Annotated in this window: 44 protein-coding genes and 1 pseudogene (2 of these 45 only partly in view); 19 read left to right on the top strand and 26 right to left on the bottom strand. The window is 70.7% G+C overall.

Translation table 11 applies throughout. The features are described from left to right. Positions 1-487: the 3' portion of a hypothetical protein gene (locus ACWEFJ_RS16685; protein ID WP_449714242.1), read on the top strand. The gene continues 989 nt to the left of window position 1, outside the view; the window shows 487 of its 1476 coding nt (coding positions 990-1476); the start codon falls outside the window, past its left edge; it ends in the stop codon at positions 485-487. Positions 488-518: 31 nt separating this feature from the next. Here ACWEFJ_RS16685 and ACWEFJ_RS16690 read toward each other — a convergent pair whose 3' ends face one another. The 4 genes from ACWEFJ_RS16690 to ACWEFJ_RS16705 are packed head-to-tail and all read right to left on the bottom strand — an operon-like array spanning position 519 to position 4618. Then, positions 519-1541, bottom strand: coding sequence for a LacI family DNA-binding transcriptional regulator (locus ACWEFJ_RS16690; protein WP_378093563.1), 1023 nt, complete (start codon positions 1539-1541; stop codon positions 519-521). Positions 1542-1548: 7 nt separating this feature from the next. Then, the gene (locus ACWEFJ_RS16695; RefSeq protein WP_449714243.1) at positions 1549-2394 is read right to left on the bottom strand and encodes a carbohydrate ABC transporter permease; all 846 of its coding nucleotides are present in this window, start codon (positions 2392-2394) and stop codon (positions 1549-1551) included. Then, entirely contained in the window at positions 2391-3320 is a 930-nt protein-coding gene (locus ACWEFJ_RS16700; protein WP_449714244.1) for a carbohydrate ABC transporter permease, read from the bottom strand. The genes ACWEFJ_RS16695 and ACWEFJ_RS16700 overlap by 4 nt, the downstream gene beginning before the upstream one ends. Before the next feature lie 11 nt (positions 3321-3331). Continuing rightward, complete coding sequence (locus ACWEFJ_RS16705; RefSeq protein ID WP_449714245.1) at positions 3332-4618, bottom strand: ABC transporter substrate-binding protein; 1287 nt, start codon at positions 4616-4618, stop codon at positions 3332-3334. A 170-nt stretch (positions 4619-4788) separates the two neighbouring features. Here ACWEFJ_RS16705 and ACWEFJ_RS16710 point away from each other — a divergent pair, with 170 nt between their 5' ends. From ACWEFJ_RS16710 to ACWEFJ_RS16720, 3 genes are all read left to right on the top strand, one after another. Continuing rightward, positions 4789-6828 (top strand): beta-galactosidase, encoded by a 2040-nt coding sequence (locus ACWEFJ_RS16710; RefSeq protein ID WP_449714246.1) that lies wholly within the window; start codon positions 4789-4791, stop codon positions 6826-6828. Between the two features lie 75 nt (positions 6829-6903). Continuing rightward, complete coding sequence (locus ACWEFJ_RS16715; RefSeq protein WP_378093573.1) at positions 6904-7227, top strand: PadR family transcriptional regulator; 324 nt, start codon at positions 6904-6906, stop codon at positions 7225-7227. Then, positions 7224-8390, top strand: a complete 1167-nt coding sequence (locus ACWEFJ_RS16720; protein WP_449714247.1) for an HAAS signaling domain-containing protein — start codon at positions 7224-7226, stop codon at positions 8388-8390. The genes ACWEFJ_RS16715 and ACWEFJ_RS16720 overlap by 4 nt, the downstream gene beginning before the upstream one ends. A 6-nt stretch (positions 8391-8396) precedes the next feature. Here ACWEFJ_RS16720 and ACWEFJ_RS16725 read toward each other — a convergent pair whose 3' ends face one another. From ACWEFJ_RS16725 to ACWEFJ_RS16740, 4 genes are all read right to left on the bottom strand, one after another. Further along, positions 8397-9290, bottom strand: coding sequence for a substrate-binding domain-containing protein (locus ACWEFJ_RS16725; protein ID WP_449714248.1), 894 nt, complete (start codon positions 9288-9290; stop codon positions 8397-8399). A 96-nt stretch (positions 9291-9386) separates the two neighbouring features. Then, positions 9387-11327 carry a bifunctional polysaccharide deacetylase/glycosyltransferase family 2 protein gene (locus ACWEFJ_RS16730; protein WP_449714249.1) on the bottom strand — a complete coding sequence of 647 codons (1941 nt, stop codon included), beginning with the start codon at positions 11325-11327 and terminating at the stop codon, positions 9387-9389. Next, positions 11324-11458: a hypothetical protein gene (locus tag ACWEFJ_RS16735; RefSeq protein ID WP_378093581.1), complete on the bottom strand. Its 135-nt coding sequence runs from the start codon at positions 11456-11458 to the stop codon at positions 11324-11326. Before ACWEFJ_RS16735 ends, ACWEFJ_RS16730 begins: the two co-directional genes overlap by 4 nt. Then, the gene (locus ACWEFJ_RS16740) at positions 11410-11802 is read right to left on the bottom strand and encodes a DUF6542 domain-containing protein (protein WP_378093584.1); all 393 of its coding nucleotides are present in this window, start codon (positions 11800-11802) and stop codon (positions 11410-11412) included. Before ACWEFJ_RS16740 ends, ACWEFJ_RS16735 begins: the two co-directional genes overlap by 49 nt. 88 nt (positions 11803-11890) lie before the next feature. On the opposite strand from ACWEFJ_RS16740, the gene ACWEFJ_RS16745 reads away from it, so the two are divergent. The 3 genes from ACWEFJ_RS16745 (at position 11891) to ACWEFJ_RS16755 (ending at position 14263) form a co-directional block, all read left to right on the top strand. Next, positions 11891-12262 carry a YciI family protein gene (locus ACWEFJ_RS16745; RefSeq protein WP_449714250.1) on the top strand — a complete coding sequence of 124 codons (372 nt, stop codon included), beginning with the start codon at positions 11891-11893 and terminating at the stop codon, positions 12260-12262. Then, the gene (locus tag ACWEFJ_RS16750) at positions 12259-13512 is read left to right on the top strand and encodes an RNA polymerase sigma factor (protein WP_449714251.1); all 1254 of its coding nucleotides are present in this window, start codon (positions 12259-12261) and stop codon (positions 13510-13512) included. Before ACWEFJ_RS16745 ends, ACWEFJ_RS16750 begins: the two co-directional genes overlap by 4 nt. Positions 13513-13582: 70 nt before the next feature. Beyond that, complete coding sequence (locus ACWEFJ_RS16755) at positions 13583-14263, top strand: dihydrofolate reductase family protein (protein WP_378093590.1); 681 nt, start codon at positions 13583-13585, stop codon at positions 14261-14263. Positions 14264-14316: 53 nt separating this feature from the next. Here the strand turns inward: ACWEFJ_RS16755 and ACWEFJ_RS16760 are convergent, their stop codons facing one another. From ACWEFJ_RS16760 to ACWEFJ_RS16770, 3 genes are all read right to left on the bottom strand, one after another. Then, complete coding sequence (locus tag ACWEFJ_RS16760) at positions 14317-16017, bottom strand: RICIN domain-containing protein (RefSeq protein WP_449714252.1); 1701 nt, start codon at positions 16015-16017, stop codon at positions 14317-14319. A gap of 386 nt (positions 16018-16403) precedes the next feature. After that, positions 16404-18425 (bottom strand): cellulose binding domain-containing protein, encoded by a 2022-nt coding sequence (locus tag ACWEFJ_RS16765; protein ID WP_449714253.1) that lies wholly within the window; start codon positions 18423-18425, stop codon positions 16404-16406. Between the two features lie 237 nt (positions 18426-18662). Then, entirely contained in the window at positions 18663-19016 is a 354-nt protein-coding gene (locus ACWEFJ_RS16770; protein WP_378093596.1) for a winged helix-turn-helix transcriptional regulator, read from the bottom strand. 78 nt (positions 19017-19094) lie between these two features. Between ACWEFJ_RS16770 and ACWEFJ_RS16775 the strand changes: the two genes are divergently transcribed. Continuing rightward, a complete protein-coding gene (locus ACWEFJ_RS16775) occupies positions 19095-19514 on the top strand; it encodes a RidA family protein (RefSeq protein WP_449714314.1) in 420 nt (139 codons plus the stop codon). Here ACWEFJ_RS16775 and ACWEFJ_RS16780 read toward each other — a convergent pair. Together ACWEFJ_RS16780 and ACWEFJ_RS16785 are read right to left on the bottom strand one after the other, a co-directional pair. After that, complete coding sequence (locus tag ACWEFJ_RS16780; protein WP_449714254.1) at positions 19511-20428, bottom strand: hypothetical protein; 918 nt, start codon at positions 20426-20428, stop codon at positions 19511-19513. The genes ACWEFJ_RS16775 and ACWEFJ_RS16780 overlap by 4 nt on opposite strands. Before the next feature lie 86 nt (positions 20429-20514). Further along, a complete protein-coding gene (locus ACWEFJ_RS16785) occupies positions 20515-21090 on the bottom strand; it encodes a vWA domain-containing protein (RefSeq protein WP_449714255.1) in 576 nt (191 codons plus the stop codon). Between the two features lie 161 nt (positions 21091-21251). On the opposite strand from ACWEFJ_RS16785, the gene ACWEFJ_RS16790 reads away from it, so the two are divergent. Next, positions 21252-24185: a tetratricopeptide repeat protein gene (locus ACWEFJ_RS16790; RefSeq protein WP_449714256.1), complete on the top strand. Its 2934-nt coding sequence runs from the start codon at positions 21252-21254 to the stop codon at positions 24183-24185. A 44-nt stretch (positions 24186-24229) separates the two neighbouring features. On the opposite strand, the gene ACWEFJ_RS16795 is transcribed toward ACWEFJ_RS16790, so the two are convergent. Continuing rightward, the gene (locus tag ACWEFJ_RS16795; RefSeq protein ID WP_449714257.1) at positions 24230-25453 is read right to left on the bottom strand and encodes a helix-turn-helix domain-containing protein; all 1224 of its coding nucleotides are present in this window, start codon (positions 25451-25453) and stop codon (positions 24230-24232) included. A gap of 107 nt (positions 25454-25560) precedes the next feature. Then, positions 25561-25740 (bottom strand): hypothetical protein, encoded by a 180-nt coding sequence (locus tag ACWEFJ_RS16800; protein WP_378091163.1) that lies wholly within the window; start codon positions 25738-25740, stop codon positions 25561-25563. A gap of 245 nt (positions 25741-25985) precedes the next feature. Here ACWEFJ_RS16800 and ACWEFJ_RS16805 point away from each other — a divergent pair, with 245 nt between their 5' ends. Continuing rightward, complete coding sequence (locus ACWEFJ_RS16805) at positions 25986-26882, top strand: hypothetical protein (RefSeq protein WP_449714258.1); 897 nt, start codon at positions 25986-25988, stop codon at positions 26880-26882. A gap of 57 nt (positions 26883-26939) precedes the next feature. Here the strand turns inward: ACWEFJ_RS16805 and ACWEFJ_RS16810 are convergent, their stop codons facing one another. From ACWEFJ_RS16810 to ACWEFJ_RS16825, 4 genes are read right to left on the bottom strand one after another with little or no spacing between them, the layout of a single operon-like run. Next, positions 26940-30077 carry a helicase HerA domain-containing protein gene (locus ACWEFJ_RS16810; RefSeq protein WP_449714259.1) on the bottom strand — a complete coding sequence of 1046 codons (3138 nt, stop codon included), beginning with the start codon at positions 30075-30077 and terminating at the stop codon, positions 26940-26942. Continuing rightward, positions 30074-30682, bottom strand: a complete 609-nt coding sequence (locus tag ACWEFJ_RS16815; RefSeq protein WP_449714260.1) for a hypothetical protein — start codon at positions 30680-30682, stop codon at positions 30074-30076. The genes ACWEFJ_RS16810 and ACWEFJ_RS16815 overlap by 4 nt, the downstream gene beginning before the upstream one ends. Before the next feature lie 11 nt (positions 30683-30693). Beyond that, positions 30694-32295 (bottom strand): tyrosine-protein kinase family protein, encoded by a 1602-nt coding sequence (locus ACWEFJ_RS16820; protein ID WP_449714261.1) that lies wholly within the window; start codon positions 32293-32295, stop codon positions 30694-30696. Then, positions 32295-32885 carry a toll/interleukin-1 receptor domain-containing protein gene (locus ACWEFJ_RS16825; protein ID WP_378091152.1) on the bottom strand — a complete coding sequence of 197 codons (591 nt, stop codon included), beginning with the start codon at positions 32883-32885 and terminating at the stop codon, positions 32295-32297. Before ACWEFJ_RS16825 ends, ACWEFJ_RS16820 begins: the two co-directional genes overlap by 1 nt. A gap of 254 nt (positions 32886-33139) precedes the next feature. Here ACWEFJ_RS16825 and ACWEFJ_RS16830 point away from each other — a divergent pair, with 254 nt between their 5' ends. Both ACWEFJ_RS16830 and ACWEFJ_RS16835 read left to right on the top strand, forming a co-directional pair. Further along, entirely contained in the window at positions 33140-34003 is an 864-nt protein-coding gene (locus ACWEFJ_RS16830; protein ID WP_449714262.1) for a hypothetical protein, read from the top strand. 188 nt (positions 34004-34191) lie between these two features. Further along, positions 34192-35904, top strand: coding sequence for a hypothetical protein (locus tag ACWEFJ_RS16835; RefSeq protein ID WP_449714263.1), 1713 nt, complete (start codon positions 34192-34194; stop codon positions 35902-35904). 237 nt (positions 35905-36141) lie between these two features. On the opposite strand, the gene ACWEFJ_RS16840 is transcribed toward ACWEFJ_RS16835, so the two are convergent. The 3 genes from ACWEFJ_RS16840 to shbA all read right to left on the bottom strand — a co-directional run bounded on the left by ACWEFJ_RS16840 (position 36142) and on the right by shbA (position 45080). Then, complete coding sequence (locus ACWEFJ_RS16840; RefSeq protein ID WP_449714264.1) at positions 36142-40773, bottom strand: DEAD/DEAH box helicase; 4632 nt, start codon at positions 40771-40773, stop codon at positions 36142-36144. Beyond that, the gene (locus ACWEFJ_RS16845; protein ID WP_449714265.1) at positions 40739-43981 is read right to left on the bottom strand and encodes a hypothetical protein; all 3243 of its coding nucleotides are present in this window, start codon (positions 43979-43981) and stop codon (positions 40739-40741) included. The genes ACWEFJ_RS16840 and ACWEFJ_RS16845 overlap by 35 nt, the downstream gene beginning before the upstream one ends. Before the next feature lie 517 nt (positions 43982-44498). Next, positions 44499-45080 (bottom strand): RNA polymerase sigma factor ShbA, encoded by a 582-nt coding sequence (shbA, locus tag ACWEFJ_RS16850; protein ID WP_449714266.1) that lies wholly within the window; start codon positions 45078-45080, stop codon positions 44499-44501. A gap of 127 nt (positions 45081-45207) precedes the next feature. Here shbA and ACWEFJ_RS16855 point away from each other — a divergent pair, with 127 nt between their 5' ends. The 3 genes from ACWEFJ_RS16855 (at position 45208) to ACWEFJ_RS16865 (ending at position 50376) form a co-directional block, all read left to right on the top strand. Continuing rightward, a complete protein-coding gene (locus ACWEFJ_RS16855) occupies positions 45208-47112 on the top strand; it encodes an N-6 DNA methylase (protein ID WP_449714267.1) in 1905 nt (634 codons plus the stop codon). A 61-nt stretch (positions 47113-47173) separates the two neighbouring features. After that, positions 47174-49150 carry a type I restriction-modification system subunit M gene (locus ACWEFJ_RS16860; RefSeq protein WP_449714268.1) on the top strand — a complete coding sequence of 659 codons (1977 nt, stop codon included), beginning with the start codon at positions 47174-47176 and terminating at the stop codon, positions 49148-49150. 86 nt (positions 49151-49236) lie between these two features. After that, positions 49237-50376, top strand: coding sequence for a restriction endonuclease subunit S (locus tag ACWEFJ_RS16865; RefSeq protein WP_449714315.1), 1140 nt, complete (start codon positions 49237-49239; stop codon positions 50374-50376). 80 nt (positions 50377-50456) lie between these two features. Here ACWEFJ_RS16865 and ACWEFJ_RS16870 read toward each other — a convergent pair whose 3' ends face one another. From ACWEFJ_RS16870 to ACWEFJ_RS16880, 3 genes and pseudogenes are all read right to left on the bottom strand, one after another. After that, positions 50457-50696, bottom strand: coding sequence for a DUF397 domain-containing protein (locus ACWEFJ_RS16870; RefSeq protein ID WP_449714269.1), 240 nt, complete (start codon positions 50694-50696; stop codon positions 50457-50459). A 91-nt stretch (positions 50697-50787) separates the two neighbouring features. Next, positions 50788-50943 carry a Scr1 family TA system antitoxin-like transcriptional regulator gene (locus ACWEFJ_RS16875; RefSeq protein WP_449714270.1) on the bottom strand — a complete coding sequence of 52 codons (156 nt, stop codon included), beginning with the start codon at positions 50941-50943 and terminating at the stop codon, positions 50788-50790. 70 nt (positions 50944-51013) lie between these two features. Continuing rightward, a pseudogene (locus tag ACWEFJ_RS16880) lies at positions 51014-51147 on the bottom strand (Scr1 family TA system antitoxin-like transcriptional regulator); the annotation flags it as partial. 274 nt (positions 51148-51421) lie between these two features. Here ACWEFJ_RS16880 and ACWEFJ_RS16885 point away from each other — a divergent pair. Beyond that, positions 51422-52144, top strand: a complete 723-nt coding sequence (locus ACWEFJ_RS16885) for a C-terminal helicase domain-containing protein (RefSeq protein ID WP_449714271.1) — start codon at positions 51422-51424, stop codon at positions 52142-52144. An 88-nt stretch (positions 52145-52232) separates the two neighbouring features. On the opposite strand, the gene ACWEFJ_RS16890 is transcribed toward ACWEFJ_RS16885, so the two are convergent. After that, positions 52233-52400 carry a hypothetical protein gene (locus ACWEFJ_RS16890; RefSeq protein WP_449714272.1) on the bottom strand — a complete coding sequence of 56 codons (168 nt, stop codon included), beginning with the start codon at positions 52398-52400 and terminating at the stop codon, positions 52233-52235. 30 nt (positions 52401-52430) lie between these two features. On the opposite strand from ACWEFJ_RS16890, the gene ACWEFJ_RS16895 reads away from it, so the two are divergent. The 3 genes from ACWEFJ_RS16895 to ACWEFJ_RS16905 form a co-directional block, all read left to right on the top strand. Then, positions 52431-52922 (top strand): hypothetical protein, encoded by a 492-nt coding sequence (locus ACWEFJ_RS16895; protein ID WP_449714273.1) that lies wholly within the window; start codon positions 52431-52433, stop codon positions 52920-52922. 504 nt (positions 52923-53426) lie between these two features. Next, the gene (locus ACWEFJ_RS16900) at positions 53427-56477 is read left to right on the top strand and encodes a type I restriction endonuclease subunit R (protein WP_449714274.1); all 3051 of its coding nucleotides are present in this window, start codon (positions 53427-53429) and stop codon (positions 56475-56477) included. Between the two features lie 3 nt (positions 56478-56480). Continuing rightward, positions 56481-57671 carry the 5' portion of a protein kinase domain-containing protein gene (locus tag ACWEFJ_RS16905; RefSeq protein WP_449714275.1) on the top strand. It continues 306 nt past the right edge of the window, so only the first 1191 of its 1497 coding nucleotides appear in the window; the start codon lies at positions 56481-56483; its stop codon lies off the right edge, out of view.

Below are 57671 nucleotides of genomic sequence, written 5' to 3' on the forward strand. Positions count from 1 at the left end.
CCGCCGGTTCCGCGACCTGGTCGCCCTGGACGCCTCCTCGGCCACGATCACGCTGCTGGACCGCTACCGCGCGGAGGACGGCAGCACCGGCGGCTCCGTCGTCCGGCTCACCCGCGTGAGCGGCCAGGAGGCGCACCAGGCGCTGACCACCGACACGCTGCTGGATGCCTTTTGCCGGCTCGGCCGGATCAGCCTCGCGGCGGCCGAACGCGGCGAGCACGTCACCCTCGAACCCGGCACCCACAACGGCGACCTCGCGGAGCCGTACGTGCTGCTGGCCGTCGAGGAGCACGAGGGCAGGCCGGTCGCGACCGCCCGCACCGCACCGCCGCCACCCCCGGACACCCCGATGTGGCAGGGCACCGCGGCGGTGACCGCACCGGCGACCCGCGAGTCGGTCGAGGCGGGCGGCCTGCTCGCCATGTACGCGATGAACACCTGGGGCGAGCACCCGCTCCGCCTCTGCCTGACCTTCGGCCCCCGGTGACGCGTGGCGCCCGTCAACGGCGACGGGCGCGTCACGTCGAAGCGCGCACCACCAGCTCGGTCGGCAGGATCGCCGCGGCGGGCGGCTCGCCCCGGATCTGCTCCAGCAGCAGCCGCACCATCTCGCGCGTGATGCGCTGGAACGGCTGCCGCACCGTGGTCAGCGCGGGCCGGGTGGAGGTGGCGATGCTGGAGTCGTCGAAACCGCCGACCGCCACGTCCTCCGGCACCCGTCGCCCGGAGTCGTGCAGCACGTTGAGCGCGCCGGCCGCCATCAGGTCGGACGCCACGAACACGGCGTCCAGGTCCGGCGCGCGCTCCAGCAGCGCCGCCATCGCCGCCTCACCACCGGCACGGCTGTAGTCGCCGTGCGCGATCAGGTCCGGCGTGGCCTCCGCGCCGAGCACGTCCCGGTACCCGGCCAGCCGCTCCACGCCGCCCGGCGTGTCCGGCGGGCCGGTGATGGTGGCGATCCGCCGCCTGCCGCGCGACCGCAGGTGCTCGACCATGGACCGCGCGCCCGACCGGTCGTCGGCCGCCGCGTACGCGACGTGGCCCTCGTGCCCGAGCGGTTTGCCGCAGGCGACCACCGGGATGCCCGAGTCGTGCAGGTCGTGGATCAGCGGGTTGCCGGTGTGCGAGGACACCAGCAGCACGCCGTCCACGTGCCCGGCGGCGATGAACCGGCTGGTCCGCTTGCGCTCCACCTCCGTGCTCGCGGTCATGAGCAGCACCGGCACGTCCAGCTCGGCCAGCTCCTGCGTGCAGCCCTGGAGCAGGATGCTGAAGTTCGGGTCCTCGAACAGCCGCTGCTGCGGCTCGGTGAGCACGAACGCCACCGAGTGCGCCCGCTGCGTGACCAGGCTGCGGGCGGCCGGGTTGGCGACGTACCCGGTGGTCCGCACGGCCTTCAGCACCGCCTCCAGCGCCGCCGGGCTGACGTTGCGGCCGCCGTTGAGCGCGCGCGAGACCGTGCCGCGGGACACGCCGGCCGCCGCCGCCACGTCGTGGATGGTCGGCCGGTGCCGCGCCGCCTTGCTGCGCTCGACGCTCATGACTCCCTCATGTCTTCACCGCTCCGGAGAGCAAGTCGATGCGCCAGTATCTCTGCAAGGTGAGGAACAGCGCGATCAGAGGCAGCACCGACACCAGCGCGCCGGTGATCACGAGCGTGTACAGCGCGGGCGTGGTGTTGCCCTGCTTGAGCATCGTGTAGAGGCCGAGCGTGATCGGGAACTTCCCGTCGTCGCCCAGCATGATGTAGGGCAGCATGAAGTTGTTCCAGATCGACACGAACTGGAACAGGAACACGGTGACCAGGCCCGGGACCATCATCGGCAGCGCGATCGAGGTCAGGATGCGCAGCTCGCCCGCCCCGTCCGTGCGGGCCGCCTCGACCACGTCCTCGGGCACGGCCGCGCCGGCGTACACGCGGGCCAGGTAGATGCCGTACGGGCTGATCACGCCCGGCACCAGCACGGACAGGTAGGTGTCGGTCAGGCCGACCTCCGACAGCAGCAGGTACTGCGGGATGGCCAGCACCACGGCGGGCACGAGCACGCCCGCCAGCAGCGTGTTGAAGATCAGCGCCCGGCCGGGGAACGCGTACTTGGCCAGCGCGTACCCCGTCACACCGGACAGCGCGGCGGACAGCAGCGCGCCCACCCCCGCGTACAGTGCCGAGTTCGCCATCCACTGCCAGAACATGCCGTCCCGGTAGCCGTTCAGCTCGACCAGGTTGGCCACCAGCGACGACCCGGGCGAGAACGTGGTGGTGGAGAACAGCTCGCCGCTGCTCTTGGTCGCCGCCACCAGCACCCAGGCCACCGGGAACAGGCAGTACGCCGCGCCGAGCAGCAGCACCACCGTCGGGAACCCGCCCCACCGCGCGCGGACCGCGGCGCTCACCGCTCACCCCCGAACGCCCGCGTCCGGGTCAGCCGCAGCAGGCCGAACGAGATCACCGACATCACCACGGCGATCAGCACCGACGTGGCGGCCGCGGAGTGGATGTCACCGCGGCCGAACGCGTCCTGGTAGACCTTCATCAACGGCGTCCAGGTGAGCGAGAGCGAGTTGGTCAGCGGCGCCAGCGTGGTCGGCTCGACGAACACCTGGAGCGTCGCGATGATCGAGAAGAACGACGTGAGCACGAGCGCCGGCGCCAGCAGCGGGATCTTGATCCGGATCGCGACCTGCCACGGCGTGCAGCCGTCGATCCGGGCCGCCTCGTACAGGTCGCGCGGGATCGACCGCAGCGCGGTGTAGAGGACGACCATGTTGTAGCCGACGCCGCCCCACACCGCGATGTTGGCCAGCGCGAAGTAGATCCCGGTCGGCGACAGCAGGTCCACGCCGGGCAGCGACAGCTCGCGCAGCAGCTGGTTGAGCGGGCTCGTCCCCGGCAGGTACAGGAAGCCCCACAGCAGGGACGCGATGACGACCGGCACCGCGTACGGCAGGAAGATCGCGATCCGGCTGAACCCGCGGGCCCGCACCCGCTCCTCGTCCAGCAGGAGCGCGAACACCAGCGCCAGGCCCAGCATGGCGGGCACGAGGATCGCGCCGTACCCGAACACCCGCAGCGCGCCCGCGCCCAGCTCGGCGTCGGTGAGGGCCCGCACGTAGTTGTCCAGGCCCGCGAACACCTCGGAGCGGCTGCCCCGGCCCAGCCCCAGGCCCTTCACCTCGGTGCGGAACAGGCTCAGGTACAGGGTGTAGCCGATGGGCAGCGCGAACACCAGCAGGAACAGCACCACCGCCGGGGCCACGAAGGCGTACGGCGCCAGCCTCGGCGCCGTGCCGCCCCGCCCGGGCACGCGTGTCGACGTCACGGGCGGGCTCCTCAGTTGCCCACGGTGAAGCCGTTGGCCTTCATGTCGTCCACGGTGGCGGACTGCATCTTCGCCAACGCGGGCACCAGGTCCGCGCCGGAGCTGATCGCCTCGCCCATCGCGTTGCGGTACGCGGTGTAGGTGACGTTGACGTTCGGGCCCCAGGTGAAGCCGGCCGACGTGGCGGCGATCTCCGCGGCCCGGGTGTAGAAGTCCGGCTGGTTCGGGAAGAACGCGGGCGGGTTCTTCAGCGCCTCCTGCGCCGAGGTGGCCGCCGGGTAGACGGCGCTCTCGGTGACCAGGCCCGCGACCGCCTCCGGGGCGGTGTTCAGCCACACCGCGAACTCGGTGGCCGCCTTGCGGTGCTTCGACCCCTCGGTCACCGCCGTGGTGGAGCCGCCCCAGCTGCCGGTGCGCGGCTTCGCCGCGTCCCACTGCGGCATCGGGGCCATCGCCCACTTGCCCAGCGTGCCCTCCGCGTTGCCCTTCAGCACGCCCGGCGCCCACACCGCGCTGAGCCAGCCGATCTGCACGCCGTCGTTGAGCGCCTTGTTCCACTCCGGCGTGTACATCGGGGACTTGTCGATCGCGCCCTCGGCGATCAGGCCGCTCCAGTACTGCGCGACCTTCCTGGTGGCCGCGTCGTCCACGGAGACCTTCCAGGTGTCGCCGTCGACCGACCACCACGAGCCGCCCGCCTGCTGCACGAGGCCCGCGAACCAGCCGGGGTCGTTGGAGGAGAACGTGCCCAGGAACTTGTCCGGCGCCTTGGCCCGCAGGTCGCGCGCGGTCTGCGCGTACTCGTCCCACGTGGTCGGCACCTTCAGGCCGTACTGCTCGAACAGGTCGGCGCGGTAGTAGAACATCATCGGGCCGGAGTCCTGCGGCACGGCGTAGACGCCCGCGCCGCCGAGCGTCACCTGGTCCCAGACGCCGGGGGCGAACTCGTCCTCGGCCGCGGCGGCGCCCTCGGAGATGTCGGCCACCACGTCGTTGCTGACCAGCGTGGGCAGCGACTGGAACTCCACCTGCGCGAGGTCCGGCGGGTTGCCGCCCTTCGCGGCGGTGAGGAGCTTGGTCACCAGCTCGTCGCCCTGGGCCTGCTTGCTCACCACGACCTTCACGTCCGGGTGGCTCGCGTTCCACTTGTCGACGACCTTGTCGATGTCGGGCGCCCAGGCCCAGAAGGACAGTTCGACCGGGCCGTCGGTGGTCTGCTCGGTACCGCCGCCGCAGCCGGCGATCAGGGCGAGGCCGAGCCCGATGGCCGCGGCCTTCTTCGCGATGTCGAGTCGCATGGGGTCTCCGGGGGTTCCGCGTCGCTGACGCCGCTGCCAGCGAGAACCGCGCGCTGTGAACGTGCACAGTAGTTGTCTCCCCGTCACGGCTGTCAACCACTTGACTCACCCTCTTATCTGCACCGTAATGTGCGAAGGGACCGTGCACGTTCACAGCCACTGGAGTGTTCATGACGTTTGTGGTGCCTCGGCAGGCCGACGGGCAGGCGGTGGAGGACCCGTTCGCCCCGCGGATGCCGGTGGGCGTCGACGGACTCGTCTACGGCGGGGACTACAACCCCGAGCAGTGGCCCGAGGAGGTGTGGGTCGAGGACGTCGGGCTGATGCGGCAGGCCGGGGTGAACCTGGTGAGCGTCGCGATCCACGCGTGGGCGGCGCTGGAGCCGAGGCCGGGCGAGTTCGACTTCGGCTGGCTGGACCGGCTGCTCGACCTGCTGCACGGCGCGGGCATCGCGGTCAACCTGGCCACGCCGACCGTCGTGCCGCCCGCGTGGCTGTACCGGGCGCACCCGGACATCCGGCCGGTCACCCGCGACGGCACGGTGCTGGAACTCGGCTCGCGGGCCACGTTCTGCCCCAGCGCGCCCGCCTACCGCGAGGCCGCCGCGGCGATCACCCGGCAGCTCGGCCGGCGGTACGGCGCGCACCCCGCCGTGGCGCTGTGGCACGTGCACAACGAGTACGGCGCGCCGGTCGGCGCGTGCTACTGCCCCCGGTCGGCCGAGGCGTTCCGGCGTTGGCTGCGCGACCGGCACGGCACCCTCGACGTGCTCAACGAGGCGTGGGGCACCAGCTTCTGGGGCCAGCGCTACGGCGACTGGGCCGAGGTCGAGCCGCCGCGCGTGTCCGGCACCACCGGCAACCCGGCCCACGAGCTGGACTTCGCCCGGTTCTGCTCGGACGAGCTGCTGGCCTGCTACACCGCCGAGCGCGACCTGCTGCGCGAGCACTCGACCGTGCCGATCACGACGAACTTCATGACCACCAACTGCAAGTCGATCGACTACTGGCGCTGGGCGCGCGAGGTGGACGTGGTGGCCAACGACCACTACCTGACCGCCGAGGCCGACCGCAACCACATCGACCTGTCGCTGTCGGCGGACCTGACCCGGGCGGTGGCGGGCGGGCGGCCGTGGATGCTGATGGAGCACTCCACCGGCGCGGTGAACTGGCAGCCCCGCAACCTCGCCAAGCGGCCGGGCGAGATGCGCCGCAACAGCCTGGCGCACGTGGCGCGCGGCGCGGACGCGGTCATGTTCTTCCAGTGGCGCGCGTCCCGCTTCGGCGCGGAGAAGTTCCACTCCGCGATGCTGCCGCACTCCGGCACGCGCAGCCGGCTGTGGCGGGAGGTCGTGCGGCTGGGCGGCGACCTCGACGCGCTGCGCGAGGTGCGCGGCAGCCTGGTGCGGTCCGACGTCGCGGTGCTGTGGGACTGGGAGTCGTGGTGGGCGCTGGAGCTGGACTGGCGGCCGTCGGTGGACCTGTCCTACCGGGAACGCGTGGGCGCGTTCTACGAGCAGCTCTGGGACGCCCGGCTGACCGTGGACTTCGTCGCGCCGGGAGCCGACCTGGGCGGGTACCGGCTGGTCGTGGCGCCGTCGCTGTACCTGACCTCGACGGCGGCGGCGAAGGTGCTGCACGACTACGTGGCGGGCGGCGGCACGCTCGTCGTCTCGTACTTCTCCGGCATCGTGGACGCCAACGACGCCGTGCACCCCGGCGCGCACCCCGGCGCGCTGCGCGACGTGCTCGGCCTGGAGGTCGAGGAGTTCCTGCCGCTGCGGGCGGGCGAGGACGTCGCGCTCGACGGCGGCCTGCGCGGCGACGTGTGGGCCGAGCACCTGCACCTGACCGGCGCGGAGAGCGTGCGCGACTACGTGGACGGCCCGGCGGCGGGCGGCCCGGCCGTGACCCGGCACCGGCTCGGCGCGGGCACCGCCTGGTACGTCTCGACCCGGCTGCGCGGCGCGGCGCTCGCCGAGGTGCTGCGCGAGGTCTACCCGGTCGCGGGCGTGGCGGTGGACGACGACCTGCCGCGCGACGTCGAGGTGGTGCGCCGCCGCGGCGCGGACGCCGAGTACCTCTTCGTGCTCAACCACACCGACGACGAGGTGCGCCTGCCCGCGTCCGGCACCGAGCTGCTCACCGGGCGGCAGTGCGAGTCCGAGCTGCGCGTGCCCGCGGGCGACGTGGCGGTGCTGAGGTCCTGAGGGGCCACTACCCCCTCCTACGCAGTACTCCGCATTCCGTAGTACCCTCCACGGCAGACCACCGGGGAGAAGCGCATGGACACGAGTCAACTGCTCAAGGGGGTGCTCGACCTCGCCGTCCTCGCGGTGCTGCGCAAGGAGGACGGGTACGGCTACGACGTGCTGCGCAGGCTGCGCCAGGGCGGGCTGGACGGCGTCGGCGACGCGTCGGTCTACGGCACCCTGCGCCGGCTCTACAACGCCGGGCTGCTCACGTCGTACGTCGTGCCCAGCGAGGAAGGGCCGCACCGCAAGTACTACAGCCTCAACGAGCCGGGCCGCGCCCGGCTGCTCGAATCGGGCAACACCTGGAAGTCGTTCGCGCGGGCGTTGGACGACCTGTTGGGGGAGGGCGCATGAACACGCAGACGGACGCCGGGGTGCGGCACTACCTGGACGGCATGCGGGAGGCGCTGGCCGACCTGCCCGCCGCCGAGGTCGGCGAGATCATGGACGACGCGGGCGCGCACGTCGCCGAGGTCGCCGAGGAGCTGGGCGAGGACTTCTCCCTGGCTGCGCTGGTGGACCGGCTGGGCACGCCCCGCGCGTACGCGGAGGAGCTGCGCGCCGCGGCGGGCTACCCCTCGCCGTCCCCCACCGCCGCGAAGGACACCGGCAACCGCCAGGCGTTCACGGCCCGGTTCGCGGTGTGGAGCCTGGTGGCCGCCGTGGTGACGGCGTTCGGCTTCGCGGTCACCCGGGGCGACGGCGCGGCCCTGACCCTGCTCGTCGGCCTGTGCGGCGCGGCGGCGACCCTGCTGGTGTTCCGGCAGAAGGGCCTGATCGCGGAGATCGCCCGGCTGCCCGAGACGGTGGCGCTGCGCGACGCGCTGGACCGGCTGGAGCGCTCCGACCTGCACAAGGCGGTGGAGGCGCTGCGCGTCTTCCAGCCGGTGTGGTGGATCGTCCGGGCGCTGCTCATCGCGGCGGCGGGCCTGATGCTGTACCGGTCGCCGGAGATCCTGCTGGTCGCGCTCGCGCTGGCCGCGGTGTCGCTGCCCGCCGGCCCGAAGGCCGCCACGGACCGCCGGTGGCTGTGGCTCAGCCTGCCCGCGACCGCGTTCGCCCTCGGGTTGCTGGTCTACGTCCTGGGCACGCTGGCGACGAACTTCACCGGCTACCCGGTCAGCCACTCCACGGTGAGCTACGACCCGCAGCCCCCGACGCCCACCAACATCTTCGTGTTCGACAAGGACGGCAACCCGCTGACCGACGTCCACCTCTACGACGAGAACGGCCGCCCGCTCAACGCGCCGTGGTACGGCTGCGGCGACGACCGTGACGACAACCGCAACGACAACCGCTTCCCCCGGCCGCGGGTCGTGCACGACGAGCAGGGGTGCCACGAGGAGACGGGCGTCCCGTTCGCGGTGGTCATGCCGACCATGCCGGCCACCACCACCTCGTCGGCCCCGTCCACCACCGCGCCGTCCACCACCGCGCCGTCCGCGCCCGTGCCGTCCGCGCCCGTGCCGTCCACGACCGCGCCGCCCACGACGGTCACCACGACCACCACGGGCTGAGGTCGCTCAGCGTGCGGGCGGCCGCGCGGTGGACGCCCGCACGACGAGTCGCGTGGCCAGCTCGACCCGGTCGGACGCGGGCGGGCGGCCCTCGATCAGGTCGGCGAGCATCCACCCCGCCCGCGTGCCCATCGCGGCGAGCGGCTGGCGCACGGTGCTCAGCGCGGGCGACGAGCGCCAGGCCGCCGGCAGGTCGTCGAAGCCGACGACGCTGAGGTCGCCGGGCACCGACAGGCCGGCGGCGCGGGCCGCCTCGATCACGCCGAGCGCCTGCTCGTCGTTGCCCGCGAACACCGCGGTCGGGCGGTCGGGCAGGCGCAGCAGATCGGCGGCCTGCCGCCGGCCGCCCTCGCGGGTGAAGTCCGCGTGCCGGACCAGCGCCGGGTCGAACCCGACCCCGGCGTCGGCGAGGGCCGCCCGGAACCCGTCCAGGCGGGCCCGGCTGCACAGCATGTCGCGCGGCCCGCCGACCACGCCGACCCGCCGGTGCCCCAGCGACAGCAGGTGCTCCGCGGCCGTCGCGCCGCCCGCGCGGTTGGTGGCCCCGACGCTGAGCAGGGCCTGGTCGACCGGGTCCACCTGCACGAGCGGCACCCCGGCGCGGGCCAGCACGCGCCGCTCCGCGTCGCCGATCGGGCACGCCACCAGCACCACCCCGGCCCGCCGGGCGCCGACCAGGTCCTGCGCCCACGTCGGGCCGCGACGGGCGGCCGCCGACATCACCACGTCCAGCCCGGAGTCGACCACGCCGCGCATGACCTCCATCGCCCACGCGGTGTCCAGCGCCGGGAAGACGAGTTCGACCACCGGCGCGGCCCGGCGCCCGACCGGCTGCCCCGGCGCCCGCACGACCGGCCGGCACCCGCGCGCCACGACCCGCGACGCCGTCGTGCGCGACATCCCGCGCGTGGTGGACCCCACCAACCTCAAGCGACTCACGGGCCGACATTATCGGGATTCCCGCGAAATACAATCGAACCGCTGAACTGCAACGATTCACCCGCTCGGCGGTGCACTTCCGACCTGTCCACCCTCCTCAACGCTAATACTTTCGTAGAGATTGCGAAACTTTGCGGCCGATCGCCGGCCGCCCCCGACCCCCGCCAACCCCCTGCGCCGGGCCGTCTGCCACCGCACCGGCGTGCCGTGCAGGGCCGTGACGAGCGACCGCACCACCACCAGGTACGTCAGCTGCCGGTACACGACCTGCTGGAACGGGTAGGCCCACAGCGGGGCGAGCGGCTCGCCGTCGAGCCGGAGCGCGTAGCCGGCGCTCGCCGTCTGCACGGCCAGGAACACGCCCCAGATCACCAGCGCCAGCGGCGCGTCGGCCACGAACGCCCCGTACAGCACGTAGACGTCGAGCGCGGGGGCCAGCACCGGCAGCACCACGTGGAACGCCAGCAGGTACAGCAGCCCGAACCGGCCCATCCGCCCGCGCTCGCGCACCGCGGTCCGGTGCTTCCACATCGACTGCAACGTCCCGTACGACCACCGGTACCGCTGCCGGTACAGGCCGCGGGCGTTCGCCGGCACCTCGGTCCACGCCCGCGCGGACGGCTCGTACACCACCCGCCACCCGGCCCGGGTGATCGCCATGGTGAGGTCGGTGTCCTCGGCCAGCGTGTCCCGGCTGATCCCCCCGACCTCCTCGATCGCCTCCCGGCGGAACGCCCCGATCGCGCCGGGCACGGTCGGGACGCACTCCAGCGCGTTGAGGATCTGCCGGTCCAGGTTCGAGCCCGCGCAGTACTCCAGGTGCTGCCACCGGCCGAGCAGTCCGCCCCGGTTGGCGACCTTCACGTTGCCCGACACCGCGCCCACCCCGGTGTCGCCGAGCGGGCGCACCACCTTCGACACGGTGTCGGGCTCGAACACGGTGTCGCCGTCCACCAGCACCAGCGCGTCGTGCCGGGCCAGCGCGACGCCCGCGTTGAGGGCGGCGAACTTGCCCGCGTTCGGCTGGCTGACCACCCGCACGCCGGGCAGCCCCAGCCCGCGCACGACCTCCGCCGTGCCGTCGGTGGAGCCGTCGTCGACCACGACCACCTCCACCTCGGCGGGGTGCTCCGAGGCCGCGATCGACGTCACCGCGGCGGCGATGTTCGCGGCCTCGTTGTACGCGGGGACGATCACCGAGACCGGCGGCGCGTGCGGCTCGACCTCCAGCTCCCGGTGCAGCCGCCGCGCGGTGTGGGCCAGGCCGAGCTGCATCACGGTGCGCAGCAGCGCCAGCACGGCCACGAGCCCGCAGACCACCCCGAGGACGGTGAGGAGCACGTCGCCGTGGTGCCGCGCCCACGCCTGGACCCGGCCGGTGACCCGCGCGCCGAACCCGGCGTCGGCCATCGCGGCGGGACGGCCGGTCGCCGCCGTCAACGTGGTGAACCGGCGGTCCGGCAGCGCGTCGGCGAGCAGGTCGACCGCGGCGCGGGCCGCGGGACCCACGTGCAGCCGGACGACCCGGTCGGTGTCCAGGCCCGCGAACACCAGCGCCGGGTCGTGGACGTGCAGGTCCGGGGTGTCCGGCTCCGGCTCGACCAGCGACGTCTCGACGTGCGCGGCGTCCGCCACGGCGTTGCGCGCGAACGCCGCGCCCAACGCGGTCGGCTCGCCCTCGCGGAACCCCGAGACGCCGACCTCGTGGCCATCCGCGACCATCCGCCGCACCAGGTCGGGGTGCTCGACCACCCGCGCGCCCACCACGACGAACGTCGCCCGCACCCCGCGCCGGGCCAACGCGTCGAGCACGCGCGGCGTCCACCTCGGGTGCGGCCCGCCGTGGATCACGAGCACCGCCGTGCCGGCCGGCACGGGCTCGGCCGTGACCGGGGCGAGCACCGGCTCGTCGGCCGACGACGTGGCGTAGGCGTGGAAGCTCAGCACGCCCATCAGCAGGCCGAGCCCCAGCACCAGGGAGATCCGGTCGGCCCTCACCCGAGGTGCTCGACCACGCTCGCCACCAGCAACGCCGAGAAGCCCAGCAACGACAGCGCGACCGCGAGGCTCACCACGCGCATCAGCCCGCGACGTCTGCCCGTCCGGTCGACGAAGACCTGTTCCTCCACCACGATCCCCCCAGCCTCACCACCGCCACCAGGAACCCCGCCGCCACCGCCGCCGCGAGGTGCGGGAAGGCCCGGACCACGAGCGGCCCGGCGACGATCGCCCACTCGGCCGCCGCCCTGCCCCGCACCGCGGTCAGGCCCACCACCAGCGCCGCGAACACCAGCGGCGGCGAGGGCACCACGGTCCACAACCCGACCGGCCGCACCACCGCGGCCGCGAACGCCGCGCCGGACACCATCAGGACGCCGAGCGGCCAGCCGGGTTGCCCGCCGTCCACCCAGACGCCCACCCCGGTGAAGACCGCCGACACGGCGACCGCCGCCAAGCTCGGCAGATGAGCCATGCGGTCGACCACGGCACGCCCCCCAGCGTCAGCAGGCATCTAGATTAGGCGACGCGAGGGGGCGAACGGGACGGAGGGAGTCCGCGCGGTGAAGTACCTGATGCTGATCTACGGCAACGAAGAGGTGTGGAACAGCACCGACGCGGAGGAGTTCGGCAAGCTCGTCGGCGAGGTGGACGCGTTCAACGCCGCCCTGCGCGGGTCCGGGGAGCTGGTCGAGTCCCGCGGCCTGGAGCCGCGACCGCGCGCGGTGCGCGTGGTCGGCGACGCGCCGGTGGTCACCGACGGCCCCTACCTGGAGGCCAAGGAGCACGTCGGCTCGTACTTCGTGGTCGACGTCGACAGCGAGGAGCGGGCGCTGGAGATCGCGCGGTCCTACCCGGCCCTGCGGTACGGCCGGGGCCTGGGCGGCGGGCTGGAGGTGTGGCCGCTGATGGCCCCGGGCGGCGACGACCGTTGACCTCCGGGGAACCCGTCGGCGACCTGCTGCGCTCGTTGACGCCGAGGGTGCTCGGCGCCCTGGTGCGCTGGCACGGCGACTTCGCCCGCTGCGAGGACGCCGTGCAGGAGGCGTTGATCGACGCGGCGCAGGCGTGGTCGCGCGACGGCGTGCCGGAGCACCCCCTGGGCTGGCTCGTCACCGTGGCCGGGCGGCGATACGTCGACCTGGTGCGCTCCGACGCCGCGCGGCAACGCCGCGAGCAGGCCGTGTTCGACGCCGTGCCGCGCGACGAGCTGCTCGCGCCGCCGCCGGACGCCGAACCGGCCCGGGACGACCTGCTGGAGCTGCTGTTCCTGTGCTGCCACCCCGCGCTGACCGCGCCGGCCCAGATGGCGCTCACGCTGCGGGCCGTCGCCGGGCTCACCACGGCCGAGATCGCGGCGGCCTTCCTGGTCCCGGACAAGACCATGGGCCAGCGGATCTCCCGCGCGAAGCAGCGGCTGCTGGAGGCGGGCGCCCGGTTCGAGCTGCCCGCCGACCGCGACCGGGCGCTGACCGTCGTGCTGCACGTGCTGTACCTGCTGTTCAACGAGGGCTACAGCGCCAGCGCCGGCCCCCGGCTGCACCGGCCCGACCTCACCGCGCAGGCGCTCCGGCTGACCCGGCAGCTGCACGAGCGGCTGCCCGACTCCGGCGAGACCGCCGGGCTGCTGGCGTTGATGCTGCTCACCGAGGCGCGTGCGGCGGCCCGCACCGGCCCGGACGGCGAGCTGGTCCCGCTGGCCGACCAGGACCGGTCGCGGTGGGACCGCGCGCTGATCGCCGAGGGCACGGACCTGGTGACGCGCAGCCTGGCCGCCCACCCCGCCGGCCCGTACCAGGTGCAGGCCGCGATCGCGGCCGTGCACTGCGAGGCGGCCACGGCCGAGGAGACCGACTGGCCGCAGGTCCTCGCGCTGTACGACGTGCTGGAACGCCTCGCGCCCGGCGCGGTCACCGCGTTGAACCGGGCCGTCGCCCTCGGTGAGGTGCACGGCCCCCGGGCCGCCCTGGACGTCGTCGCCGGGCTGGAGCGCGGCGCGCTCGCCGGCCACCACCGCCTGCTCGCCGTGCGCGGTCACCTGCTGGAGCGCGCGGGCGACCGGGCCGCCGCGAGCGAGGCGTTCCGGCAGGCCGCCCGCCTGGCCGGCTCCGTGCCGGAGCAGCGGTTCCTGCTGCTGCGGGCGGCCCGCTGCGCGTCCGCCGAAGATTTTTCCGCGACGACGTAGAAGTCGGGTCGCCGGCTCCGATCCCCTCCCGAGCGAGCCCGCCGGGCCTCGCCGGGAGGAAGGAACAGCGATGACCAAGGTGACCGCGCAGCTTTCGGTGTCCCTCGACGGCTTCTACGCCGGACCCCGCCACGAGGGCGACGGCGACTGGTTGCGGTCGGCGGAGGCGGCGGCGTTCTTCCGCGTCACCCGCTGGGTGATCAACGCGTCGGCGTGGCGCGAGCGGCAGGGCATCGCCGGCGGCGAGCGGGACGTGAACTCCGACGTCGTGCGGGAGCACTTCGAGGCCGCCGGCGCGTACGTGATGGGCCGCCGCATGGCCGACGGCGGCGAGGTGCCGTGGGGCGAGGAGCCGCCGTTCCGGGCCCCGGTGTTCGTGGTGACCCACCGCCCGCGCGCGACCCTGGAGCGCAAGGGCGGCACGAGCTTCACCTACGTCACCGACGGCGTGGAGAGCGCGGTGGCGCGGGCCAAGGCCGCCGCCGGCGGCAAGGACGTCGCGGTGGCGGGCGGCGGGAGCCTGGTCCGACAGGTCCTCGCCGCGGGCCTGCTGGACGAGCTGGAGCTGCACGTCGTGCCGGTGGTGCTCGGCTCCGGCCTGCGCCTGCTGGACGCCGACCTGGGCATCGGCGAGAAGGAGGGCATCGAGCTGACCCCGATCAGGGTCCTGCACACGCCGGACGTGACGCACCTGCGCTACGCCGTCACCGGCCGGGCGCCGCTGCTGCTGGACAACCGCGGCCGGGACTGAAACCCGGGCGCGGCGGGGGGACGGACCCCTCCCCGCCGCGCCCGGGAGGCCGGCTACCCGAACGTGACGACCAGGCGGCCGTCCGAGGCGTAGGACCACTTCAGCGCACCGCGGTAGGAGGAGCACCGGGATCCGTTGGAGCCCGCCCAGAACTGGTTGGAGCTGTCCACGTTGCCGACGGTGCGGTCGTTCGTCCCGCCGGAGCTGAAGCACGAGGTGTTGTTCCGGAACACCGACGAACCGCCGTCGAAGTTGAAGTTGCGCTCGGCGTTGTCGATCGAGACGTTGTCGGAGATCGTCATCGTGCCGAGGTTGCGGTTGTAGGTGAAGCCGTGCTTGCCGTTGCCGTAGGCGATGTTGCGCCGGATCACGTGGTTGACGCCGATGTCCTCGCCGCCGAGCTTGTAGCCGTTGCGGTCGCCGTTGCCGGCCTGCGAGCCGTCGCTCAGCGTGCCGTTGTCGTAGGCCAGCGAGTCCTCGATGGTGACGGCGCCGATCGGGCCGGTGTCGGTCTTGGTGAACAGGTCCCAGCCGTCGTCGATGTTGTTGTGCGCCACCGCGTACCGGAAGACGTTGCCCGGACCGGAGGTCAGCTTCGCGGCGAACCCGTCGGCGTCCTCGCCGTCGGAGTCGGCGTTGTCGTGCGACTCGGCGCTCAGGATCAGGTTGTAGGACGGCCACTGGTCCTTCGGCGTGCTGGACAGCATCCGGGACAGCTGGAGACCCGTGTCGCGGTTGAAGCGGGTCACCGTGCGCTCGAAGACGTTGTGGCTGCCGCCGACGAAGATGCCGTTGTCACCGGCCCGCTCGACCACGATGCCGCGCACGTGCCAGTAGTTGCCGTTCACGGCCAGACCACGGTTGGCCGGGTCCTCCGCCTGGGCGGAGAAGTTCAGCACCGGCGTCTCGCCGGGGTAGGCGAACAGCTCCGTGCGGTCGCCCGACGTGCCGTTGTTGCCCTGCGGGATGGTGACGGTCTGGGAGAAGCGGTACGTGCCGCCGCGCAGCAGGATCGTGCCGCCGGGGGTGATGCGGGAGATGGCCGAGGTGAGCGTGGTGGGGTCGGCCTGCGTCCCGGACGCGTTGTCGGTGCCGTTCGGCGCCACGTGGAGCGCGCCGCTCGGCGGGTTGCCGGTGGTGGTCGTGGTCGTCGTGGTGGTGGTCGTGGTGGTCGTCGTCGTGCTGGTGGTGGACGTGGGGCCGCCGGTGGCCGGGGTGAACGTCCACTGCTTGGTGGCGGCGTTGTCGCACGAGTTCGTCTGCACCAGGGCGCCGGTCGTCGTGGCGTTGTCCTTGATGTTCGCGCACTTGCCGCCGTTGGCGTTGACCACGCGGTAGTTGCTGCCGCTCGCGGTCAGCGACCAGACCTGGCTGCTCGCGCCCGTGCACGTCTGCTGCTGGATGGCCTTGCCGGCGCTGGTCGACGAGTCCTGCACGCCCACGCACAGGCCGGTGGCGACCGACGTGATCCGGAACCCGCCGCTGACCGCGGTCAGCGTCCAGCGCTGGCCGGCGACGTCACCGCACGACTGCTGCCGCAGCTGCGTCCCGCTCGCCGAGCCGGCCGCGTCGAGGCAGTGCCCGCTGCCGGCGTTCTTCACCGCGTACGTGCCCGCGCCGACCGCGGCGTCGGCCGGCGCGGCCAGCGGCCAGGCGGCGAGCGTGGCGGCCAGCGCGGCCACCGCCCCGACCGCGACCAGCGCGCTGCGGGCCATGCGTGGCCGGGTCACCGCGGTGTGCTCCGGTGTGCTCATGACGACTCCACTTCCGAATGACTTCCCGGCGGTTCCGCGTTTTTCGCGCGCGACCGGGATCGGCGAACACCGGGTCCGGTAATCGCCGATTCACGAATATGACCGCCGGGCAGGGAAAGCAATTCCGCATCGGATGCTAGGAGGTGCGCCACACCCGGTCAACGGCCGGGAAGCCCGCAGACCACCTCCGCGCCGCCGTCGAACACATCGAACACCGAGGTCAGGCCGGACACCGGTGATCAACGAAGAAGTTGCGGAATCGCCCCGCGGAATAAGCGCCGGTCATAACCGTGAACAAATGAGGGGTCGGTCCGGTCAGATCCGTGAACAACGGCACGAAAAAGCCCTCTGCCGACCGGGGTCGACAGGGGGCCGGTGGGACGGGGTCAGCGGGTGGTGCAGAGCGTGCCGTTGAGGGAGTACTTCACCGGGTGCACGTTCGGGCCCTGGTAGTTGCCCACGAACCCGACCGTGGTCGACGCGCCCGCGTCCAGGGTCGCGGTGTTGGTCACGGTCACCTGCGTGCCGGTCTGCGACCAGGTCGCGTTCCAGCCGCTGCCGACCTGCTGCCAGGTCGTCGGCCAGGAGTAGGTGAGCGTCCAGCCCGCCGCGGGCCGCGTGCCGGTGTTGGCGATCTCCAGTTCGGCCACGAACCCGTTGCCCCAGTTGGTGGTCTCCCGGTAGGTCACCGCGCAGGACGACGTGGCCGGCGTCTTGGTGGTGAACGTCAGCGGCGGCGAGGACCACGACACCTTGCCCGCGTTGTCCCGGGCGATCAGGTTGACCGTGTACTCGGTGCCGGGCTGGAGGTTGGCCGCGGTGAACGTGGTGCCGATCGTCTCGCCCCACTGGTCGGCGCCCGCGCCGTTGATGCGGTGCACCTCGTACTTCACCGCCGGCGGCGGCGCGGGCCAGGACAGCACGGCGGTGCGGTCGGTGACCGAGTCGAGGACCGGGCGGGCGGGCGCGGCGGGCAGGCCGGTCACCGCGCGGCTCGGCTTGAGCACCACGGTGGTGATCGAGTAGGGCGCGAGCGACACCGAGGACGACGAGCCGGTCGTGGTGGAGATGCCGGTGTCGCCGTTGCCGAACTTCAGCACGGTGGCGTCGGCGGCGGCCGAGTAGCCGGGGACGCGCAGGCTCACGGTCCGGGCGGCGTCGGGGTCCTGGTTGATCATCATGACGGCCAGGCCGCCGTCGGGCCGGCGGGCCGCGTGCGCGCGCACCAGCGGGTCGCTGGACAGGGCCGCGACGAGCTGGTCGCCGGGGCGCGCGAAGCGGGACGTCATGGCGATCGCGTGGTACGGCGCGAACGGGGTGTTCAGCGCGGGCTCGCAGGCCGTGCCGTCGGCCGTGCAGGTGCCGCTGGAGAGCAGGCCGAAGTCGTCGTAGTCGGGGTGGCCCGCGATCTCGCGGACCTGGCCGATGCCGTTGTGGACGTTCCACCAGTCCACGGTGAACACGCCCTGGCCGATCATCGTCGCGTAGGCGTCGGCGGCGAACAGCGCGCCCGGCTGGGTGTTGCGGCCGTAGGAGGTGTTCACCTCGGTCAGGGCGATGCCCAGGTCCTTGCCCGCCAGGCGGCGCGACTGCTCGCGCACCAGCGCGATCTGGTCCTTCACCCGGTCGGTCTTGGCCAGCACCTGCGCCGCCGTGTCACCGCTGGGGTACCAGTGGATGATGCCGAAGTCGACCACGGGACCCGCGATCGCCAGCACGGTCTCGTTCCACGACGCGGTGTCGCCGGTCGCGGTGATGCCGTCCGGCCACTCGCCCGGCGTGGTCAGCACCGCGCCGATCTTGATGGTGGGGTCGACCGCCTTCATCGCGGTGGCGTAGTCGCGGACCAGGGTGGCGTAGTAGGTCGGGCTCTTGTCCGGGTGGTGGTCGGCCTCCCAGCCGGAGCCGTAGTGGCCGTTGCCGTAGTTCTCGTTGCCGATCTCCCAGTACTTCACGCCGTAGCGCTTCTCCACGTTGGCGTAGCGCACCCAGGCCGCGGCCTCCTCGGCGGTGCCGGTGCCGTAGTTGGCCGTGACGATGGCCTGCCCGCCGGCCCGCCGCACACCGCGCATGAACGTGTCGAAGTCGGTGTTGGGGGCGACGTACCCGCCGGGGGCGGTGTGGTCGGCCCAGTGGTAGATGTCGGAGTACGAGCCGCCCGGGTAGCGCATCGCCTTGACGCCCGCGTCCTTGAGCAGGTCGGCGACGGCGTCACTGCCCAGGTGGGTGTCCCAGATGGCGTGGTTCACCCCGGTCGCGGCCTCGTGCACCACCTCCAACCCGGCCTTGGTGTTGACCGTGACGGTGACGGCGGCGTCGGCGGCTTGCGCCGGGGAGCCGGCGGTCAGCACGACCTGGGCGGTCACGAGCGCGGCGAGTGCCGGCAGGACGACGAGACGCGGTCTCATGGAGTTTCCCCATCGACGATGATGATCTGGGAGCGCTCCCAAAACTGTGGGCCGCGCCCCACACCTTGTCAATCACCACCCCGAACCCCTTGCGCAACCTCGTACGACCGGCGTAGAGCCGGTCAGCCACTTCGCCCAGCGCACCGTCCACGCCGGACACACGGGCCGCCGATCCGCTGACGCGCCACCGTTCCCGCGCGATCCGTCGATTCGAGTCGATTCGAGTCGAACGCGCGGTCACACCTCCGCGTCGAACCTCTCCCGCGCCCGCCGGACGTCCGGCATGATCGCCGTGCTCCAGCGCAGCAGCGCGTCGATGAGGTCCTGCAGCGTGTCGCCGAGCGGCGTGATGCGGTACTGCACGGCGATCGGGCGCGTGGTCGTGACGACCCGGTCCACCATCCCGTTGCGCTCCAGCCGCCGCAGCGTGGCCGTGAGCGACTTCTGCGTCACGGCCGGGATCTCGCGGCGCAGCTCGTTGAAGCGCAGGGGCCGCTCGCACAGCCGGTCGAGCACCTGGAGCGACCACTTGTCGAGCACCTGGTCGAGCAGTTCGCGGTGGAGCGCGGTGATCTGGGCGGTTTCCGACATGACACCTAGTCTCGTTGAAGTTCCCTCCGGGCACCAGGTAGACGTTGGATACCACCAACGACCGACGTGAGGACCACCGTGACCGTGCAGCTGCTCAGCCCGGAAGGCATGTTCCAGCCCGTCCCCTACCACCACGTCTCCATCGGCACGGGCGCCCGGCAGGTGCACGTCGCCGGCCAGATCGCCCGCGACGCCGAGGGCAACCCGGTGGCCACCGGCGACCTCGCCGGCCAGGTCGCCCAGGCCCTGCGCAACACCGCCAAGGGCCTGGCGGGCGCCGGCGCCTCGTTCGCCGACGTCGTCCGCCTCCGGTTCTTCGTCACGCGGTGGAGCCCGGACAGGATGGGAGCCTTCATGGCGGGCCTGGACCGCGTCACCGACGAACTCGCCATCCCGCGACCCCTGCCCCCGGCGTCGTTGATCGGCGTGGACTACCTGTTCGAACCGGACGTCCTCGTGGAGGTCGAGGCGTTCGCCGTGCTGGACCGACCCGCCTAACCCTCCGCCGCCTCCCACCGCACGCCGTAGGCCAGCCCGGGGACGAGGTGGCGGAACTCCAGGTGCACCTCGCCGGCGGGGTCGACGTGCCGCCGCCGGCCGTGGCGCGCCCCGTCGGCCCCCTCCGGGTCCGCGCCGTGCAGCGCCCAGACCTTCGGCGGCGTGGCGCTCGGGCCGAAGCGGACCCGCACGTCGAGCAGGTCGCAGGGCCGCTGCGGCACGTGGACGAGGTACGGGCGCGCCGCGTGCGCGGCCGGCGGGTGGAAGCGGACGGCGAAGTCGTGCGCCTGCCCGCCGGCCACCGGGGTCGGCAGGACCAGGGTCGGGGCGGGGTGGTCCAGCAGCGTGCCGCCGTACAGCACGTCCACCTCCACCCCGGCCCCGGCCAGCGGGAGCGGCGGGGTCAGCGGCAGGTCGCGCAGGCCGTCGTGGTCGGCGACGACCCGGTGCCGTTCGATCACCTCGGGGCGGGCCCGGTCGAGCCTCAGCACGGCGTGCAGCTCCTCGGTGCGCCAGCCGGCCGACGACCCGACCGACCGGCCGCGCGGCGCGTCGGCGGCCAGTTCGGCGAGGTGGTCGATGGCCTCGTCCACGCGCCGGCGCACGGTGCGGGGGTCGCGGTCCAGCCGGACCGCCGCCCAGTGCACCCGGTCCTGGTACAGGGGCAGCCGGGCCTCGTCCTCGATCGCGAACGCGGCGAGCGTGGCCAGGCGCAGGTCCTCCGGCAGCCGCCCGGCCAGCTCCGACAGCCGGGCGGACACCTTCCGGCGGATGGCGCCCGGCGCGTCGCCCTCGGCGACCCCGCACGTCGCGCGCAGCGTCGGGCCGACCCGGTCCCCGATCCGGCCCGCCAGCACGCCGCGACCCTTGCGGAGCGACTTCAGCTCCCGGACCAGGTCCGCGTGCGCGTTCATCGGCCCACCCCCGTCGATCTCCACGGTGTTCTGCCGGGCAGGGTGCGGCCGGCCGGTGGACCGGACGTGGACACATCGTGGATGACCTACCCGCGGTCCGACGGCCGGGCCGCCAGCGCCACCGCCAACGCGGTGCCCAGGCGGACGCCGTCCTGGCCGAGGAACACGCGGAAGGTGCCGATGCGGTCGAGCGTGCCGCGGTCGACCGCGCCGAGGCCGTAGGCGACCACGGTCGGGCACCCGGGCCAGGCGGGGTCGGTCAGCGCGGCGAACGCGTCCGGCCAGGTCCCCGGGTCGGTCGGCCGCCCGTCCGAGGCGAAGAACACCACGGGTCTGCGGACGTGCAGCCGGCGGGCCCGCAACGCGCGCACGTCGTCGGCGATGGTCGCGCGCACCAGCGTGAACGCGGGGCCGAAGTTGGTCCCCGCGCGCGGGCCGGCCGCGCTCAGCTCCGCCAGCTCGGCCGCCGGGCGCAGCGGTTGCAGCACGGTCGCCGCCGCCGCGAAGCCGACCACGCACACCCGGACCGACGCGGCGGCCGACGGGTCGGCGTGGACGGCGCCCCGGAACTCCCGCAGCCCGGCGTTGACCTCGTCGAGGTGGTCGGCCATCGAGAGCGACACGTCGCACACCACGTAGCACGGCAGCACATCGGGCGTCATCGGCTCCTCCTTCGCACACCTTTTGCGGACAACGCGGAGCCTGGCCGGTGTTTGTCTACCCGCGGTGGACCCGACGCGGATTCCGACACACAGACGGCCGCTTGTGCGACATCCGCCGTAGACATCAAGCTCGCGAACCGGGAGGCGGCGTGGAATTTCGGATGCTGGGTCCGCTGGAGGCGTGGCACGGGACCGCTCGGGTCCCGCTGGGCGACCAACAGCAGCGGTACGTCCTCGTCGTGCTGCTGCTGCACGCGAACAAACCGGTGTCCACCGACAAGCTGACCGACATCGTGTGGGGCGGCAACCCCGAGCGCCGCGTCCTCGTGCGGGGTTACATCAGCAAGCTGCGGAACGCGCTGCGGCACGCGGGCGACGTCTCGATCGAGACGACCGCGACCGGCTACGTGCTCCACGTGGACGAGGACCGGCTCGACACCGCCCGGTTCGCCCGGCTGCGCGCCGAGGCGGAAGAGGCGCGCGGGGAGGACTCGCGGCGGGCGATCGCGCTGTTACGCGCGGCCGTGGACCTGTGGCGCGGGCGGTTCCTGGAGGACATCGACCACGACCGGGTCGGCGGCCCGGAGGTGATGTCGCCCGACGACAGCTACTTCGACGCCGTGGGCGACCTGGCCGAGCTGGAACTGGACGCGGGCGACCACCGGTCGGCGCGGGACCGGCTGCGGCCGGTGGTGCGCACCGACCCGGCCCGGCAGAAGCACGCCGAGCTGCTGATGCGCGCGCTGATCGCCGGCGGTGACCGGGTCGAGGCCCTGCGGGTCTACCACGGCACCAGGGCGGCGCTCGCCGGGGAGGGCCTGGAGCCGGGGCCGCTGCTGCGCAAGCTGGCCGCGCGGGCCGAACGGGGCGAGCCGGCGAGTTCGCTGCCGTCGCGGCCGGGCGGGTTCACCGGCCGGGAGGCGGAGCTGGCCGCGATCGAGGCGGTCGCCGCGACGCCGGGCGAGCGCCGCGCGGTGTGGGTGAGCGGCGCGCCGGGGGTCGGCAAGTCGGGGCTGGCCGTCGAGGCGGCGCACCGGCTGCGGCACCGGTTCCCGGACGGGCAGGTGCTGGTGCGGCTCAACGGGTACACGCCGAACCTGCCGCCGGTGCCCCTGGCGGACGCCCTCGACCACCTGCTGGCGGAGCTGGGCGTGCCGCCGGAGCAGATCCCGGCCTCGGTGAGCCGGAAGTTCACGCTGTACCAGGCCGAGCTGTACGGCACGCGGACGTTGGTGGTGCTGGACAACGCGCACTCGCCCGAGCAGGTGCGGTCGCTGCTGCCGGAGGCGTCGGGCTGCCTGGCGATCGTGACCAGCAGGCGGGTCGGCGACCCGGACACCGGCGAGCACCTGCGGCTCTCGCTGCTGCCGCCCGAGGACGCGCTCGCGCTGTTCCAGGCGCTGGCGGGTCCGCTGCGCCTGCGCGGCCGGTCCGCCGACGTGGCGGCGGTGGTCAAGCGGTGCGGTTTCCTGCCGATGCAGATCCGGGTGGCCGCGGCGCTGTTCCGCAGGCACGACAAGTGGCTGTTGGAACACCTGCTGCGCGAATTGGAGGAGAGCGGGCCGTGGCGCGCGGACACCGTCGACGCCGACGGGGCCGCCGCGGTGCGGGTGTCCTACCTCCAGCTCGAGACGCCGCAGCGGGAGCTGTTCCGGCTGTTCGGCCACCTGCCCGGCCCCGACCTCGACGTGCACGGCGCGGCGGCGCTGGCCGGGCGCGACGTCGCCGACGTCCGCGCGGCGCTCGACGTCCTGCACGAGGTGTGCCTGCTGGAGGAGGTCGCCCCGGACCGCTACCGGATGCTCGACCCGCTCAAGGAGTTCGCCGCCGCCGAGCCGCCGCCCACCACGCCGACCGAGCACGAGGACGCCGTGCTCCGCCTGCTCGACTTCTACCTGGTCGGCCTGGCCGAGGCCGTGGGGGCCGCCTACCCGTTCGACCGCGTGCTGCCCCCGGTGCACCGGACCAGCCGGGTGGTGCCCGCCTTCGCGGACCAGTCCGGCGCGACCGCCTGGATCGCCGCCGAGCGGGACAACCTGGTGGCGGCCATCCGCAGCGCCGCCGAACGCCGGCTGCCCGGTCACGTGTGGCGGCTGGCGGTGCTGATCTGGCGGCACTTCAACACCACCAGCCGGTTCGAGGACTGGCTCGAGACCGTGGAGCTGGCCTGGGAGAACGTGCGCTCCGCGCCGGGCGAGGAGCACGGCCGGGCCCACGTGCTGCTGCGGCTGGCCATCGCCTACGACCGGCTCGGGCGGCTGGAGGAGGCGGTGGCGGCGGCCACCCGCGCGCTGGACGAGTGGGACGCCCTGGACGACCTGCCCGGCCGGGCGTCCACGTCCGGCATGCTCGCCATCTCGTTGATGCAGCTGGGCCGGCACGCCGAGGCGGTGGAACGCTTCGAGGACGCGCTGGAGAAGTACGAGCGCTGCGGTGACCTGCGCGGCCAGGGGCACGCGTTGAGCATGCTCGGCGTGCTGGACGAGGAGCGCGGCGACCTCGACCGCGCGCTGCGCCGGCACCGGGCCGCCGTGCCGCTGCTGCGGGAGGTCGGCCACGCGCAGGGGTTGGCGCACGCGTTGAACAACCTCGGCGCGGTGCAGCGGCGGCTGGGACTGGCCGACGAAGCGCTGGCCGCGCACCTGGAGGCGCACGACCTGGCCGTCGAACTCGGCGACGACAGCCTGGCCGCCTACGCGTTGAACTACATCGGCAACGTGCACCGGTCGCAGGACCGGCTGGCCGAGGCCGCGCACTACCACGAGCGCGCCAAGGCGGCCGCGGCCGACGTGTCCAACTCGGACCTGCGCACCCGGCTGTTCCTCGACCGCGCCGAGACCGCGCGGGCGGCCGGCGACCGGGCCGCGGCGCTGGACGCCTACCGGTCCGCCCTGGACCTGGCGGTCGGCGCGGGCAACCGCGGCCACGCCGCCCAGGCCCACCTCGGCGTCGCCCGTGCGCTGCACGCGCTGGGCCGGCACGCGACCGCCGCCCCGCACTGGGACGCGGCCGAGAGCGGGTTCGCCGCGCTCGGCCGGCCGCGGGCCGACGAGGTCCGGGCCGAGCACGCGGGCCTGACCTGCGCGTGCCGCTGATCCCGCGGGGCCCGGCGGGGCGGCCCACCCGCCGGGCACGCCGGTCAGTACCGCTGCCGCAACACCCGGCGCAGCTCGGGGTACACCTCGCGGACGGCGCCGTGGTTGTGCCAGCGGCCGAGGGTCCGGGACAGCTCCCGCAGGTCCGTCCGCACGGTCGCCGAGTCCACGTGCGCCACGTCGTCGAGCGTGCCGGCCAGCGTCGCGCAGCTCTGGTCGATCTCGCCCGCGAGCGCGAGGGCGAGCGAGCGCCGGGTGCCGAACCTCGCCCGGGACCGGCGGGACGTCACGGGCAGCCGGGACAGCTCCCGGTCCAGCACGGCCGCCGACTCGGCGGTCCGGCCGAGGTCGCACAGCGACCACCCGCGGGCCAGCTCCGCCGGGTCCGGCGCGGTCGAGCCGAGCACGGGGTAGGCGCGGGTGTCCGCGGCGGCGCCGTCGAGGAGGTCGACGGCGCGGTCCATCGCGCGGTCGAACGCGTCGCGGTCGCCCGCCAGCGCGTGCCCCTGCGCCTCCCGGCGGGCCGCCAGGCCCCGGATGCGCGGGCCGGCCCGGTCCACCAGCTGCGCCTGCCGGGCCAACCCCACCGTCCCGGCCGCGTCCTGCCGGTAGAGCGCGAGCCCGGCCTCCCGGACGAACGCGTAGCTCACGATCTCCCGATCGCCGCCCGCCCGCGCCAGTTCCGAGGCGTGCCGGGTCCACGACAACGCGCGCTGCTCGTCACCGACCTCCTGGTTCATCCACCCCGTGTACTCGGCGATGCGCGCGGCGAGCAGCAGCAGCCGACCCCGGATCGGCTCCGGGTTCTCGTGCGCGAGCGCGTGCACCGTCCGCAGGAGGGCGACCAGCGGTTCGAGGACGACGACGGGGCTGGTCTGCATGCCCAGGGAGCGCAGGTGCTCGAACGAGACCCGCATCCCCTCCACCACGCGCTCGTCGGGCGCGGGTCGCGGCCCGCCCGACAGGGCCATGCCGAGCACCGTGCCCGTGCCGGCGACCAGCACCTGGCGGCGGTCGAGCGTGAGGCCGGCCTCGGCGGCGCGCTCCACGGCCCGGTCCCGCGCCGCGCGAGCCGCCTCGATGAGGCTGCCGCCCGCGTCGAGCACGCCGTCGCACAGCCGGGCCATGGTCTCGTGCGGCAGCTTCAGGTCGTTCTCGATCTTGCTGAGGTGCCCCTTGCTGTAGTGCACCCGCTTGGCCAGCTGACCTATCGACAGGCCCGCGGCGATACGGCATTCACGGAGTAATTCACCAAACGATTCAGTCACCCTGAGCCTCCTGGTCCGGCCGGTTCGAGTACACCACCGCCGCCTGCCCGGCGCAATCGCCCGGCCGCCCGCGAATTCCCCGCGGGCGGCCGGGCGCATTTCTGCGGTCACCCGTACCACGGGTTGCCGTCGGGACCGACGGTGACCGTGGTGGTGCTCGGCGGCGGGCACTCCTCGAAGGACGACGCCGACGCGCCGCCACCGGCCGCGAACACCGCGACGACCGCACCGAGAACGGCCAACGACAATCCGGTCCGGACCGCGAAACGGGACTCGAAAATGGACACGACTGTCCTCCACTGCGAATCGGTGAATGTTGTCCGGGGCGATTCTTTTTTCATTTCGCCCGCACCACAATGGTTCACCGGCGGACGCGCGCGGACCAGGTGTTGCCCGTTTCCCGGGCGCGCGGCCAACGGGACACGGGGCGCATCCACTCCTCGTCCACTTCCGGTCGACACGCGGTCCCGATGCTGTGCCCCGCGGACCAGACGAGCCGGCCACCGCACCGGCGTGGACAGGAGGTTCGATCGTGAGCGAGTACGACGTGGCCGTGTCGTTCGCCGAGGAGCAGCGCTCCGCGGTCGAGGACGTGGTCGAGGCGTTCCGGCAGCGCGGGCTGACCGTGCTGCACGGGCCCGAGCAGACCCACGAGTGGTGGGCGCACAAGGACGGCGGCGACCTGCCGGACGCGCGGGTGCGGTTCTTCGTCCCGTTCGTGTCCGAGGTCGACGAGTTCACCACGGCCGCGTTGCGCGCGGTGAAGGCCGGGGACGAGCACGTGCTGCCGGTGCTGCTCGGCGACGTGGCCGTGCCGCCGGAGCTGCTGCACCCGCACGTCGCCTACCTGCGCGGCACCGTGCAGCGGCCGGACCAGCTCACCGACGCGCTGGTCGGTCGGATCGAGACGGCGGAGGCGGCCGGGTGGCGGCGGGCGTCGATCACCGACGTGGTGACCGGCGTCAAGGACGTCGCCCCGGCGGAGGAGGAGCCCGAGCCGGTCGTGCCGGCCACCTTCAGCCGCTACGCCGAGCAGGACGCGACGCTGCGCTACCTGGCCGAGCAGTTCGCCGCGGCGTTGCCCCGGCTGACCGCGCGCGGGTTCGTCGGCACCGCGCACGTCGGCGAGACCCGGATCGCCGTGCGGGTCGAGCGGGCGGGCGACACCGTGTACGCGCTCGACATCCAGCGCGGCGGGATCGGCGGCGACGAGACGGTCAACTTCGTGGTCGGCCGGCCGGACGGCGCGGCCCTCACCAACGGCTGGGCCCGGCCGGTCTACGACACCGGCGTGGGCGCGGCCGTGCTGGAGGTGCACGACTTCTCGGTGCTGGGCGGCGGTGGCGCGCCGCACGCGTACCGCCGGGAGGAGCTGTTCACCGCGTTGTGGGAGCGGATCGACGCGGTGCTCGCCTCGACCGTCGGCTGAGCGTGGGACGAGGAGCGCTCCCCACCCTTCCCGGGTGGGGAGCGCTCCTCGTCGTGCTCACCGGCCGCCGTCGCGCGCCCGGTCCAGCACCTCCTCCAGCCGCAGCGGGCTGGGCGGGTGGTGGCTCAGGCACAGCGGCGTCCGCATCAGGCGGAACCCGAAGGTCTCGCCCGTGACGTAGAACTGGCCGCGCTCCAGCCGCGAGATGTCACCCACCGAACTGCCCTTGGCCCGGGCCATCTCGGTGGCCGCGTTGATCTGCGCCGGGCTGTTCAGCCTGCCGAAGAACTGCGTCGTCGCGTTGCCGACGACCTGGTTGTGCACGCCCTTCGGCGCCTGCGTGGCCAGCAGCAGGCCCAACCCGTACTTGCGGGCCTGCGACGCCAGCAGGATCGTGCTCTGCGTGCTCGCCGTCCACCCGCCGGACGGCGCGATGGTCTGCGCCTCGTCCATCACCACCAGGCCGCCGAGCGGCCGGTCCGCCGCGGGGTTGCGCTTGACCCAGGCGAAGACCTCCAGCTGGAGCTGGCTGACGAACCCCTGCTTCTGCTCCTCCGACGGCAACCCGACGAAGCTGATCACCGAGATCCGCGCCCGCTTGCCCGGCGTGGGGGTGAACAGCACGGCCGGGTCCGTGGGCTCGCCCGCGCCGCCGAGCAACGGGTCGTTGACCATGGCCGCGCGCAACGTCTCCGCCAGGTCCGCGCCCGTCGCCCGGGCGGTGCTGAGCTTGCTCACCCCTTCCGGCAGGTCGTCCAGCACCTCGATGAACGCCGCCAGGTCCCGCCCGCCCGTGCGGGCGTAGTGCGTGAGCGCCTCCCGCAGCACCGCCTGGCCGCGCACCGCCGTCTTCGAACCGCCACCCAGCCTGACGTGCGGGATGAGCCGGGCCACCGCGGCCTCGACCGAGGCGGTGAACTCGTCCGCGTCCCCGCGCACCTCGGCGAAGTCGGGCAACGGGTGGAAGCTGAGCGGCCGGCCACCGGCGCGGCCGGGCGTCCACACCACCACCTCGGTGTTCGCCACGTACTCGGCGGCGCGGTCGGCGTCACCGGGCAACCAGTCCGCGGGCGGCTCCGGCCACGCGTCCCCGAGCCGCGCCAGGTCGTTGTTCGGGTCCAGCACGATCGCCGACACCCCCCGCAGGGCGCACTCCTCGACGATCCGCCGGAGCAGCACCGTCTTGCCGCTGCCGGAACCCGCGAACACGATGGCGTGCTTGCGCAACGACTCCAACCCGATCCGGATCTCACCACGCAGGCCGAGCGCGATCTCCGTCGACGACAGCGCCGCTGCCGGCACCTCGACCGGCTTCTCGACCGCTTCCCCCGACGCGACCGTCTCCTCCTGCTGCGGCGCGACCGGTTCCACGGGCGGCGGCCGCGTCTCCTGGTGGCTTGCCGCCGACCGCCCCGGCTGGGGCAGCACCTCCCGCAGGAACGTCGTCCGGCTGGCGGGCTTCCGGGCCATCAACCACGCCAACAGCTGGTGCGTCTGCGTGGACAGCATCTCCTTCAACGCGCTGAGCGTCCGCAGGTCGTCGTCGGAGATGTCGATCCGCCGGCCACCGGCCTGCTCCAACTGTGCGACCTCGGCCCTGGTCTTCGCGCCGCTCCACCCGTCGTCGCCGTTGCGGAGCAGGACGAGGTGCCGGTTCCGCGCGCCGAAGCGGGCCGTGTCGCGGACCTTCCGCATCCGGTTCAGCACGGTGCGGCCGTGGGCGCTCGCGATGAGCCGGAAACCCCACCGCTCGTCGGTGTCCAGGTCCTCGTCCAGGGTGCGCAGCAGCCGGGCGTGCACGTCGCTGCCGCCCTGGAGCTGCTCGGCCTGCCACACCATGTCGTCGTTGCCGACCTCGTTGATCCACGACTTCAGGCCCGCCAACAGCAGCCCCGGCATCACCTCGTCCTCGTTGTGCACCTTCAACTCGGCCGCCGTGATCTCGGCCTTCTCCCGCAACCGCTGGAACCGGGCGTCGAACTCCTGGAGGTACTCGGGTTCGCCGCCGTCCGGGTCGGCGGGCGGCGGCTTGGCGACCTCCTCGTCGAACGAGGTCAACTCCCGGATCTCGCCGTAGAGGCAGGCTTCGGCGTGCGCTTCGATGTGCCTGAGCAGCTGTCGCGGTGTCCGCGGCACCCAGTTCCCGAACGCGCTCGCCGCCACGGGCCAGGTCGGGTGCGGCGGTGTCACGTCGTTGCGGCGGTACCGCTCCCCCAGCCACCGCTCCACCAGCGCGCGGCCGACCTCCGGATCGGTGATCGCACCCAGGATCGGGGTTTCCGCGAACCGGTCCCGCACCGTGTCGCTGGCGTAGTCGTGCAGCTTCTTCCACGTGTTCGGCAGGCAGGCCACGATCGACAGCGTCCGCCGCGTCTTCTCGCGGAGCTTCATCAACCCGTCGGCGATGAGCGGCAGCTCCTTCTTCAGCTCGGCCGTCGTCGTCCGCGCGTCGGTCTCGTCCTGGTCGAGGTTGACGAGGGTGTCCAGCTGGTCGATCGCGATCACGCAGGGACCGGTCATGGCGAGGACGCGGGAGATGTCCCGCACCAGCACCTGCGGCTGCTTCGCCCTCGGCAGGAGCCCCCACTCGCGGCTGCCCTCGGCCAACCCGAGGAGGTGCGACATGCCGATGTCCGCGTGCTCGGAGGCGTAGAGCACGAGCGCCCGGATCGTGTCACCGCACTCGAACGCGATCCGGCCGTCCACCTCGCGCAGGTGGTTGAGGAACACGTCCAGGTCGTGGGGCGTCAACGGGGCCGAGCCGGTGATCGGCCCCACCACCGTCGGCGGCACCCCCGCCAACGCGCAGAGCTGCCGCAACAGCACCGTGAGCTGGAGTTCGCCGTCGTCCGTGCTGCGGCGCAGCTCGCTGCGCATCGCCTCGGCGACGTCGTTCCAGAACTCCGCGCCCGTGGTCAGCTCGATCAGGAAGAAGTAGCCGCCCTCGCGCTGCACCATGCGGCGCACCGAGCCGAGCAGGTGGGTCTTGCCGACTCCCCTCCGGCCTTGGAGCACCAGGCCGATGGGGCTGGGCCCGGTGCTGCTCGCGGCGTTCGCGATGCCGGCCCGGATCCGGTCCTCCGCCTTCGGGTGCAGGCCGTCCACGTGCGACGGCGAGGTCTGCCAGACGTCGTCCGGCGTCTCCGCGGAGTTCAGGCGGAGCGTGGCCAGAGCCTTGCGCTGTTGGTCGGTCATGATTCCTCGATCGCCACCAGGTGGTTGTCCTCGCCGGCGATCCGGATCGCCGCCGCGTGGTCGGCCTCGGTCAACACCTTGCGGTTCGAGTCCGGGGCCAGGTGGACCGTGCCGGTCTTCACCATCTCCAGCAGCACGGCGTCCACCTCGTCCCGGTCCGCGCCGTTCAGCTCCGGCCGCAACCGGGCGAGCCGGACCCAGTCCTGCGGCTTCACCGACAGCGCCTGGTACGCGGCCCGGATCACCGACTCCAGGTCCGCGCCGGAGCGGATCACCTCCGCCAGGGTGTTGCGGCGCTGGTGGTAGCGGATGAAGAGCTTCAGGACCGCGAAGTGCGCCCGCGACAGCGGCCCCGACTTGGTCGGCGGCTCGCCCGCGGCCAGGTCGTCCATGCACCAGGCGATCCCCTCGTCGGTGATCCGGTGCCAGAGCCGGTTCTTCTCCTTCCACGACTGGAGGAGGCCGATCTCGTTCAGCCTCTCGCGGCCGTCCCTGCCCAACCTGACCTTCAGGTCGCGGTCCAGCTCCACGTTGGCCACGTCCCGGTTCTCCAGCATGAGCACGATGAGCGCCGCGCGTTCGTCGTTCCCGAACTTCTCCGGCATGGTGCCGCCTTTCAGTTGGTGGACGCGTCGATCCGACGGTCGATCCGGTCGAGGAGGGTCTTGATGTCGGCCAGCAGGCCGTGGGAGGCGATGAACCGGCCGTCGTCCGCGTGCGACTTGGACAGCACGCCGAGGTCGGCCGAGAAGTCCCGCAACGCCGCCAGGTCGCCGTTGTCCAGCGCGGTCGCCATGCCGTGCACGGTCTCCTCGACCAGCGACAAGCGGCCGACGGACGGCAACCGCTCCGGCACGGCTCGCAGCGCGGAAGCCGCGTTGCGCAGGGCCTCGGTGTCCCGGTCGACCGCACCGGTGATCATGCCGTGCAGCTCCCGCGCCACCCCCGGCCCGAACTCCAGGTGACGGAGGTTGCGCAGGAAGCCGGGCAGGTCCTCGGGGTCCGTGCCGTCGGTGAGCACGCAGAACAACCGCCGCTGCCCACCGTCCGGCCCGATGGTGTGCCGCAGGAACCGCTCCACCTCGGTGACCTGCCACCGGCTCAACTCGCGGTCCACCACCAGGCACAGGTGCTCGGCCAACTCGCTGGTCCGCTCGAGGATCTCGAGGTCCCCCGACGACGACCGCTCGACCCGCACGTCGAGGCCGCGCAACTCCTCGACCAACCGGTCCGCGACGGACAACGCCGACCGCGGGCTCGACACCAGCAGATCCAGCTCGAACCCCCGGTGCCGATCCCGCGCCGACGCCACGTAGGCGTCCCGGTTGTCGTCCAGCACGTCGGTGCGGTCGAACTGCTGCGCGAGCACGGCCGCCACCGTCTCCAACGCGAAGGACACCTGCCCGGCCGACGGGACCTGCTCCTCCAGCACGGACAACTGCTCGCCGAAACTCCAGTAGGAGACGTACGGCAACGTGAGATGGCGCAGCATCCGGTCTTCCGGCACGCTCTTGACCAGCCAGTTGCGGAAGAACGGGGCGACGACCTCGGTGCACCTGCGCCGCCACTCCTCGGCGCGCTCGTACTCCACCGAGCTGTCCAGCCGGGACAGGATCGGCAGCACCAGGTGTCGCGGCCGGTCGTAGGGCAGGCGGTCGCGGGCGGTGTCGGCGCGGCGCACCACGTCCACGATGTCCTTGAGGTTCTGCTCGTTGGCGGTGAACAGGACGGCCAGCCGGTCGGGCAGTTGCGCGGTGCAGATGCCGGCGATGTCCGAGATGCCGGTCCGGCTGTCGATCAGCACGAAGTCGTACTCCTCGGTCCACTGCGCGCGGCAGCGCTCCAGGAAGTCGGCGAACTCGCGCCGGTACAGGTCCTCCCAGTCGATGCGCTGCATCCGCTCCGTGTACGAGCTGTCGTTCCGGCCCGCGGCCAGCAACGAGAGGGTGTTCCCCTCGACGTTGACCCGCACCGCGTGCGGACGGGGGTGCGTCGCGCCCGCGAGGAAGTCGTAGGCGAGGTCGATCACCCCGCCCTCGGGCTCCTCGGCCATCACCGACTTGAAGTAGTGGTGCAGACCGGGGGCTTCGAGGTCCCAGTCGACGGCGAGCACGCGGTAACCCCAGCGGGCCAGCAGCACGGCGACGTTGGCGAGCGTGAAACTCCGGCCGACCCCGCCCTTGTAGGAGTAGAAGGTGATGACGGTCCCTGTGGTCATCAGAACCTCGGCAGAGGAGGTGAGGGGGACAGCACGGGGTTGGGCGGATCCACGTCGGGCCAGTCCGGTTGCCAGGGCGGGGCCTGCTGGATCAGGGCCGCGAGATCGGCGGCCAGCTTGTTGACCTCACGGTGGAAGCGAACGTAATCGTGGGTCTGCTGGTACACCGGATCGGGATAGGCGTAATCCTTGAAGTCGAGCCAGGCGCGGACCTTCCCCTCCAACGGGAAGTTCTCCGAATCCGCGAACAGGATCGGCACGACCAGCCCCTGGGGTCTTTCCGGACTGGCCAGGCCCAGCATCCTCTCCCGCTCCAACATGCTGTGCCACTCGGCCATGCACCACGCGGACTCGAAGTACTGCGGGGTGAGCAGCTGGATCATGATCTTGCTGTGCCGCAACGCGTGCCGCAGGCTGGACGGCCAGTGCACCGCACGCGGCATCTCCTTGTCGACGTAGACCTTCGGAGTCGGGGCGAGCTGGTCGGCCAGACAATCCGTCAGTTTCTCGTAGAAGTGGTTCAGCAGCCATTTCTGCACATTGCCACGTCGGGCATAGCTGATGAACAAGTCGAACTCGTAGCCGGACACGCGGCAAATCCTAGGCACGGATCCCGCTCCGAAAAAAGACAGAAAAGTGGGCAATCGGCTCCACACGGGCCAAAAACTGGACAAACGCGGACCGGAAGCGCACCGCGGTACCGCGCGCTCACCCCCGAACGGCCGGGAAAGAACCGCCGGAACCTGTCGAACCCGTCCACCGGGACACCCGCCGGCGCTACCCTTCGTCGGATCCGATACCCGTTCTCCCGCACGGGGACGGATCCGGGCTTCCACACGACCGCATGGGGCAGGCGTTGAGCGAGTACCAGTACTACGAGTTCGTCGCGGTGGACCAGCCGCTCGACGCGCGGGCACAGGACGACGTGCGCGCGCTGTCGACCCGTGCCGAGATCACCGCCACCACGTTCGTCAACGAGTACCACTGGGGCGACTTCCGCGGTGATCCGGACCGGTTGGTCGAGGACTACTACGACGCGCACCTCTACTTCGCCGACTGGGGCACCCGACGCCTCATGCTGCGCGTGCCCCGCACCGTGCTCGACCTGGAGGCGGTCGAGCCCTACCTCGTCGAGGAGCAGGTCGACGCCTGGATGACGGACACACACCTCGTCCTCGACCTGCACAGCCACGACGAGACCGACGAGTCGGACTACGACCTGGAGGACGCGCTGTCCACCATCGTCGGCGTCCGAGCCGAACTCGCCACGGGCGACCACCGCCCGCTGTACCTGGCATGGCTGGCCGGCTACGGCGCCTGGGAACGCGACGAAGACGCCTTCGACCGCGACGCCGACAACCACCAGGAACCACCGGTGCCTCCGGGCCTGCGCACCCTCACCGCCCCACAACGCGCCCTGGCCGACTTCCTCCGCCTCGACAACGACCTGCTCACCGTCGCCGCCGAAGCCGGCCCACCGCTCCACGAGCCCACCGACGACCCGACCGAACTCGCCGCCTGGCTCGCAGCCCTACCCGAACCCGAGAAGGACCGCCTGCTACTCCGCGTCATCCAAGACCAAGCCACAACCGTCCGCCTGGACCTCCTCCGCCGGTTCCGCGACCACACCACCGGCCCCACCGCACCACGACGGCGCACCGTGGGCGAACTCCTGGACGAAACGGCCCGCCGACGCGCCAAAACCTGAGCCGCGTCGCCGAGCGCCTGGTGTACGGGTTGGCCACCACCTCCGGGGCCACGGCGGTGCCACCCGGCGCAGCGCTGAAGACCCCACCACCCCATCACTTTCCGGGCCCGAGTGGCATCGGGCCGTAGACTCCGGCGGCCAACGCCGACGAAGTCCGGCCGTTGCGCGAGCCCGCGGGAGGAGATCGCATGCAGGATCCTTCGGAGTCGATGGAGATCGCCGCGCCCGGGCAGAACGCCCGCAGCGATACCGCTGACTTACCCGGTGCGGGCGATCCGACGACGGTCCTGGTGGAGGTGCTCCCCGGGGTGGCTGTCGTCGCGGGTGAGGTCCCGGCCGAGCTGAAGCCCGACCTGATCGACTTCGGGATCGTGCCGGCCGGCGACCGCAAGCAGATCTCAGCGATCCTGGCCTCGATCGGCAACGCGGCGACCGTGGTCGGCAACTTCGGGAACGCGTTCGCCGGCGTGCAGGGACTCTTCAGGATCGGCACCACGGCGCAGGCCCTGCTGAACAGCGGCGCGACGCTCGCCGTCAAGGACGGCGGCAACCTCGGCGCGGTGATGGTCTCCGGACGCATCGTGCACCAGGCCCGCTTCTACCCCGTGACCGCGCTGAGCAAGGCGCAGGTCGCCGCGTCGGTCGGACCGGCGCTGGCCATGATCGCCCTCCAGGTGATGCTGAGCGAAATCTCGGGCCTCGTCAGGACCAACCTCGAGGTGACGAACCAGGTCCTCACCGCCCTCCGCAAGGACCAGTGGGCCGAGCTGAAAGGGCTCGTCGCCGCCATCGAGCGGGCGGTCGACCAGGCGCGCGAGATCGAGTCGGTCCCGACGTCCCTGTGGGACGACGTCGCGGGCAGCGGAGCGCTGCTGCAGAAGCAGCTCGAGCTCTACCGGCGGAACGTCCGCGACCACGTCGCGGAGATCGGTCGGGCGGACACCCGCGACCGCCGCGGTTATCTGCGGACGAACGCCGAGGCGATAGCCTTCGACGTCCACGCCCTCCTGTCCTCTCTCAACGCATGGACCGGCTACCACGCCCTTCGTGCCGCAAGGGCAAGAGCCGCCGGACGCGAAGACGCCGCCGAGGCGCACTACGCCGAGGTCATCGCGCGCGACACCCGAGCGGAGTTCGACTCCACTCTCGCCGAGACAACAAGCCTTGTCGACGCGCTGACGCGGGAACTGCGCATCAGCGTCGAACTCCGCCTCCCCGACACCTGGCCGCTGCCGGGAAGGCGGAAAGACGTGAAGGCAGCCCGCGAAACCACCGCCCGCCTCCTGGAGGCGATCGAACCCCTCGCCGACGCCCTCCATCCACCGACCCCTCCGCTCGAAGCTCCCGACGTCGTCTGCGCACCCGAGTCGCTGGATCCGGAGCCGTACCTCCGCATCCTGCGATGGCTCTTCGAGGACGGCGAGACCCTGCGCGCCCTCGCCTTCCCCGACCAGCCCGACAGCTCCGACCCCGTATCCGCGATCGTCGGCGGAGCCAAGTACATGCTGGCGTCGGCAATGGACAAATCCTCGGCGAAAACAGTTATCGCCGTCACGGATCGCCGCATCATCACGGCCAGGACAAGCGCATTCCTCGAGCAAGCCGAAACCGGTCAAGAGATCCCCATCGACCAAGTCCGATACGTCCGCACGACGACCACGCAGGACAAGACCGCACGCCTGGCGATCGACCTCATCACCCGCGACGAGAACATCCGGTGGCTCTTCCACACCGACATCGACAACACCCGAGCAAACGCCCTCGCCGCCGTGCTGGCCGAGTCGATGATGATCCCGGACGCTGAACGCGATGCGCTTCAACGACTGCGCCACGCCGCCATCGGGATGGGCGAGACCGGCGAGTTCTCTCCCGAACCGAGTGGATCGGGAACCACAACCTAATCATCCCGTAATGCCGACTGCGACGAAGCGCGGCCAATACGAGCTGACCCTCACTCTGCCAGCGTGGTTCAGCTATTTCCCTGACCAGCACAAACAGAGAACCAGCACGTCAGCCGGTGCCGTGCACTGCCGTTCGAAGCCGTCGCACACCGTTCAACTCCACCGGCTGCTCCAGATTTGCTCCACGCACAGCGGTGTGAATGACGGGGTGCTCCGGCTCACCTGCCGCACACCACATCACCCCTTCGACATACCGACCAGCGGTTCGAGCACGTCGAACGCCGACTGCCGGGTCAGCTCCTCATGGAACCGCTGGTTCCGATATCCGCGCAAGCAGCCGTAACAAGAGGTCTCGGCACCGCAGTCGCAGTCGCGGACCCGATCCCGCGCCGCCTCGACGACCCCATCCAGCGCCTCGGCGATGCGCAGGACTCCACCAGCACCTCCGGGAACGGTGTCGAACAGGACGATGCCGATACCGCCGCCCGGACGCGGGTGAAGGGTGCCGTCGATATCATCCCTGTTCAGCTCCAGTCGCTCGGCCGCACCTTCGAGCAGGGCGTACAGCAGCGATCGCCAAGCACCAGGGTCGGGTGTCAGAGGCCCGACCAGGGGACCGAAGGTGATATTCATCAGGTCCGTCTCGTACGGGTGAGCGAGTGAGCGCTGCCTCATCGGCCCCGTGCACTCGGTGCCCCGGAGCAAGTGCTCGTGCGTCGATTTCGGCCTACTGCCATTGAGCGCACGACCGGCACCGCACCAGTCGCAGATCAGGTATCCCGTGCGGTTAGGCCCCTCGGAAAGGGCGATCAACCTGCCGCGCGACCCTGCCACTACATCCAAAGTCCCACCGGTGGGCGCCAGCCAGGTGGTCGTCGTGGTCGCCTCGGCCGCCAGCGCGAGGACGTGGGTCGCCCCGTTCCAGCTCCGCTTCGGCGGCGTGGTGGTGGTTCGACGCGGTTCCGGTTCCGCGACGAAGCCGAACTCGGGGACGTAGTACTGCCTCGGCGCACGGGTCGCGATCACCGAGCACGAGGGGCAGGTCGGGTCGATGTCGTCCTCGCCCTCCCAATAGTGCCGGCAGTGCTCGCACACGAAGTAGTGCTTGCCGATCAGCTCCCGGTCGGGAAGTCGGTAGACGCCTCCCGAGCGCCACAGGTGACCACCTGCTACGACCTCGCCTCCTGGGGCGTACTCGTGAATGGCCGCGGACAGGTCGCGCGTGAGTTCCAGCTTGCGGCCGACCGGGGAGCTCGAGTAGGTGGTGCGCAGCTCGACGGTGTCGACGGGAAACCCGTACTTCGGCAGGACGTTCCGGTTCGCGAGGAAACCCAGCAGATCCCGCTTGGTGAGCGTGTTGATCGCCATCTCGTAGCGGGTGACGAGGTAGCCCTTCCGGTCCTCGAAAGCCCGCAGCCTGCGCTCCTCGAAGATCGAAACGTCCTGGACGAGCTGGACGCGGACCTCCTCCAGCAGCTTGCTCAACTCATCCACCCACGCGTCGGTGTCCACGCCGATCTCATCCCGGACTCGCTCGGGAAGGACGCGGACCAACGACTGGCGAACCTCCGGTGGGACAGGTGAGAGGAACGCGTGGACGCGCGTAGACGGCGCCCGGTCACCGAGGAAGAAGTCACCAGCGGTCGACCAGGTCTCACCGGCGGTCCGCTTGGTGTGCCGGAAGAACGCGGACAGCGCGATCGAGTGGGCGTGGCGCCGGTCGATCCGCTCGTTGCCGAGGGGCACGTGTGGCGCCCGCGTCTCGCCCGCGATCATCGAGACGGGGTCGGCGTAGCGGGTGAGGTCGTGGGAGCGCCGCTGCGCGTAGGTCACCACCAACGCCGCCGAGTCGGTGCGCCGGCCCGCCCGACCGGCGCGCTGCACGTAGTTCGCGGTCGTCGGGGGCATGTTCCGCAGGACCACGGACTGGAGTTCCCCGACGTCCACACCGAGCTCAAAGGTGGTCGAGCACGACAGGATGTTGACCTGTCCGTTGACGAACCGCTGTTGGATGTCAGCGGCTTCCTGGCTGGTCCACTGCGCGGTGTGCTCCATCGCCAGCATGGGCACCGGGTTCATCGACGCGTACATCAGCCGGTAGTGGTTGTCGTCCTCGGCTGCGGGCGGAACGGTGAACTCGTGGAGCCGCCCCGAACACCCGAGGGTGGGGCAGACGCCCCGAACCGAGAGTGACGTGATCCGCCGGCAGAGGTCGCAGCGGTGCACGGGACGCGTCGTCGATGCCAGCTTGAGCCAGGTGTGGTCGATTCTGCGGACCGTGCCGAGTCCGCGGATGTTCTCCGTGGTCAACCATCCGTCCCGCCAGCTGGTGATCAGTTTCCAGCACCCGCGCAGGAGTGCGGCGGCGTCCATGTCCGAACCCAATGCCCGCAGGACGCGGTCCGCGTAGTCGAGTCGACGGTTCACCCCTCGCGTGGGCAGCCAGCTCAGCACCTTCCGCTTGCGTTCGGCGCCGTCCTCGCGAACGTAGATGGGCCCTCGGCGTGGATCGAACGCCTCGTCGTTCGGGTCGACCCCCTCCGGCATGTCGAGGACGCCTTGCTGTCGCAGGCTGCGCAGCAGTTCCTCCAGGAACGCCCACCCCTCGTCCTCCGTGAGCCCGAGGGCACGGAGAGGTGGGGGAAGTTGCCAACCGGGGCCGCGGCCCATCTCGACCCGGAGCAGTCCCAAGCCCTCCAAGGACTGGCGGTCGTCGACGGACACCAGTTCCTGCATGATCCACAACAGGACTTCGCGCTCCCGCTGTTGACGAGACATGCGGCGGGTGAAGACGCCGGCGCGATCGGCCGCTTTCGCCGTGTGGAAGGCAAGGTCGGGGATACTGGCCGACTCCTCGTCACCGGTCGCCGCAGCCAGTCCTTTCAGCAGGAGCGTGCGGTGCTGGATGCTCGAGTAGCTCGTTTCCAGGTAGGGCGCGAAATACGCGGCAGCTTGCCTGCTGTCGCTGAACGTCAACAGTTTGCGACCTTCACCGGGCTGATCGGCCAGGTCGTCGTCGGGTGACGGCGGTTGCGCTTGGTAGAGAGCGGTCGCCAGGACGGATACCGCCGCGTCGTTACCGCTCTCGAACAAGCGCACCATGCCGGACTGGCCCCTCGCGCCGCACGAGGCGCATCCGCTGGGCGAGTCCTCGTGCGTGTCGAGCAGCCGGACAAGCCAAAGCAGGTCGCCGGTGCAGCCCGCCTTCCCGCACTCGGTGCGCGGGGTGGTGTGGAGCGTGCCGCACGACACGCAGAGATAGCGGTCCTGAGCGGTGAGGGGACGAGTGTCCTCGAGCGCGTCGTCGTCCTGGTCCACCAGCATCGGCGCGTCACCGAGCAGCAGCCAACCTTTCCTGCCCTCTCCGCCGGCGCGCGGGACGAACCGGTCACCGTTGAGCACCGTGCCGGTGAGGTGGACGGCTCCGCACCGCTTGCAGGCACCGAACTCGAATACCGCACCATCACAGGACGGGCACGTCTCGTGCCGGCCAAGGGACACGTGCGGCCCGGATGAGGTCAGGCAGGTGAACGCGCCTTCGGTGGCGCGGGCGAACAGGTGGTAGCGAGCGGACAGCACCGGGGAGCCACCGCTGTCGTGGACCGCGCTCCCCACCGCGACCATCGCCGCCAAGACCTCGCGCGGGTGTTCCTCCTCAGGCAGCAGTTCGATGGCGAGCGCGTCGAGGGTGTCCGGACGTTGAGCCAGTTTGGTCCGCAGCTCAGCCATGCCGAGTTCGTGAGCGAGCGCCGCGCCGGCGTCATCGGCTGCGAACCCGTGCTCCTTGGCGAGTCGCAGGATCTCTGCCCCGGGATCGGTTTCGAGGGAGAGTTCGAGGTAGGCGGACCCGGAAAGCGGTCCCCAGAACGGTCCCGTCGGCATCTCCACGCGGGCTGCCCGCACCAGGTCTTGGCGGGTGGGGTCGTCCTCCACCCAGTCGAAGGGGGCGTCGAACAGCTTGGTCGCGAAAGTCATCACCTTGACCGGGTCGTCTCCGACGGTCGCGCTCGTGGCAATGCACTGCACTTTCGCATCCGGTGCCACCCGGTCACGCAGCCTGCGCAGCAACATGGCGACCTCGGCAGCCTTGGCTCCGTCGTAGACGTGGGCTTCGTCCAGGACGATGTACCGCCAGCTCCGTCCCTCGAACAGCTCCAGGTCGGCCGGTCGGAGCAGCAGGTACTCCAACATCGCGTAGTTGGTCAACAACAGGTGTGGGGGCTGCGCCCGTATCTCCTCGCGGCTGAGCAACTCATTCGGCAGGCGCGACTCCCCCGGGTTGAGCGCCTCGAAGGACTCGACACCTCGACGAACGTTGTCCGGCGTGTCCCCCGTGTATCGACCGAACGTGATGGCGGGGATGTCCGCCAGCAGACTCCTGAGCCGCTTGAGCTGGTCGTTGGCGAGGGCGTTCATCGGGTACAGAAGCAGGGCGCGCACCCCCGGTCCGAGCTCGCCGCGTGCGTGTTCGCCGACCAACGAGTCCAGGACGGGGAGCAGGAAGCTCTCGGTCTTGCCGGATCCCGTGCCCGTGGCCACCACGAGGTTGCGGCCTTGTGCCGCCTTGTGCAGCGCCTGCTCCTGGTGTCGGTAGAGCGGACGGTCGAGCGGCAACGCCCGGCTGCCCAGGTCAGCGAAGGACGGGCTGAGGACGCCCTGGTCGATCAGCTGGCGCAAGGTGGCCCCGGTGGCGTACGGCGGTGTGGCTTCGAGCAGCGGCCCCTTGGTGAGCATCGGGCTCCGGGCGATCTCCTGTGCGAGTGCGGTCGCGATCCGCTGCTCCCGGACCGGGAGCAGGGAGCCCAGGTACCGCCGGTAGCTCTCGACGATGAGCTCACTGGTCGCCAGGGAGTCCAAGGTGCGGCTCACTCCGCTCCTCCTCTTCATGCGTGATCAACAGCTCGGCCAGCACCAGGTCGAGCACGGCCAGTTCAGGAGCGATTTCCGCCAAGCGCGCCCACACTTGACGAAATCCCCGCTCGACACTGCGACAAGCTGGAACCCCTCTCGCCGCGAGCCTCGCGACGATGGCGAACGCGGAGGACGCGGCCGGGATGGCCCACCACCCCGTCCTGCCCGCCGGTGGCTTGCGCGCCTCGATCTGGGCCCGGAGCACCGGTCGATCCGCCACCAGGTCCGGCAAGCTCCTCAGCCACGTCGAGGCCGACTGCCCGACCTTCCTGACAACGTCTTCGTCACGCCGGTCGAACAGCCGGCGGGCGGCCACTGCCCTGTTGTCGGCGTCCAGCAAGCCGTGCGGCACCACCTGTGCGGCCCGCCACAGGCCCTCCAACTGTTGAGGCGACATGGCGGTCAACGGAACCACCTCGGGGCCGAACCGCCCCACACCCGCGTGCGGGTCTTTCCCCTCAGCGACGATCACGTCGACGGAGTCACCGCACTGACGGCGAACGGAGTGGAGGCACTCTTCGTCCGCGGCGGCTCCGACCAAGGCTCCGGCCAGGGGCGACACCGCCCAGAGCCGCCGTGCCGCTTCCGCGTGGTGGCTACCGGGCACGAGAGAGGATGCCAATCCGGCCGAAATGACGGCGGTCACGGTCTCATCCGGCGTCAGGTGCAGGCCGACCAGCGCCTCGAGCGCATGGATGGTGTTCCACCGCAACGGGCGCGCGCACGCGTCCCGGAACTCCTCGACCTTATCGACTTGGCGCAGCCGGGGTGCCAGGTGGATCAGCGTCCACAGCCGGCTGAGGTCCTGGACATTCCCTGGAAACTCGCTCCCACCCGCGACGAACCGGGACAACGCCTCCTCTTCCGGATCCTCGGCGGCCAAATGTCCTTCGCCGGGCACCGTTGTGTACCGCTCGGGCCAGCTGGGCCACTCGACGGGCACCCAGGGGTCGTCAACGCGCAGCTCCACCAAGAGCGGCCCCGCGTGGCGCAACTCCGGTGGCAGGAGAACACTGCCGTCGCCAGCTACCGGCACGACAGCCGGACCGCGCCACGGCGCCGTTGTCGCATAGACGCCGGCGGTGAGTCCTTCCATCAGGACCGGCTCGACCAGCTGGAGGTGGTCGTCCGCTCGCCGGATGCCCTCCGCGAGCCGGCGTGGCCGGACGGTCGCCACTCTGACCGGCGTCCCACCGAAATCGAGCACCAGCTCCGCGCCGTGGTGTTCGGCGACTGTGTCCGCGATGCGGACCAGGCTGTAGCGCGCCGTACCGGCCTCGACCCGACCACTCGGCGGCACTGTCTGGACGACCGCACCGGGCACGACCACCTGGAGCGGTGGGATGGTGGCGGCCCCGGGGATGCGGACCAGCAGCTCGCCGGGTTGATCGGCGAACACATCGGCGGCGATGCGCAGCGACCCGGCCGACCAGACCAGCGACTGATCGGCTTGCTCGTGCATCACCTCCAGGTGCGGCGGCGTGACGACCAGGGGTTCGGTCTCGGCCGAAGTGCGGTACTCGACGACCTCAGCCTTCACGTCGGAGGCGAAGTCGAGGACGCGTGGAGCAGCCGTGGCCCCGACCGGTGCGATCAGTTCCGCCCGCCCGCGTTCGAGACCGCGTCCCTCGAAGAGGCGGACCCCGGGCTGGAAACGGCCTTCCAGCCCTTCCGCGACGAACAACGTGCGGTTCGCCCCGCGACCCAGCGGTCCGCGCACCGTGATGTCGAAGGACCCCAGGACCGGTTGCGGCAGATCGTCCCACAATTCCGCGAACGACTCCGGTGCTCTCACGGTACGGCTCGTGGACAGCACGGGGATGTCATCACCGCTTCGTCGAAGCTCGATGGTCCACTTCGTTTCCGCGTCCTCGCGACCCGGCAACCAGATGACGGGGAGTTCGGAGTGCACAGGGGTGCCGTACGGGGTGGTGATACCGACGACCGGGCGACCGACCTCGACTCGCGGCCGTTCATGACCTCGGATGGGACGCCTCGTGGCCGGGATACCCGCCAGCTCCAGGGAGCGGACGCCAGCCAGGCGCACTTGTCTGAGCCTCCATCCGATCCACCCGAGTGGGAGTTGGCCCTCGATGGTGACCCGGAGCGGACCGTCCGCGACCAGTTCGTGCTCGTCCGGGTGGACGACCCACACGTCGTCGGGGGGTAGGGGCATGTTGGCCGCAAAGCGCCTGCCGTCGGCCGCGAAAGCCAGGAGCGGTGACTTGGCGTCCACCACCGTCAGCTCTGTCCGGTCACCGTCACCGTCCTTCGCAACCACCACCGTGCGGACCGGCTGCAACAGCGTGAAAGCGGAGGGCGGCACCGACTCCGCGAGGCCTGCCCACTGCGCCTGGCTGCGCACCGTCCTGGTGGTGCCGTCGGCGGTCACCGTCCACGCAGCGGAACCGCCGACCATGTCATCGAGCGCGGGCAGGATCACCTCGACGCCGCGTCCGAACGGGTCGAGCCCGATACGCGGCCGTTCGGCGCGACGGCGGCTGGATGCACTGGAACGGCGCGGCTGAGGCCGCAGGACGCCGACGGAAACGAGTTCCTGGGCGCGGATCACCACCCTTGCCGGCAGTGCCACGCCCTCCAGGTCTGGGTTGAAGTCACCGAGCCGGTCCAGCAGGTCGTAGGTGCGGCCCACGAAGTCGAGTGCGTAGTCGCTTCCGTGCTGCAGGAACCGACGGGCCGGTACGTCCAGTTCGTTGAGCCTGTTGGGCACCGCGGTCGCCCAGTCGAGGAATCCTTCGGGGTCGAGATCCGGGTCGAGGGCCCTGCGGTGAGCGACGAGGTGGAAGTAGTCGTCCAGGCAGTAGGTCGGGATGCCCGTGTGCATGAGGATCGGTCCCACGTACTTGGTGCGCATCTCCGCGAAGTCCGGCATGCCAAGCCGTCGGACCGCGCTGTGGAACCCCTGCCCCCAGGTGACCCGATCGTGCTGGTCGCCGTCGTACGCCAGGCTCCTCCACAACTCCGGCCACAGTTCACCCTGTCGGTATTCGCGGGCGGCGATCCCCGTGAGGGCAACGGCGACGCAAGCGGGCCAGCGCGTGAAGACGACTTCCGCGTGCCCTCGGGCGACCCACTTGTCGTACATCCGACCGAGGGCCTTCGCCGCCTGTCGGGAGTGCTCGTCCTTGACCTCCAACTCCGCCACGAGGGAGCACCCCCGAAGGGGGGAAGACCACTGCTTTTCCCGAATGTCGAGCAGCTCGTCGGACGAGACTTTCCGGGGCGTACCGACAGTCGCGCTTCGCCCTACGACCATCGACAGCCTCCTCGCACGGTCTGCACCGTTGACCGACTCATCGCCAGGGCGCACCGACCGTTACACCGCGCATCCGAAAGACAACGACTCCTCACAACAGCAGCGGACAGGCCGCCCGCTCGCAGCAGGCCCGACCAGAACATCACGAGATCGCGAAACCACCTTCCCGGTGACGGTGAACGAGTATTTCCCATTCGCCGTTGCTCGCACGTGGACAAGGCCGCTGCTTTCAAGGGTAGATTTCCCGCACACATTCCCGGATGTGCCGTCCGGCCTCCGCGATACGCAGCGGGTGCAGCGCCCCGACCACCCCACCAACGCCGACTGCCCCTCTTCTGCTTCGCGCCCCCCGGTTAGGGCGGTTCGGGGAACCGGATCGGCCGCGTGTCGCAGGCGGGCAGCGCGACTACACCGGCCGACGCGTGATCTTGAGCAGACTGCGGAGCTTCTCCAGGGCGCGGTGCTGGGCGACGCGGACCGCGCCCGGCGTCGTCGACAACAGTTCAGCCGTCTCCGCGGCGGATAGGCCGAGCACCAGCCGGTACACCAGGATTTCGCGCTGGTTCTCACTCAGGTGCCCCAGCAGCCCCTGCACGTTCCGCAGCAACTCCGTCCGCAACGCGCTCTGCTCGGGACCGCCGCGCTCGTCGCGGACGTCGGGGAGTTCGGCCACGGGCGTTGTCCGGTCCCGTCCCTTCCTGCGATAGAAGTCGGCGACCTTCCGCCCGGCGATGCCGAAGACGAACGCGCCGAACCCGTGCCCTTCGTCCCGGTACGACGGCAGCGCGGTCAGTACCGCGAGCAGGGTTTCCTGCGCCACGTCATCGGCGGAGGCATCGGTGCCGCTGCCGCTGATCCGGCCTCGGCAGTAGCGGACGACGCGAGGCCGCAGACGGGCCAACAACTCGTCGGTCGCCTGCCGGTCTCCGCGCACGGCGGCCTCGGCGAGGACGTCGAGGTCAACGTCGGAGCCGATGCGTGACGTCATCAACTGGCCTCCAGTACGGGAACTTCGGGGTGGTGTTGACGGGACTATGTAAGCACTGGCTCGTGTACACAGTCAACAAGATTTGCGTCCTGAGCTATGCTCACAGCCGTTTCTCATGGAGGTGGGCATGCCGGAAGACGCGCTGGTGACAGCCGCGGAGATCGCCCGCTTGGCGAACGTGGGCCGAGCCGCGGTGGGCAACTGGCGGAAGCGGTACCCGGACTTCCCGGAGCCGGTGGTCGGCCCCGGAGGCTCCCCCGCGTTCCGCCTGGTCGAGGTGGAACGCTGGCTGCGAAGACAGCGGAAGCTGACCGACAGCGAACCCGCGGACGCCCTGTGGCTCGCGTTGGACGCCGGTCGGAACGACACGGACACCCTGGAACTGGTCGCCGACGTCGCCACTCACCTGCGCGACCCGAACGCCGCGAGGCTGCCCGATGAGGTCCGGGAACTGCTCGACGACCTACCTGGGCAGTCGTCCGACGACCTCGTGGAGTCGCTCACCGGTCGGGTGTTCGAACGGCAGCAGCGCCAGCACCTGGTCACCCCGGACGACCTGGCCCGGCTGATGGTCGAACTCACCGCCCCGGTGGCGGGCACCGTGCTTGACCCGGCGTGCGGCGCAGGAAACATCCTGCGGGCCGCGGCACGAGCTGGAGCCGACCGACTGGTCGGCCAGGAGATCAACGCCACGCTGGCCCGGCTGGCCCGGGCCCGGCTGGCGGAACCGGTGCCGGCGGACATCGCGACGGGTGACGCGCTGCGCGCCGACGCCTTCACGGACCTGCACGCCGACGCCGTCGTCTGCGACCCGCCCTTCGGCTACCGGGACTGGGGACACGACGAACTGGGGATCGACCCCCGCTGGGAGTACGGGTTCCCGCTGAAGGGCGAACCCGAGCTGGCGTGGGTGCAGCACTGCCTCGCCCACGTGAAGCCGGGCGGCTTCGTGGTGCTGGCGCTGCCAGCCGGCGTGGCCTCCCGCCGGTCGGGCCGGGTGATCCGGCAGGCGATGCTGCGCCGGGGCGCGGTCCGGGCGGTGATCGCGCTGCCCGGCGGGGTGCGGATGTCCACCGGCATCCCGATCCACCTGTGGGTGCTGCGCAAACCGGACGCCGGTGGCGTCGGCCCCGTCCTCCTGGTGGACATGGGTCACCACCAGCCGACACGGCGCGGCCAGGTGGACTGGTCCGCACTCGCCGACGAGGTGCTGGGCACCTGGCGCGAGTTCAGGGACACCGGGACGGTGGAGGAGGTCGCCGGCAGGCGGCAGGTCTTCGAACCGATCCACCTGCTCGACGAGGACGTCGACCTCACCCCCGCCCGACACCTGCCGCAGCCGCAGCCGGCAGTAGATCCACGCGCGCTCGAACGCACCAGACAGGACCTGGCGCGGCTGCTAAAGGAGCTGGGCGGTCTGCTGCCGGAGTTCTCCGTCGCCTCGCAGGGTCCGCAAGCGACCACGACGATCAACGACCTCGCGCGCGCGGGCGCGCTGGTGGTGCGCCAGCAGGTCAGGCCGCTGCCCGTGGACGAGGCCGGCTCGGGTCCGCCGGTGCTGACCGGACGCGACGTGGTGACGGGGAGCGAACCGGAGGGGCGCTTCGCCGGCACCGAGGACGACGATCCGATCCACCTGCTTCCCGGCGACCTGGTGGTTCCGCTGGTCGTCGCCGAGCACGGGCGGCACCCGACCCGGGTGATCGACGTCAACGGCATGGTCCTCGGACCGGGCCTGACCCTCGTCCGGGTGGACCCGGGCAAGCTGGACGCGCACTTCCTCGCGGCCCAGATCCGCGTCAACAGCGGTGCCCGGACGAGCGGCGCGACGTTGTCGGGTTCGCGCCGGATCGACGTGCGCCGCATCGAGGTCCTGGTGCCGGACCTAGACCGGCAGCGACGACTCGGCGCCGCGTTCCGGCGCCTCGACGCGTTCGAGTCGACACTGCGCCTCGCCGCCTCCCTGGGAGCGGACCTGGTCCACCAGTTGGCCGAGGGACTCGCCCGCGGAGCCGTGCAGCCACCCGAGTAGAAACGTCCTCTGCTTCCCCGACGACATGCCGGACGTCCCGCAGACCCCCGAGGGAGATTTTGTGAGCAGTACGCACACGAGGTTGGCGAGCTTGATCTGGTCGGTGGCCGACCTGTTGCGCGGCGACTACAAGCAGTCCGAGTACGGCAAGGTGGTCCTGCCGTTCACGGTGTTGCGCCGGCTCGACTGCGTGCTCGCGCCGACCAAGCAAGCGGTGCTGGAGCGCAAGGCCAAGCTCGCCGAGCAGGGCGTGCAGAACCTGGACATGCTCAAGCGCGCCACCGGCGGGCTGAGCTTCTACAACACCTCGAACCTGGACTTCCAGGCCGCCGTGCGCGACCAGGACAACGTCGCGGACCACCTGAAGTCCTACATCGGGGCGTTCTCGGAGAACGCCAGGGAGATCTTCGAGGCGTACGACTTCACCGCCCAGCTGGGTCGCCTCGACGCGGCCGGCCTGACCTACCAGGTCGCCTCCAAGTTCGCCGAGATCGACCTCAGCCCGGAAGCGGTGGACAACCACCAGATGGGCTACGCGTTCGAGGAGCTGATCCGGCGCTTCTCGGAAATCTCGAACGAGACCGCCGGTGAGCACTTCACGCCGCGCGAGGTCATCAAGCTCATGGTGAACCTCCTGCTCGCCCCGGACGAGCAGGACCTGCTGACGCCCGGCGTGGTGAAGACCGTGCTGGACCCGGCGTGCGGGACCGGCGGCATGCTCACCGCCACCGAGGACTTCATCCTGGAGCACAACCCGCAGGCCAAGGTCGTGCCGCACGGCCAGGAGCTCAACGCCGAGTCCTACGCCATCTGCAAGTCCGACATGATGATCAAGGGCGAGAACGCGTCGAACATCAAGCTCGGCAACTCGTTCAGCCACGACAAGCACTACGGCAAGACGTTCGACTACCTGCTGGCCAACCCGCCGTTCGGCGTGGAGTGGAAGAAGGTCAAGGACGACGTCGAGAACGAGGCAAAGATCGGCTACGCCGGCCGGTTCGGCGCGGGGTTGCCGCGCATCAACGACGGGTCGCTGCTGTTCCTCCAGCACATGATCCACCACATGAAGAAGCCGGAGCAGGGCGGCTCGCGCCTCGCGATCGTCTTCAACGGCTCACCGCTGTTCACCGGGGCCGCCGAGTCGGGCGAGTCGAAGATCCGCCAGTGGATCCTGGAGAACGACTGGCTGGAGGCGATCGTCGCACTGCCGGACCAGCTCTTCTACAACACCGGCATCTCCACGTACTTCTGGATCCTCACCAACCGCAAGGACGAGGCGCACCGGGGCAAGGTGATCCTGCTCGACGCGCGGGAGCACTGGGCGAAGATGCGCAAGTCGCTGGGCGACAAGCGCAAGTACATCCCGGAGGAGGACATCGCGAAGCTCACCGAGCTGTACGGCGAGGCGCTGACCGCCGCCGAGGACGCCGAGCACCCGATGCACGAGAAGGTGAAGGTTTTCTCACCTAGGGACTTTGGCTACCGGCGGATCACCGTCGAGCGACCGTTGAAGCTGCGGTTCGAGGTGACCGAGGAAGCGCTCGCCGAGCTGGAGATGGCGAAGCCGCTGGCGAAGTACGAGAGCCGGGAGAAGCTGATCGAGGCCCTGCGCGGACTGGTGGACAAGCCAGCCGCGTTCCGCAAGGTCGACTTCGCCAAGATGCTGAAGGAGATGCTGGCCCCGCTCGGCAAGCTGCCCGCCGCCGTCGACAAGGCGGTATGGGCGGCGGTGTCGATCAGCGACCCCGAGGGCGAGTTGCAGCTCGACGCCAAGGGCAAGCCGCTGCCCGACCCGGACCTGCGCGACAACGAGAACGTCCCGCTGGACGAGAACATCGACGCGTACATGGGCCGTGAAGTCCTGCCTCACGTGCAGGACGCCTGGGTGGACCACTCGAAGACCAAGGTCGGCTACGAGATTCCGTTCACCCGGCACTTCTACAAGTACACGCCGCCAAGGCCGCTTGAGGAGATCGACGCCGAGTTGAAGGACCTTGAGGGGCGGATTCAGCACTTGCTGAACGAGGTGACAGAATGAACTGGGATTACGTTCCTCTTCGTTATTTGACTCACATGGTAAACCGAGGGACGGCACCAGACTACGTCGACGTCGGCCCAATCCGCATGGTGAGCCAGGCAGCTAACCAAGAATCTGGCCTGGACTGGAGTCGCACTCGGTTTCATTCCTACGAGGGCAACCCGCGAAAACTCAAAGGATACCTGGAGCCCGGCGACTCACTGGTCAATTCGACAGGAACAGGCACTCTCGGACGTGTAGGCCGGTTCGATTCCCAGCCCGACTCTCGTCCATGCGTCGCGGATGGACATGTCACAATCGTCCGATTTGACCCTCGCAGAATGGATGCGCGATTTGGATACTATTACCTGAAAAGCAACCTCTTTCAGGAATTTATGTTCGAAACCTTGGTTACGGGCTCAACGAACCAAATCGAACTGAGCTGTGAGCGCATGCGCGCTACTCCCGTACCTGCCCCCAGCTTGACCGAACAGCGCCGCATCGCCGACTTCCTCGATGTCGAAATTTCTCGCATTGACAACTTGTGCGCACTCAGAAGTCGGATGAATTCTCTACTTTCACTGAGGCGAGCACGAGTAATCGACCAGGAGATCCTGGCTTTCGGACAGCTAGTTCCACTGCGGTATCGAGTCAAGAGCGTTGGCGTTGGCATCGTAGTAACTCCGGCTTCTTGGTACGTGGCGAATGGCGGCATTCCCGCACTTCGCGGAGTGAACGTTAAAGCTGGCAGGATTGACCAATCAAATCTAGTTCACATCAGCAACGAAGGTCACGCCCTGAATAGGAAGTCAAGACTTGATACAGGCGACGTCGTAGTCGTTCGGACCGGTCAAGCAGGCACCGCAGCCGTGGTCCCCACGGAGATGTCTGGCGCGAACTGCATCGATCTTGTGATCATCAAACCATCGAAACAACTCTACCCAAAGTTTCTCGAGTACGTCCTGAACTCGGATTACGCTTATCGCTTCATTGCGAAGCACTCCGTCGGAACAATCCAATCCCACTTCAATGTATCAGCGATGAAACAAATACCCATACCATCTCCCCCCGTCTTCGAACAGCGGTCGACGGTTGAACGACTCAACAAAAAAATCGAGGCTACTGACATTTTGCGCGCGAACATGGAAGATCAAATCAAAGCCCTGAAGGAGCGTCGGCAGGCGCTAATAACCGCTGCCGTTACCGGAGGTCTGGACGTAACGACGGCACGCTCAGGAGTACGCTGACCTATTACGGAGGCCGCACCGGCAGGCGCAGGCGCGGCCTCTCGACCGAGCAGCCGTCGAACCGGCCTGGACGCACCCCTTCAAAAAACGTCGCCAGCCTGGCCTGCCCCAAACCGCAGCGCAGGTCCCATCGGGTTCTTCGAGTCACGAACGCCTCGTAGGTCTCCGCTGCACGCCAGTTCCACACATGCGCCGCCCGAGTTGTTCGACCGGGAGGACTTACGCCACGTAACACTTTCCATCATCATGCCGCTCCTCGTTGCCGTCACAGTTCTCCCACCACGGTACCCAGCAGCGAAAGGGGACTCCGAAGGCGACATGCCGCAGCGAGCACTTCGGACACGGTCACCTCGTAGCGGGCGATGCGGTCCGGCTCGGTTACGAAAACGCCATCGGTCACAACGTCTCAACCTAGATCATGTTCGGTCGCCGGCCACCCTCAGGAGTGAGCAACAGGAACAGCGGTGCGCAAAGACAGGGATGCGCGCCGCGCGAAGTCGGAATCACGCGCAGCTCGACCACGCCTCGGCTGGCGAGGTCCGCCAGGTGTTCGAGCTGCTCGCGCATCACTTCGGCACCCCCGGACGCGGGCACACAAGACGTGCTCCTCCACGACGAGGTGGACGGTGGGTGGGTCCTCGCCACTGAGCCGTTCCTGTCGTGCCATCCGGGCTTGAACCAGGCGCTCGACGTCAGCCGGACTCAGCGATGAGTTCGTGGCATGACGGCGCAGGCGTGGCGCTTCGTCTGCACCAAGCCGTGCAACAGCATCGGCTGATACACGCGGATGACGGCGGCGGTCTCCTCGGTGGCGAAGAACCTCACGCCCAGCGCGCCAGGAACGTCGCCGGGGTCGTCGCCCAGTCGCAGCGGGCACTGTTCCTCACCGGCACGCCGATGGAGAACCGGGTCGAGAGTTCCGCAACCTTGTCCAGCACCTGCAACCGCGCGTCGCGCGCGGTCTGGACGCCGCCGACGCCCTGGCCGGGCCAGGCGGTTCCGTCGCGCGGTCGCCCCGGTCTACCTGCGGCGCAACCAGGAGGACGTGCTCACCGAACTGCCCGACAAGATCGAGGTCGAGGACTGGGTGCAGCTCACGCAGGCCGACACCACCGCCTACACCGCGACGGTGCGGGCGAAGAACCTCATGCAGATGCGCCAGGCGGCGTTCCACGCTCCCGACTCCGCCAAGCTCGAACGGCTCGCCGAAATCATGGACGAGGCCCGCGAGGACGGCCTCAAGGTGGTCGTGTTCTCGAACTTCCTCGACGTGCTCAAGGTCGTCCACCCCAGGCTCGGCGGGGCCGTGGTGGGGATGCTGACCGGGTCGGTGCCGCCTGCTGCACGTCAACAGCTCGTCGACTCGTTCACCCGGCACGAGGGCCACGCCGTGCTTCTCAGCCAGATCGAGGCGGGCGGCGTCGGGCTGAACGTGCAGGCGGCGTCCGTGGTGATTATCGCCGAGCCTCAGTGGAAGCCCAGCACCGAGGAGCAAGCCATCGCCCGCGCCTACCGGATGGGCCAGATCCGCAAGGTCCAAGTGCACCGGCTGTTGGCCAAGGGCAGCGCCGACGAGCGGATGCGCGAGGTCCAGGAGCACAAGGGCCTGCTGTTCGCCGAGTTCGCACGCAAGAGCGACGCCAAAGAAGCCGACCGCCGGGCCGTCGACACGAACGAGCACCGACCGGCCTTCCTCGACGACGAGGCCATCCCGCTCCAGCAGCGCATCATCCGCGCCGAGCAGCACCGTCTTGGCATCGGCCCCTGATCGGAGTGTCGCAGTCCGACAGCGAGATCATTTCCGGCGACCGCGCGAGTTGCCAAACTGTCCGGGAGAGGACCCCGCTGTGACCGGATCATCGCCCGATTCCGCCGATGCCGAGGACGTCGACCGCGAAGTCGTCGAACAGGAGCACCAAGCTGCGGGAGTTCGTCGCCGGGCTGAACGCGGACGACATCAAGTCGGGCGGCTGGTTCACGAAGCTCTGCGCCCAGGCACTGCGGACGTACACCGGGAAAGCCACCGGGAGTACTCTCAGGAGAAGTACGAGGGCGTGCCTGCGGACGGCATCGTCGAGCGACAGATCAAGCTGGCGGTGAAGAGCGCCATGATCGAAGGCGGGATCAGCGCCGGCGTCTACGCCGGGACGATCGCCGCGACCATCGGGTCGTTAGGTGGCGCCAGCCCCATTGCCGTCCCGGCTGGCGTCGCCACCTTCATGGTCGACCTGACCTACATCACTCAGCTGCAACTGCGCCTGGCCCACGACATCGCGGTGATCTACCGGGTTCCCCTGGACGTGGAGGACCCCGAGGACATGATGAAACTCGTCCGGGTGGCGTTCGGCATCAAGGCCGGCGAGATCGCCCGGGGCGGCCTTGTCAAGTTCGCACCCGGACTGGTCCGGCAAGTCCTCAAGAAGTACTACTCGGAACGGTCCTCGCCGCCGCGAGAAGCCTCCCGTTCGTCGGGAAGCACCTCCTGCAACGCAATGTCATCAAGTTCGCCATCCCCGACGTCGGGATCCCCCTCACCGTCCTCATGAACCGCTACACGACCGTGGCCGCCGGGAATCACGCCAAATCCGTGTTCCGCGGTGAGGCGGAGGTGATCGAACTCGCCGACACGTTGATCCGGCGCACGCGGCACCCGCGGCTGATGCTGTGGGTCGCGTGGCTCGTCATCAACGCGGACGGCAGGATCGCTGACGCCGAGAGCCTGCTGTTCCAGCGGCTGACGCGGCTCGCCCGGGCACGGCACCGGGTCGACGACGAGCCCGGGGACCTCGGTGACGTGGTTGACGCCGCCGAGCGGGTCGGGACCGTCGACGGGGCCTCAACACGCGGGAGAAGGCGGTCATCGCCGAGCTGCGGGATCGCTGCCAGCGACACTAGCCGCGGGTACGCGGCCCCGACGAGGGCCGCAGTCCGTAACGCCCCCGCAGCGGAGGACGACGTTCCGCAACGTGCGGGTCGCAGCCCGCCGCACCAGGGTGACGTGGATGATCGACAGGTCGGCAGTGGTGCCCCTCAGCGAAAGGACAGTGCCGGTGGCCGTGCACACGGAGCGGGCGTTCGAGGATGCCATCGAGGCGGCCATGGTCAAGGCCGGGTGGGAGCGTGGGCTGCCCAAGCACTACGACCGGGAGCTTGGCCTGGACACCGAGCAGTTGGCTGCCTTCGTCAACGCGACGCAGGCCGACGTGTGGAACCAGCTGAAGGTGCATTACGGAGACGGTGTCGGCGAGGCCCGGCGGGCGTTCGCCCGCCACGTCGCCAAGGAGATCGACAAGCGCGGCGCGGTCGACGTGCTGCGACACGGCGTGCGCGACCGAGGACACCTCATCCGGCTCGCCTACTTCCGCCCCGCGCACACCCTCGCCGACGACGCCCTGGTCCGATACGAGCAGAACCGGCTGTCGGTCACCCGCCAACTCGCCTACTCGGAGCGGGAGCCGCTCAAGGAACTCGACCTGGCGCTGTTCGTCAACGGCATCCCGGTCGCCACCGCCGAGTTGAAGAACCCGCTCACCGGGCAGAACGTCGAGCACGCGAAGGAGCAGTACCGGCACGACCGCGACCCGAAGGAGCTGCTGTTCGCCAAGCGGACGCTGGTGCACTTCGCGGTCGACCCCGACCTGGTCTTCCTCACGACGCGCATCGCCCGCGAGCAGACGCGCTTCCTGCCTTTCAACACCGGCTCCGAGGGCCCCGGGCAGAAGGGCGGAGCGGGCAACCCGCCCGCGGAGCCCGGCCGCTACCGGACCTCCTACCTGTGGGAAGAGGTCTGGCAGCCCGAGGCGTGGCTCGACATCATCCGCCGCTTCGTGCACCTGGAGGAGGGCGAGCCACAGCGCGGTGGCCGCAAGCCGGGCCCGCATTCGCGAAACCTGATCTTCCCCCGGTACCACCAGTGGCACGCGGTGCGCAGCCTGGTGGAGCATGCCGCCCAGCACGGGACCGGGCACAACTACCTGGTCGAGCACTCGGCCGGCTCAGGGAAGTCCAACACCATCGCGTGGCTGGCGCACCGGTTGTCCAACCTGCACGGGACGAATAACGAGCAGATCTTCGACAAGGTCGTCGTAATCACCGATCGATCCGTGCTGGACCGGCAGCTGCAGGACACGATCTACCAGTTCGAGCACCGCGCGGGTGTGGTCACCAAGATCAGCGACAAGGCGGAGGGCTCCAAGTCGGAGCAGGTCGCCAAGGCGCTGGCAGGTGAGACGACGAAGATCCTGATCGTGACCCTCCAAACCTTCCCGTACGTGTTGGAGAAGGCCGACGACCTGCGCGGGAAGCGGTTCGCGATCATCATCGACGAGGCTCACTCGTCCCAGTCGGGAGAATCGGCCGCCGCGCTCAAGCGGGTGCTGACGAAGCTGGGCAGTGACGACATCGACGAGGACAACGACCCGCTCACGGCGTCGGCGCTCGCACGCGGACGGCACGAGAGCCTGTCCTACTTCGCGTTCACCGCCACGCCGAAATCGAAGACGCTGGAACTGTTCGGCGTGCGGAGGGGCGAGGAGTGGTGGCCGTTCCACGTCTACTCGATGCGCCAGGCCATCGAAGAGGGCTTCATCCTCGACGTGCTGCGCAACTACGTCACCTACAAGACGTACTGGCGGCTCACCGGCGGGGACGACGGTCGCGAGGTGGACGAGCGCAAGGCCAGCGCCGCCCTGGCGCGGTTCGCCGTGCTGAGCCCGGCCAGCCTCCAGCAGCGCGCCGAGCTCATCGTCGAGCACTTCGTCAAGCACACCCGCGACAGGCTGGGCGGTCGGGCCAAGGCGATGGTGGTGACCCGCTCCCGCGAACACGCCGTGAAGCTCTACCGGAAGATCAAGGACTACGTTGACATGCGCGGGTACCGGGACTGCGGCGTGCTCGTCGCGTTCTCGGGCGAGGTGAAGGTGGACAACCTCGACTCCGACAAGGTGACCGAGCCCTCGCTGAACGGCTTCAGCGAGGCGGCGCTGCCTAAGGCGTTCGCCTACACGCGCGCCGACGACCCGAACGCGGCGGCCAACCCCAAGCCCGAATACCGCATCCTCGTCGTGGCCGAGAAGTACCAGACCGGGTTCGACCAGCCTTTGCTGACCACGATGTACGTGGACAAGGCGCTCAAGGGCGTCGCCGCGGTGCAGACCCTGTCGCGGTTGAACCGCACCCACCCGCGCAAGGGGCAGGACGACCTGTTCGTCCTGGACTTCGCCAACGAGGCCGAGGACGTCCAGAAGGCGTTCAGGCCGTTCTTCGAAACGACGATCACCAACTCGACCGACCCGAACCTGATCTACGACGCGGAGCGGGCGGTGATGGACCACCAACTGCTCGTGGAGTCGGAGATGGAGGCGTTCGTCGCCGAGTACCTGCGCGCGCAGCAGCTCGCGGGCGGGGGAAGCGAGTGGGACCACGCGCACGCCGCGCTGTACCGACTCACCGACCCGGCGCGCGACCGGTTCGCCCAACTGCTCGACGACGAGCCGGAACAGGCCGAGGCGTTCCGCTCCGACCTGCGCGACTACGTCCGCAAGTACGGGTTCCTCGCCCAGGTGGTCGGCTACCCGGACCGCACACTGGAACGGCTCTACGTCTACGGCAAGATGCTCCTCCCGAGGTTGCCCCGCCGGCAGGACCCAGGTGTCGACCTCGGCCAGGTCGACCTCACCCACCTGCGGATCGGCAAGACCGGTGAGCACGATATGGCACTCGCCCCCGAGGGGGAGCAGGTACTACCCGGGTTCGCCGGGGAAAGCGGCGGTGGTCAGCACGAGCGCCCCGTCACGTCCCTGGCCGAGCTGATCGCCGAGCTCAACGAGCGGTTCGGCAGCAACCTCGGCGAGAGCGACATCGTGCGCGGCTCGGCGGAAGCGGCGATGGCCGAACCTCAGGTGCGGGCCGCGGCGTTCGCCAACGACGAGGAGAACTTCGGGCACGTCTTCGACGAGGTGTTCGAGGACAAACTGTACGAGCGCATCGAGAACGACACCAAGGCGGTGCAGATGTTCGCCGACGACCCGCAGTTCAACTCGGAGCTGAAGAGCATCGCCCGCCGCTACGCCTACGAGTCGCTGCGCAGGGACGTGGCCTGATCCATGACCGCGCGACGGACCCTGGCTGAGCGGTACGAACTCACCTCACCGATCGGCCGCGGCGGCATGGGCGAGGTGTGGTCCGGCTACGACAAGAGGCTGGACCGGCCGGTCGCCGTCAAGCTGCTGCGCCCCGACGTGCTGCCACTCGGCTCGGACCACACCACTCTCGCGAAGCGATTCCTGCGCGAGGCGCGGCTCACCGCCCGCGTGGAGCACCCCGGCGTGCCGGCGGTGTTCGACGCGGGCGCGGAGGGGAACGAGCTGTACCTGGTGATGCAGCTCGTCCCTGGAATCGACCTGGGCGACTTCCTCGTGCAGCACCAGCCCGTGCCGGTGGACTGGGCGGTCGCCGTGGCCGCGCAGGTCGCGTCGGTGCTGGCCGCCGCGCACGCGGTCTCCCTGGTCCACCGCGACCTCAAGCCTGGCAACGTGATGGTCAAGCCGGACGGCACGGTCACCGTGCTGGACTTCGGCGTCGCCACACTGCTGGAGATGGACCTGACCCGACTGACGACGACCGGCGAAGCCGTCGGCAGCCCCGCCTACATGTCTCCCGAGCAAGTCCTCGGCGGCGTCCCCAGCCCGCGCAGCGACCTGTACGCCCTCGGCTGCATCCTGCACGAACTCCTCGCGGGCACGCGGCCATTCACCGCCGAAGGCACCTACCCGGCGATGCGGCAGCACGTGGAGGAGCCACCGCCGCCACTGCGGACACAACGCGCCGACACACCGGTCGAGATCGAGAAGCTGGTCCTGCGCCTGCTGTCCAAGGCCCCCGAGGACCGCCCGGCCGACGCGCAGGAGGTGTACGAGCGGCTGCTGCCCTTCCTGCCCGCGCCCCGGTCGGCTGTCCGGTCCGACGCACCGTCGAGCCCTTCCGACCCCACCCGCCCGTACCGGCAACCGTTCGCCCCGCGCGGCCGCGGAACCTCACGCCGACTGGTACCTGCATCCCCTCGGGTGCCGGACTTCGCCGGAGCTCGTGACGAGGCAGCCGAACTGGCCCTGGCTGGTCGGTTCACGCAGGCGGCGGAGCTTCTGGAGAACCTCCTCGGACACGCCAGCACGGTCGAACCTCCACGCGCTCAGCGCCGAGGTGCTCGCCTCCAGCTGGCGAACACCTTGCTGCTCGGTGGTGACTACGCCCGCGCTCTCACGCAGTACGAACTCCTCGTCGCCGAGATCGGGCCC

The sequence above is a fragment of the Actinosynnema sp. NPDC004786 genome (assembly GCF_053601135.1).

Excerpts from the sequence above, each read along its gene's own strand:
- ACWEFJ_RS16690 (WP_378093563.1), bottom strand. The coding sequence starts at position 1,541 with ATGAGCGTCGAGCGCAGCAAGGCGGCGCGGCACCGGCCGACCATCCAC.
- ACWEFJ_RS16705 (WP_449714245.1), bottom strand. The coding sequence starts at position 4,618 with ATGCGACTCGACATCGCGAAGAAGGCCGCGGCCATCGGGCTCGGCCTC.
- ACWEFJ_RS16710 (WP_449714246.1), top strand. The coding sequence starts at position 4,789 with ATGACGTTTGTGGTGCCTCGGCAGGCCGACGGGCAGGCGGTGGAGGAC.
- ACWEFJ_RS16715 (WP_378093573.1), top strand. The coding sequence starts at position 6,904 with ATGGACACGAGTCAACTGCTCAAGGGGGTGCTCGACCTCGCCGTCCTC.
- ACWEFJ_RS16720 (WP_449714247.1), top strand. The coding sequence starts at position 7,224 with ATGAACACGCAGACGGACGCCGGGGTGCGGCACTACCTGGACGGCATG.
- ACWEFJ_RS16725 (WP_449714248.1), bottom strand. The coding sequence starts at position 9,290 with ATGTCGCGCACGACGGCGTCGCGGGTCGTGGCGCGCGGGTGCCGGCCG.
- ACWEFJ_RS16740 (WP_378093584.1), bottom strand. The coding sequence starts at position 11,802 with ATGGCTCATCTGCCGAGCTTGGCGGCGGTCGCCGTGTCGGCGGTCTTC.
- ACWEFJ_RS16755 (WP_378093590.1), top strand. The coding sequence starts at position 13,583 with ATGACCAAGGTGACCGCGCAGCTTTCGGTGTCCCTCGACGGCTTCTAC.
- ACWEFJ_RS16760 (WP_449714252.1), bottom strand. The coding sequence starts at position 16,017 with ATGAGCACACCGGAGCACACCGCGGTGACCCGGCCACGCATGGCCCGC.
- ACWEFJ_RS16765 (WP_449714253.1), bottom strand. The coding sequence starts at position 18,425 with ATGAGACCGCGTCTCGTCGTCCTGCCGGCACTCGCCGCGCTCGTGACC.
- ACWEFJ_RS16770 (WP_378093596.1), bottom strand. The coding sequence starts at position 19,016 with ATGTCGGAAACCGCCCAGATCACCGCGCTCCACCGCGAACTGCTCGAC.
- ACWEFJ_RS16780 (WP_449714254.1), bottom strand. The coding sequence starts at position 20,428 with ATGAACGCGCACGCGGACCTGGTCCGGGAGCTGAAGTCGCTCCGCAAG.
- ACWEFJ_RS16785 (WP_449714255.1), bottom strand. The coding sequence starts at position 21,090 with ATGACGCCCGATGTGCTGCCGTGCTACGTGGTGTGCGACGTGTCGCTC.
- ACWEFJ_RS16790 (WP_449714256.1), top strand. The coding sequence starts at position 21,252 with ATGCTGGGTCCGCTGGAGGCGTGGCACGGGACCGCTCGGGTCCCGCTG.
- ACWEFJ_RS16810 (WP_449714259.1), bottom strand. The coding sequence starts at position 30,077 with ATGACCGACCAACAGCGCAAGGCTCTGGCCACGCTCCGCCTGAACTCC.
- ACWEFJ_RS16815 (WP_449714260.1), bottom strand. The coding sequence starts at position 30,682 with ATGCCGGAGAAGTTCGGGAACGACGAACGCGCGGCGCTCATCGTGCTC.
- ACWEFJ_RS16820 (WP_449714261.1), bottom strand. The coding sequence starts at position 32,295 with ATGACCACAGGGACCGTCATCACCTTCTACTCCTACAAGGGCGGGGTC.
- ACWEFJ_RS16830 (WP_449714262.1), top strand. The coding sequence starts at position 33,140 with ATGGGGCAGGCGTTGAGCGAGTACCAGTACTACGAGTTCGTCGCGGTG.
- ACWEFJ_RS16835 (WP_449714263.1), top strand. The coding sequence starts at position 34,192 with ATGCAGGATCCTTCGGAGTCGATGGAGATCGCCGCGCCCGGGCAGAAC.
- shbA (WP_449714266.1), bottom strand. The coding sequence starts at position 45,080 with ATGACGTCACGCATCGGCTCCGACGTTGACCTCGACGTCCTCGCCGAG.
- ACWEFJ_RS16855 (WP_449714267.1), top strand. The coding sequence starts at position 45,208 with ATGCCGGAAGACGCGCTGGTGACAGCCGCGGAGATCGCCCGCTTGGCG.
- ACWEFJ_RS16865 (WP_449714315.1), top strand. The coding sequence starts at position 49,237 with ATGGTGAGCCAGGCAGCTAACCAAGAATCTGGCCTGGACTGGAGTCGC.
- ACWEFJ_RS16870 (WP_449714269.1), bottom strand. The coding sequence starts at position 50,696 with ATGTCGCCTTCGGAGTCCCCTTTCGCTGCTGGGTACCGTGGTGGGAGA.
- ACWEFJ_RS16875 (WP_449714270.1), bottom strand. The coding sequence starts at position 50,943 with ATGCGCGAGCAGCTCGAACACCTGGCGGACCTCGCCAGCCGAGGCGTG.